General features: G+C 42.6%; 56 protein-coding genes, 8 tRNA genes and 1 riboswitch (1 of these 65 running past the window's edge). Of the genes, 14 read left to right on the top strand and 50 right to left on the bottom strand.

The features are described from left to right. From ED605_RS10420 to ED605_RS10270, 33 genes are all read right to left on the bottom strand, one after another. A protein-coding gene (locus ED605_RS10420; RefSeq protein ID WP_121978833.1) for an ATP-dependent Clp protease ATP-binding subunit crosses the window boundary here: on the bottom strand, positions 1-2227 show its 5' portion. Its footprint begins 272 nt before the window's first position; 2227 of the gene's 2499 nt are visible here — the first part of the coding sequence; the start codon lies at positions 2225-2227; its stop codon lies beyond the left edge, outside the window. Between the two features lie 15 nt (positions 2228-2242). After that, positions 2243-2710, bottom strand: a complete 468-nt coding sequence (locus tag ED605_RS10415) for a CtsR family transcriptional regulator (protein WP_121978832.1) — start codon at positions 2708-2710, stop codon at positions 2243-2245. A gap of 221 nt (positions 2711-2931) precedes the next feature. Next, a tRNA-Pro gene (locus ED605_RS10410) sits at positions 2932-3005 on the bottom strand. A 65-nt stretch (positions 3006-3070) separates the two neighbouring features. Then, positions 3071-3144, bottom strand: a tRNA-Pro gene (locus ED605_RS10405). Positions 3145-3179: 35 nt separating this feature from the next. Further along, positions 3180-3253, bottom strand: a tRNA-Arg gene (locus ED605_RS10400). 68 nt (positions 3254-3321) lie between these two features. Next, positions 3322-3393, bottom strand: a tRNA-Gly gene (locus ED605_RS10395). A gap of 4 nt (positions 3394-3397) precedes the next feature. Further along, positions 3398-3471 (bottom strand) — tRNA-Thr (locus ED605_RS10390). Between the two features lie 18 nt (positions 3472-3489). Beyond that, a tRNA-Leu gene (locus ED605_RS10385) sits at positions 3490-3571 on the bottom strand. An 18-nt stretch (positions 3572-3589) separates the two neighbouring features. Continuing rightward, positions 3590-3662 (bottom strand) — tRNA-Lys (locus ED605_RS10380). Positions 3663-3664: 2 nt separating this feature from the next. Beyond that, positions 3665-3737, bottom strand: a tRNA-Val gene (locus tag ED605_RS10375). Between the two features lie 605 nt (positions 3738-4342). Next, positions 4343-5626: a serine--tRNA ligase gene (gene serS / locus ED605_RS10370; protein ID WP_121978831.1), complete on the bottom strand. Its 1284-nt coding sequence runs from the start codon at positions 5624-5626 to the stop codon at positions 4343-4345. A gap of 364 nt (positions 5627-5990) precedes the next feature. Then, positions 5991-6629 (bottom strand): deoxynucleoside kinase, encoded by a 639-nt coding sequence (locus ED605_RS10365; protein WP_121978830.1) that lies wholly within the window; start codon positions 6627-6629, stop codon positions 5991-5993. Between the two features lie 81 nt (positions 6630-6710). Then, a complete protein-coding gene (locus tag ED605_RS10360) occupies positions 6711-7757 on the bottom strand; it encodes a tagatose 1,6-diphosphate aldolase (RefSeq protein ID WP_121978829.1) in 1047 nt (348 codons plus the stop codon). Between the two features lie 133 nt (positions 7758-7890). Then, complete coding sequence (locus ED605_RS10355; RefSeq protein WP_121978828.1) at positions 7891-9378, bottom strand: amino acid permease; 1488 nt, start codon at positions 9376-9378, stop codon at positions 7891-7893. Positions 9379-9472: 94 nt separating this feature from the next. Then, a riboswitch (Lysine riboswitch) is annotated at positions 9473-9651 on the bottom strand. Between the two features lie 127 nt (positions 9652-9778). Beyond that, positions 9779-10297 (bottom strand): GNAT family N-acetyltransferase, encoded by a 519-nt coding sequence (locus ED605_RS10350; RefSeq protein WP_121978827.1) that lies wholly within the window; start codon positions 10295-10297, stop codon positions 9779-9781. Between the two features lie 73 nt (positions 10298-10370). Further along, the gene (locus ED605_RS10345) at positions 10371-11063 is read right to left on the bottom strand and encodes a phosphatase PAP2 family protein (RefSeq protein WP_121978826.1); all 693 of its coding nucleotides are present in this window, start codon (positions 11061-11063) and stop codon (positions 10371-10373) included. 150 nt (positions 11064-11213) lie between these two features. After that, complete coding sequence (locus tag ED605_RS10340) at positions 11214-12164, bottom strand: DUF4097 family beta strand repeat-containing protein (RefSeq protein WP_121978825.1); 951 nt, start codon at positions 12162-12164, stop codon at positions 11214-11216. Further along, positions 12161-12793: a DUF1700 domain-containing protein gene (locus ED605_RS10335; protein ID WP_121978824.1), complete on the bottom strand. Its 633-nt coding sequence runs from the start codon at positions 12791-12793 to the stop codon at positions 12161-12163. The genes ED605_RS10340 and ED605_RS10335 overlap by 4 nt, the downstream gene beginning before the upstream one ends. Next, the gene (locus tag ED605_RS10330; protein WP_121978823.1) at positions 12786-13103 is read right to left on the bottom strand and encodes a PadR family transcriptional regulator; all 318 of its coding nucleotides are present in this window, start codon (positions 13101-13103) and stop codon (positions 12786-12788) included. Before ED605_RS10330 ends, ED605_RS10335 begins: the two co-directional genes overlap by 8 nt. 216 nt (positions 13104-13319) lie before the next feature. Next, positions 13320-13802 carry a threonine/serine exporter family protein gene (locus ED605_RS10325; protein WP_121978822.1) on the bottom strand — a complete coding sequence of 161 codons (483 nt, stop codon included), beginning with the start codon at positions 13800-13802 and terminating at the stop codon, positions 13320-13322. Between the two features lie 30 nt (positions 13803-13832). Continuing rightward, a complete protein-coding gene (locus ED605_RS10320) occupies positions 13833-14612 on the bottom strand; it encodes a threonine/serine exporter family protein (RefSeq protein ID WP_121978821.1) in 780 nt (259 codons plus the stop codon). Positions 14613-14684: 72 nt separating this feature from the next. Continuing rightward, positions 14685-15332, bottom strand: coding sequence for a metal-dependent transcriptional regulator (locus ED605_RS10315; RefSeq protein WP_121978820.1), 648 nt, complete (start codon positions 15330-15332; stop codon positions 14685-14687). Between the two features lie 40 nt (positions 15333-15372). Then, positions 15373-16284 (bottom strand): cation diffusion facilitator family transporter, encoded by a 912-nt coding sequence (locus ED605_RS10310; RefSeq protein ID WP_121978819.1) that lies wholly within the window; start codon positions 16282-16284, stop codon positions 15373-15375. 392 nt (positions 16285-16676) lie between these two features. Then, complete coding sequence (locus ED605_RS10305) at positions 16677-16898, bottom strand: MerR family transcriptional regulator (RefSeq protein WP_121978818.1); 222 nt, start codon at positions 16896-16898, stop codon at positions 16677-16679. Between the two features lie 131 nt (positions 16899-17029). Beyond that, positions 17030-17428 carry a hypothetical protein gene (locus ED605_RS10300; protein ID WP_121978817.1) on the bottom strand — a complete coding sequence of 133 codons (399 nt, stop codon included), beginning with the start codon at positions 17426-17428 and terminating at the stop codon, positions 17030-17032. 24 nt (positions 17429-17452) lie between these two features. After that, positions 17453-17596: a hypothetical protein gene (locus tag ED605_RS14640; protein WP_162919792.1), complete on the bottom strand. Its 144-nt coding sequence runs from the start codon at positions 17594-17596 to the stop codon at positions 17453-17455. 20 nt (positions 17597-17616) lie between these two features. Then, positions 17617-19899, bottom strand: a complete 2283-nt coding sequence (locus ED605_RS10295) for an ATP-binding cassette domain-containing protein (RefSeq protein WP_121978816.1) — start codon at positions 19897-19899, stop codon at positions 17617-17619. 108 nt (positions 19900-20007) lie between these two features. Further along, entirely contained in the window at positions 20008-20544 is a 537-nt protein-coding gene (locus ED605_RS10290) for a DUF3278 domain-containing protein (protein WP_225419110.1), read from the bottom strand. Beyond that, positions 20531-20734, bottom strand: coding sequence for a helix-turn-helix transcriptional regulator (locus ED605_RS10285; protein ID WP_121978814.1), 204 nt, complete (start codon positions 20732-20734; stop codon positions 20531-20533). The genes ED605_RS10290 and ED605_RS10285 overlap by 14 nt, the downstream gene beginning before the upstream one ends. Before the next feature lie 182 nt (positions 20735-20916). After that, positions 20917-21507, bottom strand: coding sequence for a GNAT family N-acetyltransferase (locus ED605_RS10280; protein ID WP_121978813.1), 591 nt, complete (start codon positions 21505-21507; stop codon positions 20917-20919). 165 nt (positions 21508-21672) lie between these two features. Then, positions 21673-22482 carry a DUF1003 domain-containing protein gene (locus ED605_RS10275; protein WP_121978812.1) on the bottom strand — a complete coding sequence of 270 codons (810 nt, stop codon included), beginning with the start codon at positions 22480-22482 and terminating at the stop codon, positions 21673-21675. A 234-nt stretch (positions 22483-22716) separates the two neighbouring features. Beyond that, on the bottom strand, positions 22717-22890 hold the full coding sequence (locus tag ED605_RS14635) for a hypothetical protein (protein WP_162919791.1): 174 nt from the start codon (positions 22888-22890) through the stop codon (positions 22717-22719). Positions 22891-23051: 161 nt separating this feature from the next. Next, positions 23052-23927: an RluA family pseudouridine synthase gene (locus tag ED605_RS10270; protein WP_121978811.1), complete on the bottom strand. Its 876-nt coding sequence runs from the start codon at positions 23925-23927 to the stop codon at positions 23052-23054. 354 nt (positions 23928-24281) lie between these two features. On the opposite strand from ED605_RS10270, the gene ED605_RS10265 reads away from it, so the two are divergent. The 4 genes from ED605_RS10265 to ED605_RS10250 all read left to right on the top strand — a co-directional run bounded on the left by ED605_RS10265 (position 24282) and on the right by ED605_RS10250 (position 29432). Continuing rightward, a complete protein-coding gene (locus tag ED605_RS10265; RefSeq protein WP_121978810.1) occupies positions 24282-25643 on the top strand; it encodes an FAD-dependent oxidoreductase in 1362 nt (453 codons plus the stop codon). A gap of 319 nt (positions 25644-25962) precedes the next feature. Next, the gene (locus ED605_RS10260) at positions 25963-27600 is read left to right on the top strand and encodes a hypothetical protein (RefSeq protein WP_225419109.1); all 1638 of its coding nucleotides are present in this window, start codon (positions 25963-25965) and stop codon (positions 27598-27600) included. 35 nt (positions 27601-27635) lie between these two features. Next, positions 27636-29012, top strand: a complete 1377-nt coding sequence (locus ED605_RS10255) for a hypothetical protein (protein ID WP_121978809.1) — start codon at positions 27636-27638, stop codon at positions 29010-29012. A 90-nt stretch (positions 29013-29102) separates the two neighbouring features. Beyond that, positions 29103-29432, top strand: a complete 330-nt coding sequence (locus ED605_RS10250; RefSeq protein WP_121978808.1) for a heavy metal-binding domain-containing protein — start codon at positions 29103-29105, stop codon at positions 29430-29432. 78 nt (positions 29433-29510) lie between these two features. Here ED605_RS10250 and argD read toward each other — a convergent pair whose 3' ends face one another. From argD to ED605_RS10220, 6 genes are all read right to left on the bottom strand, one after another. Next, complete coding sequence (gene argD / locus ED605_RS10245; protein ID WP_121978929.1) at positions 29511-30674, bottom strand: acetylornithine transaminase; 1164 nt, start codon at positions 30672-30674, stop codon at positions 29511-29513. A 25-nt stretch (positions 30675-30699) separates the two neighbouring features. Further along, complete coding sequence (gene argB / locus ED605_RS10240) at positions 30700-31449, bottom strand: acetylglutamate kinase (protein WP_121978807.1); 750 nt, start codon at positions 31447-31449, stop codon at positions 30700-30702. A gap of 11 nt (positions 31450-31460) precedes the next feature. Further along, on the bottom strand, positions 31461-32669 hold the full coding sequence (gene argJ / locus ED605_RS10235) for a bifunctional glutamate N-acetyltransferase/amino-acid acetyltransferase ArgJ (protein ID WP_121978806.1): 1209 nt from the start codon (positions 32667-32669) through the stop codon (positions 31461-31463). Positions 32670-32701: 32 nt separating this feature from the next. Then, complete coding sequence (gene argC / locus ED605_RS10230; protein WP_121978805.1) at positions 32702-33730, bottom strand: N-acetyl-gamma-glutamyl-phosphate reductase; 1029 nt, start codon at positions 33728-33730, stop codon at positions 32702-32704. A 282-nt stretch (positions 33731-34012) separates the two neighbouring features. Then, positions 34013-35332 carry an O-acetylhomoserine aminocarboxypropyltransferase/cysteine synthase family protein gene (locus tag ED605_RS10225; RefSeq protein ID WP_121978804.1) on the bottom strand — a complete coding sequence of 440 codons (1320 nt, stop codon included), beginning with the start codon at positions 35330-35332 and terminating at the stop codon, positions 34013-34015. Then, positions 35329-36210 carry a homoserine O-acetyltransferase/O-succinyltransferase family protein gene (locus tag ED605_RS10220; RefSeq protein WP_121978803.1) on the bottom strand — a complete coding sequence of 294 codons (882 nt, stop codon included), beginning with the start codon at positions 36208-36210 and terminating at the stop codon, positions 35329-35331. The genes ED605_RS10225 and ED605_RS10220 overlap by 4 nt, the downstream gene beginning before the upstream one ends. A 765-nt stretch (positions 36211-36975) precedes the next feature. Between ED605_RS10220 and ED605_RS10215 the strand changes: the two genes are divergently transcribed. From ED605_RS10215 to ED605_RS10205, 3 genes are read left to right on the top strand one after another with little or no spacing between them, the layout of a single operon-like run. Further along, a complete protein-coding gene (locus ED605_RS10215) occupies positions 36976-37761 on the top strand; it encodes a threonine/serine exporter family protein (protein ID WP_121978802.1) in 786 nt (261 codons plus the stop codon). Further along, entirely contained in the window at positions 37758-38219 is a 462-nt protein-coding gene (locus ED605_RS10210) for a threonine/serine exporter family protein (protein WP_121978801.1), read from the top strand. Before ED605_RS10215 ends, ED605_RS10210 begins: the two co-directional genes overlap by 4 nt. Positions 38220-38237: 18 nt before the next feature. Further along, the gene (locus ED605_RS10205; protein WP_121978800.1) at positions 38238-39422 is read left to right on the top strand and encodes an amidohydrolase; all 1185 of its coding nucleotides are present in this window, start codon (positions 38238-38240) and stop codon (positions 39420-39422) included. A 119-nt stretch (positions 39423-39541) separates the two neighbouring features. Here the strand turns inward: ED605_RS10205 and ED605_RS10200 are convergent, their stop codons facing one another. Continuing rightward, a complete protein-coding gene (locus ED605_RS10200; protein WP_121978799.1) occupies positions 39542-42058 on the bottom strand; it encodes a DUF5776 domain-containing protein in 2517 nt (838 codons plus the stop codon). A 233-nt stretch (positions 42059-42291) separates the two neighbouring features. Between ED605_RS10200 and ED605_RS10195 the strand changes: the two genes are divergently transcribed. Both ED605_RS10195 and ED605_RS10190 read left to right on the top strand, forming a co-directional pair. Next, the gene (locus tag ED605_RS10195; RefSeq protein WP_191981371.1) at positions 42292-42933 is read left to right on the top strand and encodes an NAD(P)H-binding protein; all 642 of its coding nucleotides are present in this window, start codon (positions 42292-42294) and stop codon (positions 42931-42933) included. A gap of 126 nt (positions 42934-43059) precedes the next feature. Further along, positions 43060-43830, top strand: a complete 771-nt coding sequence (locus ED605_RS10190; protein ID WP_121978797.1) for a Cof-type HAD-IIB family hydrolase — start codon at positions 43060-43062, stop codon at positions 43828-43830. Between the two features lie 17 nt (positions 43831-43847). Here the strand turns inward: ED605_RS10190 and ED605_RS10185 are convergent, their stop codons facing one another. Continuing rightward, positions 43848-45230 (bottom strand): MFS transporter, encoded by a 1383-nt coding sequence (locus ED605_RS10185; RefSeq protein ID WP_121978796.1) that lies wholly within the window; start codon positions 45228-45230, stop codon positions 43848-43850. 207 nt (positions 45231-45437) lie between these two features. On the opposite strand from ED605_RS10185, the gene ED605_RS10180 reads away from it, so the two are divergent. Beyond that, positions 45438-45869, top strand: coding sequence for a MarR family winged helix-turn-helix transcriptional regulator (locus ED605_RS10180; protein WP_121978795.1), 432 nt, complete (start codon positions 45438-45440; stop codon positions 45867-45869). A 42-nt stretch (positions 45870-45911) separates the two neighbouring features. Here ED605_RS10180 and ED605_RS10175 read toward each other — a convergent pair whose 3' ends face one another. The 4 genes from ED605_RS10175 to ahpC form a co-directional block, all read right to left on the bottom strand. Next, positions 45912-46646 (bottom strand): sulfite exporter TauE/SafE family protein, encoded by a 735-nt coding sequence (locus ED605_RS10175; RefSeq protein ID WP_121978794.1) that lies wholly within the window; start codon positions 46644-46646, stop codon positions 45912-45914. 237 nt (positions 46647-46883) lie between these two features. After that, entirely contained in the window at positions 46884-47282 is a 399-nt protein-coding gene (locus ED605_RS10170; protein ID WP_121978793.1) for a type II toxin-antitoxin system death-on-curing family toxin, read from the bottom strand. Then, positions 47279-47533, bottom strand: a complete 255-nt coding sequence (locus ED605_RS10165) for an AbrB family transcriptional regulator (protein ID WP_121978792.1) — start codon at positions 47531-47533, stop codon at positions 47279-47281. The genes ED605_RS10170 and ED605_RS10165 overlap by 4 nt, the downstream gene beginning before the upstream one ends. Positions 47534-47719: 186 nt before the next feature. Beyond that, a complete protein-coding gene (gene ahpC, locus ED605_RS10160) occupies positions 47720-48283 on the bottom strand; it encodes an alkyl hydroperoxide reductase subunit C (protein ID WP_121978791.1) in 564 nt (187 codons plus the stop codon). Positions 48284-48606: 323 nt separating this feature from the next. Here ahpC and ED605_RS10155 point away from each other — a divergent pair, with 323 nt between their 5' ends. After that, positions 48607-49104, top strand: a complete 498-nt coding sequence (locus tag ED605_RS10155; RefSeq protein WP_121978790.1) for a hypothetical protein — start codon at positions 48607-48609, stop codon at positions 49102-49104. Between the two features lie 100 nt (positions 49105-49204). On the opposite strand, the gene ED605_RS10150 is transcribed toward ED605_RS10155, so the two are convergent. The 3 genes from ED605_RS10150 to ED605_RS10140 form a co-directional block, all read right to left on the bottom strand. Further along, positions 49205-50224 (bottom strand): D-2-hydroxyacid dehydrogenase, encoded by a 1020-nt coding sequence (locus tag ED605_RS10150; RefSeq protein ID WP_121978789.1) that lies wholly within the window; start codon positions 50222-50224, stop codon positions 49205-49207. Positions 50225-50435: 211 nt separating this feature from the next. Continuing rightward, positions 50436-51620: an SAM-dependent methyltransferase gene (locus ED605_RS10145; RefSeq protein ID WP_121978788.1), complete on the bottom strand. Its 1185-nt coding sequence runs from the start codon at positions 51618-51620 to the stop codon at positions 50436-50438. A 144-nt stretch (positions 51621-51764) separates the two neighbouring features. After that, positions 51765-52223: a MerR family transcriptional regulator gene (locus ED605_RS10140; RefSeq protein ID WP_162919790.1), complete on the bottom strand. Its 459-nt coding sequence runs from the start codon at positions 52221-52223 to the stop codon at positions 51765-51767. Positions 52224-52452: 229 nt separating this feature from the next. Here ED605_RS10140 and ED605_RS10135 point away from each other — a divergent pair, with 229 nt between their 5' ends. From ED605_RS10135 to ED605_RS10125, 3 genes are all read left to right on the top strand, one after another. Beyond that, on the top strand, positions 52453-53928 hold the full coding sequence (locus ED605_RS10135) for an MDR family MFS transporter (RefSeq protein ID WP_121978787.1): 1476 nt from the start codon (positions 52453-52455) through the stop codon (positions 53926-53928). After that, positions 53928-54647, top strand: a complete 720-nt coding sequence (locus ED605_RS10130; RefSeq protein ID WP_121978786.1) for a DUF4811 domain-containing protein — start codon at positions 53928-53930, stop codon at positions 54645-54647. The genes ED605_RS10135 and ED605_RS10130 overlap by 1 nt, the downstream gene beginning before the upstream one ends. A 169-nt stretch (positions 54648-54816) precedes the next feature. Beyond that, positions 54817-55575 (top strand): exodeoxyribonuclease III, encoded by a 759-nt coding sequence (locus ED605_RS10125; protein WP_121978928.1) that lies wholly within the window; start codon positions 54817-54819, stop codon positions 55573-55575. Between the two features lie 68 nt (positions 55576-55643). Here ED605_RS10125 and hisC read toward each other — a convergent pair whose 3' ends face one another. Together hisC and ED605_RS10115 are read right to left on the bottom strand one after the other, a co-directional pair. After that, complete coding sequence (gene hisC, locus ED605_RS10120; protein WP_121978785.1) at positions 55644-56756, bottom strand: histidinol-phosphate transaminase; 1113 nt, start codon at positions 56754-56756, stop codon at positions 55644-55646. A 152-nt stretch (positions 56757-56908) separates the two neighbouring features. Next, entirely contained in the window at positions 56909-57493 is a 585-nt protein-coding gene (locus ED605_RS10115) for a peptidylprolyl isomerase (RefSeq protein ID WP_121978784.1), read from the bottom strand. Positions 57494-57671 lie beyond the last annotated feature (178 nt).

The raw sequence follows: 57671 nt of genomic DNA, 5'->3' as shown, positions 1-57671 counted from the left end.
GCTTAGTCATTAACTTAACAATTTGATCAAGTTCAGCCTTGGTTAGTGAGTGGAAGACAACGACTTCATCAATCCGGTTCAAGAATTCTGGACGGAATCGCTGCTTAAGGGCTGCCTTAATTGTATCCTTCATGGCAGCGTAATCTTCCTTAGTATCTTCTTGACCGAAGCCAACCGTTTTCTTGTCTCGCAAAGTTGTTGCGCCCAAGTTCGATGTCATGATGATAACCGTATTTCGGAAATCGATCTTACGACCCTTGGCATCTGTTAAGTACCCATCATCGAGTACCTGCAGTAACAAGTTGAAAACATCTGGATGAGCTTTTTCAACTTCATCAAACAAAACAACTGAATACGGTTTTTGACGAACTTTTTCTGTTAACTGACCACCCTCATCGTAGCCAACATAACCGGGAGCGGATCCAATCAAACGACTGGTTGAATATTTCTCCATGTACTCGCTCATGTCGACTCGGATCATATCTTCTTCTGATCCAAAGACAGCCTCTGCAACAGCCTTAGCTAATTCCGTTTTTCCAACACCGGTCGGTCCAAGGAACATAAATGACCCGATTGGCCGATTTGGATCCTTTAAGCCGCTTCGTGCTCGCCGAATTGAACGGGAAACTGCTGAAATTGCTTCTTCCTGGCCGACAACCCGCTTATGAAGGACTGCTTCCAGGTTAACCAATCGATCAGCTTCAGACTTGCTCAAACGAGTGACCGGAATGCCAGTCCATTCAGCCACAATCTGTGCCACATCCTGGCTGGTTTCCTTAACTGGATAATGAGTTTGTGAAGAATCATCAGGCGTTTCATCCTGCTTAGCTAACTCATCCTGTAATTGGTTAGCTGATTTACGAAGCTTGGAAGCTTTAGCATAATCCTGAGCAACCAACGCTTCATTCAACTGATCCAAAAGTTCCGACAGCTTCTTATGATCATCTACCACTTCAGAGTTCTGTAAGTGATCAATTCGAACCTTGGCAGCTGCTTCATCCATCAGATCAATTGCTTTATCAGGAAGGAAGCGGTCACTAATATACCGATTCGAAAGACTAACTGCAGTTTCAATGGCTTCATCCGTAATCTCAACGTGGTGATGTTGCTCGTACTTCGGCCGTAAGCCCTTTAAAATCTGAATAGTTTCATCCGTTGTTGGTTCGTCAACCATTACTTTGGCAAATCGACGTTCCAAAGCGGCATCTGATTCAATATATTTTTGATATTCATCCAGAGTGGTTGCCCCAATCAACTGGAGTTCGCCACGTGCCAATGCCGGCTTTAAAATGTTGGAAGCATCAATTGCACCTTCAGCACCACCAGCACCGATTAACGTGTGTAACTCATCAATAAATAGAATGATATTACCATCTTGGTAAATCTCTTCAATCACCTTTTTAAGCCGATCTTCAAATTCACCACGGTATTTGGTGCCGGCAACCAATGATCCCATATCAAGCATCATCAGCCGCTTATTTGCCATATCTCCCGGCACATCGCCGTTCACAATTCGTTCCGCGAGACCTTCCGCAATGGCTGTTTTACCAACACCAGGTTCGCCAATTAAAACTGGATTATTTTTAGTTCGCCGAGCAAGAATTTGAACAACTCGCTTAACTTCCAAATCACGACCAATTGTTGGGTCCAGCCGATTCTCCCGCGCCATTTCAGTGAGGTCACGAGCCAGCGAATCAATGGTTGGTGTTTTACTATCTTTTTGCTTGGATGGTCGAGCACCGCCGCGTTGCTTTGATGACATATTAGTTGCCATTGAACCACCGCTGATTCCCATTTTTCTCAATGTCACTTTTCGAATTTGTGACAAGTCAAGACCTAAATTAATTAAGATTCTTGAGGAGAGAATTGTCTCATCGGTTAACAATGAAAGCAGAATATGCTCTGTTCCAACCTTTGGCACACCATTCTTTTTGGCAAACTCGCCTGCTTGTGCCAATACTTCCTTGGCTTTAGGAGAGTATGGTAAATAATCGTTACTGCTAAGATCCTTTAAATTACCATACCCGGCAAAGCGTTCTACTTCTTCTGTAATGTCTTCGGCAGTTACTGAAAACTGTTGAAGGGCTTTATATGCGATTCCATTGGTTTCAATCAGTAGACCTAGTAACAGGTGCTCAGTACCAATTGCTTGGTGCTTAAATTTCTTTGCCTGTTCTTGAGCAATGGTTAAAACGTTCTTAGCGCTTGGAGTGAATAAATTATTCATAGATACCCTCGCTTTCTATCGTTCATAACGCAAACGATTTAATATTGATATCATGATATTAGCTCTCAAGATATCAGTTAAATCACTATTGTTAAGGTCAATTGCATCTTTGTCAATCGCTGCTAAAATAATACTTACCTCGCGACGATTAATTAAGTCATTATTATATAACGTTTGGACGATTGTTTCACTATCTCTTTTCGACAATTTATTACCAATTGCCTCAATTAATGAATTCAGCACGTCAATGTCATCTAATAAATGAACTTTCTCTATTCTAATGTAGCCGCCACCACCCCTTTTACTTTCAACAATATACCCATTTTGAATCGTAAAACGTGTGTTAATTACATAATTAATCTGCGACGGAACAACGTCAAATAATCCAGCGATTTCCGATCGGCGAATTTTAACCTGTTCGTTATCGGCGAGTATCTCTTTTAAGTACCGTTCAATTAAATCAGAAATATTTTCGTCGGCCATGCTCTCACCCAATTCTTTGACTAATATTGACTTTAATTATACGAATAAAGCCAGAAAATGCAAAGAAAAGGTTTCAAACAGCTTTTTAAAAACGAAATGAGATTAATTGTTACCTCAAATTGACCAAATAACCACGTCTTATTATCAGTTTCTTTCAGCCCATTATATATAGGAATGTCAAAAATTCAAGTCATAAATCGTTAAAATGTCGACAAAAAAAATCGGGAAAACAAGATTTGAACTTGCGACCCCTACGTCCCGAACGTAGTGCTCTACCAAGCTGAGCTATTTCCCGATAATCAAAAAATATTTAATTAATCCATCACATACTACCATACATTTATATAATAGGCCAAATAGTCGGGAAGACAGGATTCGAACCTGCGACCCCCTGGTCCCAAACCAGGTGCTCTACCAAGCTGAGCTACTTCCCGAAATTGCCAACTGCCAAATCCACGACAGTAAAAAATGCACCCAGTAGGAGTCGAACCTACAACCTTCTGATTCGTAGTCAGACACTCTATCCAGTTGCGCTATGGGTGCATAATTAATATTCAATTTAGTAAGGCAATTAGGTATCCCGATAACGCCAAACAAAAGCTTCTCGAGGAAGCGGAAGACGGGATTCGAACCCGCGACCCCCACCATGGCAAGGTGATGTTCTACCACTGAACTACTTCCGCAAAATGCCGACTAGACGATTCGAACGCCCGACCTCTTCATTACTAGTGAAGCGCTCTAACCAACTGAGCTAAGTCGGCATATTATATACGGTTCTATGCGGGCGAAGGGATTCGAACCCCCACGTCATAAGACACTAGAACCTAAATCTAGCGCGTCTGCCAGTTCCGCCACGCCCGCATTGTTTAAAACTGGCAATGAGCCGTGGCAGTCTCGAACTGCCGACCCTCTGATTAAAAGTCAGATGCTCTACCAACTGAGCTAACGGCTCAATGGAGGATACAGGGATCGAACCTGTGACCTCCTGCTTGTAAGGCAGATGCTCTCCCAGCTGAGCTAATCCTCCATGAAATCAATCATGAATCCATCTGTTATTGGTAGTCATCTCATCAAAACAACTATTAAATTTTACCATTTACTCTCAACGAAAGTCAAGATATAATTTTAAATTTTATCAGCTGTTCACTTAGGTTTCAAAAGTATCGATCAAATTCCGACAAGAAATATTATAGCGTATTATCCTAGTCATTACCAGAAAAATTTCAACTTTTTTTGGATTTTTTTGCACGTTGGCTGCTTAAACTTGCCCAATCTCTCATCAGACAAATCCTCTAGATGTTTAGTAGCCTTCCCCCTTTTTAGCCGCCAAGCTTTTCTTTTTGACACTTTTGATTATCCAACGGTCGCCTCTCATGTAACAGCTTCAATTGATCCATAAAAAAGAGGCTGGAACCATGACCAAGTTCCAACCTTAATGACTCTCTCCAATGGAATAATGACTATTAATCCACATTTCGAGAATTGGGGGTATCCAAAAACTAATCACAATGAGAGGGGGATCTCGATGTAATTAATCCGTAGTCCGGAAATCGTTAACCAAAGTTAACCCTTTCTCAGCCTACATATAATATATACGCGAAAAGGACCACTCATTTTTTGATTAATTTATTTTTATTGTTGTTTTTCGATTTTAGTTTTACCGTGCATGTATGGGCGTAGGACTTCCGGAATCGTTACCGTGCCATCTTCATTTTGATAATTTTCCAAAATCGCAGCAACAGTCCGACCAACTGCCAATCCAGAGCCATTTAATGTGTGGACATAATGTAGTTTGCCATCTTGATCCCGATATTGAATATGCGATCGACGTGCTTGAAAATCGGTTGTATTCGAACAGCTGGAAATTTCCCGATACTTATTCTGTGCTGGGAACCAAACCTCTAAATCATGGGTCATGGCAGCAGTAAAGCTCATATCACTGGTGGTCAGTGTGATCACATGATAGGCCAATCCAAGCTTCTTCAAGTTGTCTTCAGCTTGATGGGTAATCTGTTCAAGTGCGTTCCACGAATCTTCCGGTTTCGTAAACTTTACCATTTCAACCTTGTTGAATTGGTGCAAGCGAATTAAACCTTTTGTATCCCGACCGGCACTTCCTGCTTCTGAACGAAAGGCAGGTGATAGCGCTGTAAAGGAAACCGGTAATTTTTCTTCTGGGATCACTTCATTTCGATAATAATTTACTAGTGGCACCTCAGCGGTTGGGATCATTGTAAGATCCGTTCCGGTAATCTCATAGCCGGCTTTATTCTCCAAAAACTTCGGAAATTGGCCGGTTCCGTACATTGAAGCATCATTTACCATATATGGTGGAATAACTTCTTGGTAGCCGGCAGCCGTATTTTGGTCCAAATAAAAATTGTAGACTGCCCGTTCAAGAAGTGCGCCGTCGCCAATATAATAAACAAATCGACTGCCAGAAACCTTCGCAGCCCGTTCAAAATCCAAAATCCCCAAATTTTCGCCGATATCCCAGTGATGTTTCGGTTTAAAGCTGAAGGTTGGAATTTGACCAATTCGTCGAAGCTCAACAGCTCCTTCTTCAGTTAGAGAAACCGGCACGTCATCTGCAGGAATATTTGGTAAATGAGCCGCCAAATCATCTTCCTTTTTCTCAATCTGGCGCAACTGTTCATCCAATTCTTTAATGGTTTGGCCAGTCTTTTTCATTTCGGCAATGGCCTCTGAAGCATCTTCTTTTTGACGCTTCAGTTGAGAAATTTTATCGGAAACCTCATTTCGGGTAGCTTTCAGAGATTCCGACTTAACAATCAATTCACGTCTTTTGGCATCCAAGGCCAGTAATTGATCAATCATTTCGCCCTTGATTCCGCGAGTTGCCAATTTTTCTTTTATATAATCCGGATCTTTTCGAATCTTTTTGATATCAAGCATCTTTTAATCTCCCTTTCCGCTTATGGTTAATGGGGTGACACTTTGCCAACCCACAAAAAAGGACCCCTCGTCACTGGGACGAAGGATCCTTTTTTCGCGGTACCACCCAAGTTCTTGGTTTTCCAAGCTCTCAACGTATGGTAACGGCATACATCCGTGCGGCATTACCCGCCCGTTTACTTGTGCTGGAATTTTCGATGACAATTCACACCGACCATTGTCTCTCTGAAATCTACTTAATAGACACAAAACGCTTTAATTTCTTCTTAAAACAATCGATTCAAGCCGCAACACTCTCGGTATTGAACCATCCTGCTTCACTCACCTTTCGATTATAACGAATTCACCTTCAAATCACAAGCCGTCAAATTGCCAACTGATTAATTTTTTGATCAATCATCTGAAACACGGCCTGTCTGTCAGTGTCCCTTTCGACAAAATCAAATTGGTCACCATTGATCTGAATTTTGGCAGATTTGTCGTAATCTTGATACCAAGTCTGGTAACGTTGATTCAAGTCCTGATAGTATTGGTACAAGCCAGGATCATTTTCAATTTGCTCGTACGGTCGGCCACGCTTTTTAATTCGTTTCAACATCGTCTCAAAGGAAATGTCAATATGAATCAACAGATCTGGATTTTTGCTGTGATGACTTTGTGGTAACTCCTGCATCATATTTTGAAGAAGTGAATCATAAATTTCAACTTCGGTTTCAGTAGCTCTGCCCAGGTCAGCATTTAAATGGAAAAGTAATGAATCTTCAAAGATCGACCGATCCAAAATACTTTCATCATTTTGCCAAGCTCGTTTGATATCAGCCATTCGTCGATTCAAGAAATCGATTTGTAACAAGAAAGCATATTTTTTCGGGTTTTGATAAAACAGCGGCAAAATCTGATTATTGTCAACAGATTCGTAATAGGCAGGGGTCCCCAAATGCTTCGACAACATCTGAGTTAATGAGGTTTTCCCTGCACCAATCGTTCCAGCTAAAACAAGCATTTATAAATCCCCTTATTTGATTAATGACAGCACAATATATTGTACTAGTTCCAAATAATGGGTGCAACATCTAGTAATAAATTATTTTAAGTCAGAAATATCAACCACTTCAATATTATCTCGACCGCCATATGCATCAAACCATGGCGTGGCATTTGCCGATAAAATCTTGGTCAAGTCTTTTACATTCTGGGTTCCTTTATGTTTCAGCCAGTCAACCAAGCCATCCTTGCCATCACGAACAAAGATATCAACGCCTTCAATCCAGGTTGCTCGGCCACTTAAAACACCGTTAAATTTAGCTCCTGCACTGCCGGCAAGTTTTAACTCCCGCTGGAAAATAGGAGTTGGAACACCAGCACTTAGAAAAATAAACGGCCGGGTTGCTTCATCACTCAATTGCTTTAAGTAAGTTTTGGCTTGATCTTCCGTATAAGCCGATTCACTGACAGACTTATCCCATCCCTCAATATAAGTTGGGTTAAATGGGACCTCCATCTTCAAAACATCAATGTGATACTTATCCTGTGTAAATTCCTTCATTGCCCGTAACACAAAATCCGGCTTTTCTTTGGCAAACTCTAAGGACTTACTATCATAACGATCATCGTAAGTCACAATTTCAAAAAATGTGGGTGTTTCAGCTGCCAAGCCTTCAGTTCCATACCGTTGTGCAAAAGCCTTTTTCTGATTATTAATTTCATCCGGATCATCCGGATTAAAATAGAGCAATACTTTTAAAGCATCAGCTCCTCTGGAAACCATAATTTGTGCGGATTGATCAGGAATCAAGCTAGGCAAGCGGCCAGGTTCGTTAGCATCATACCCGGTCTTCTCATAAGACATAATTAGCCCGGTCTTGTCAGCCTTAGCTTCAATGCCTTTAAAGCCCATTTGTTCATCTAAAAGAATTGCTGAACTAAGTGGACTCAAAATTTTTGAAACGGTTTCCTTAAATTCATAAATCATTTTCATACTGAAAAGCTTTCCATATTTTTCGGAAGCCGTTTTCATCATTTTAACAAGCGATCCACGTTGATCTAACGCCAATGCATCGATTTTCCCCTCATCATTGGTTAATTTCAACATTCTTTGATATTTACCTTTTGAAAGATGTTTTTTTGCCATACATTTCACCTCATATTTTTAATAGACCAATTAATAGGTTCCACTTAGGCATTATAACGCTATGCTGTTGTTATGTACAATAAAAGCGATTAAACTGCTCTTGTAAAAAGTAGCCCAATCGCTGAAAACAAACTCATTTATTGTTTAATTTTGAAAGATTTTCTTCTTCATGGGAAGGGGAAACGTCAATCTTTTCAAGTGGAATAATTTTCGTATGTTTTTTCCACTTATAAGCAAAGTACAGAATCAATACCAGCGGTACGCTAATGTAAGTGACTAGAATTTGTTGCCAATCAAAGTGCATAAAGGCACTTGGGTTCTGACCGACAATCACCAAAATACATAGAACCAAACACAGTAACGGTCCAAACGGAAATAACTTTGCATGGTACTTCAATTCTTTAAGATCATGTCCCTGTTTAATAAATGCCCGTCTAAACCGGTAATGTGAAATGGCAATCCCGAACCAGGCAATGAAACCCGTTAGTCCGGAAGCCGCAACCAGCCACATATAAATTTTCGGGCCGGCAATACTTGAAATAAATGTCAGAAGAGAGACCACTGTCGTTGCAATCAATGAGTAATATGGAATGCCATTTGGAGCCGTTTTGCCAAAAGTCCTCGGCGCATAGCCACTATTAGACAGAGAATAAAGCATCCGAGTCGACGCATACATCCCCGAATTAGCCGACGAAATGACCGACGTTAAAATCACAGCGTTCATGACACTGGCAGCAGCTGCCAACCCTGCTCGTTGAAAGACAAGTGTGAATGGACTAATGGCAATGTCGGTCGTACTCGATCCCAACAGTGAGTGACTGGTATAAGGAATAATGGCTGCAATCACGAAAATTGTTAGAATGTAGAACAAAATAATTCGCCAGAAGACCTCATTAATTGCCTTTGGCACACTGTGCTGCGGATCCTGAGATTCACCAGCTGTAATTCCTACCAGCTCGGTTCCTTGAAATGAAAAGCCGGCCACGACAAAAACGCTCAGGATAGCCGGAAAACCACCAACAAATGGCGCTTGTTTGACTGAAAAGTTCCGCAGTCCAATAAAGTGGCCACCCATAATCCCAAAAATGGTTAAGCAGCCGACCGCCAAGAAAATAATGATGGTTACTACTTTAATTAATGACATCCAAAATTCAGTTTCACCAAACGCTCGCACCGACATCGCGTTGATCGCTAGAATAATGACCAACGCAATTGCACTCCAAATCCATTGGGGAACGTTTGGCAGCCAAAACGCCATTACCAAAGCAGCCGTGCTAATATCAACTGCCACCGTAATTGCCCAGTTAAACCAATAGTTCCATCCCATCGCAAAGCCCAGTGCCGGGTCAACATACTTAGCCGAGTAAGCCGCAAACGAGCCAGAAATTGGCATGTTAGTGGCCATTTCTCCTAAACTGGTCATAAGAAAATAAACCATCATTCCCATAAAGAAATAGGCCGTCAAAGCACCCAGTGGCCCAGCCTTTGAAATTGCCGATCCACTGGCAACAAATAGTCCAGTTCCAATACAGCCGCCCAGCGCAATCATCGAAACGTGTCGCGCCTTGAGTCCCCGTTTCACCTGGCCAATATTGCCGCCGCCATTTTCATTTTCATCCATTATTCAAAACCTCGCCTCTCAGTTTAAGATTCATATCAGACTACAAAAAAAGTCCCCTTCAAATATACTGAAAGAGACGATAAGTGTTTTTCAACATCTTGATAGCTCTCCGTAGTATCAAAACTACGACAGTCCTTAATTTGTTAAATTAAGTCCCAACAAACGGCCAGAAAAGTAACCGCTCATTTCGGCACTCATCCCTTTTTACTTCAGTCATGACTTCTTTTCAAGTTCCTGAAATATACTCTTAATGAATGCGCCTCTACTCGAATACATTGATTAGTCTAATTATTTACTTTTTAACAATATGCATTGTAACTCAAATTAATCGGGATGACAACAACCACGCGTGTAGGTCAATCCCGACTCCGGTGAAAGCCGGCTTATCCAAAGCTGACCACTAACCGCATATAGGTGACAACACCAATTCATAAACTACTTTCTGCCTGCCAATAATTGGATCACGAAGTTCGGTCACAAACGAAAAACCTAAGCGTTTTAACAAATTAATAGAAGCCTGATTATCTGAAAAAGCTTCTGCCACAATCGTTTTAATTACTTGACGCTGTTGTAATTCCTCAATCAACGCCATTAAAGCTTCTACCATGTAGCCACAGTGCCAAGCACTCGGTGCCAAAAAATAACTGATTTCAGCATGCTGCTCACTTGCCTGGCCGCTTTGGCCAATCCGTTCAAACAGCAGAATTGCCCCGATCAACTCATCGTCTTTAAAAAGGCCGTACGACCCAGGCGATCTCAATTGCCGCTTTAACGCACTGGGCATCATTCGAGGATTACTGATCAAATCAAATCCTGCACCAGCTGAGACCTCCGGTAAGGCCGTTAAAGCCGCATATGCAGCGTAGTCATCAGCAACGGACAGTGCGCGGATCATTAATCGTTTGGTATAAATCGCCACTTCACAGACTCCTCCAAATTACCATCCAGGTCTCAACAATCAACTTGACATCCTTTTACCAGCAACGTTGTCACTATACTTTAGTATTCACGACAAACCGGAATCGTGCAATTTGTGGGGCAAATTTGACGTAAAACATTTCCGAAATCAGCAACCAACTATAGCCAACCAAGCAAGCGCCCAGCGTATCGGTTGGGTAATGAGCATTGAGGTAAATTCTTGAAAACATGACTAAAATCAACCCAATACCCATTAGCACCCGCAACAGACACCGCACAGAAAGTTGCTTAATTAATGGGATGACGGCAATCCACAAAATCGCCACAATCAAAAAGATTCCCATGACATGCCCACTTGGATAACTATAACCGTTATCAACACCCAAGTGAAGTGGTGGCCGATGGCGTTTGACCAGATGTTTGACAACAAAGCCGACCACATCACCACCGCCTAACGTAAAGAGTGCCCAAAGCGCTGGAACTTTATACTTAAATCCCCATAGAAAAAAGGCGATGACAAATACCCATAAAATGTCCATCGGGGGACTCGCAAAAAAGGAAAGTCCCGTATAAAATTTTTCCATCATTTCACTTGGTTCTTTTCCCTGAATAGCGGTCGTAAATATCGAATCTAAAAATTGCAAATAGTCAAAATTAAATGCGACCGAAATTGATAATAACAGAGTGATGATTGTGCTGACAAGCAGCTTGAATGCCCGATTCACATCCCGATCAATCATCATATAACCTTCGTCGTTCCCAAACATCTTTAACAATCCTCTCTACGAATAAGTCTCGTTTTTGAGTATATCACATTCATCCACCCCGTTTTTTATCAATGCTAAACTTTCCAAATCTTTAAAAACCAATCCATCAGACGTCTCTTGGCAATCGGTGAATTGCCAACTGAGAAAGGCTTATTCCACCGTAATGTCACCGTCGTCAGTTGAAAGCTCATAGGTGACCAATGACCCTTTGCCTTTATTCCAAGTCGACCGCTGATGGCCAAAGATTGAAGCTGGATCATCATCAACATGCGTCGTCACTTCGGCCCGTTTCCGATCCGGAACCTGGCCATCAATGTCACCGTCTTCGGTACTGGCCGACAATGCCTTTAAAATTTGATTACCTCTAAAGGAAATGTCACCGTCATCCGAATGCATCGAAACCCGTTCAAAATGGCTGCCAGCCACCGAAATATCACCATCATCGGTTGAGAGATCACTAGCCCCCGTTTTAAAATGACAATTACGCAAATCAATATCACCATCACTGGTATCACTTGAAATACTTGGCGCATTAACATTGTTAAAACTGGTATCGCCACCCATACTTCTCAGTGCCAGCTTGGTTTGCACCGTCACATCCGTCATATCAAGATCCGTATCACCATTAATTTGAATCGTTTTGAGTGACAAATGATTAATTGTCGTCTCATCCTGGTTTTGGCCATCAATTTGAGTCAGCCGATTCTTTTTTGGCAAAGTTACAACGATGTTTCCATTATCATCACCATCGTTGTTGATATCAAACCCAACCCAGGAATGATGGCGATGAATTGGTGCATTGATCGTCAACTTTTCACCGTCTTTTTTCATTTTAGTGCCTGAAATATAAGAAATCTGAGGCTTGGCCACTTGACCGCTTCTGATTTCAACCTGATTGTCAGCCGAAAAACTAATCTGACTGATATTACCACTAAATTCTCTTTGATAAGTTTTCAAAGTTCGACTTGATTGATTCTCAGCAACTTTAAATCCGTGCCGACCCCAATAAACACTCTGGAGTCCCGAATGCCCCAATGCGATCACGGTCATCACCAATCCGATTGTCATCGTTATCAGCCCAATAATGATTGTTTTTTTCATTTTTGCTGTCTCCCTCCGTGCTTCTCGGCGCGATTCTTAGTGACTAATTTGTCATACATCCACTTGGAAAAAAGGGTGAAACCATGAATGATGCCATCAATCGTCCCCTTCAGAGCCGGTGACAGTAGCATAATCAGGCCAACCGCAAACAGCCCGGCACCCAGATAGAAGACGCCGACCCAAAAATGGCCACCTACAACCCCTAAGCCAGTGCCAATTGCCACCAAACCGCTCAGGATCACCGCAAAAAATACGCTGATCATGGCGACCATTAGCCCACCAGCCGCTACAATGACTGCACTAAAAACGGCAATTGCGACAATCGCCAACGGAATTGTAATCGGCGTTGACAAGACGGCCAAGACAATCAACCAGATTGTTTTAACATCTTCTTTGGGTTTATGTACTCGACTGCCTGTTTGCGCAGTGGCGTTTAAATTTTTAATGGAATAATCTGCCAAAACCTTACGTGCCAATTGTCTTGGTGTTCCCAACTCTCTCACACAGTCGTTATAGGTCACAAATTTGCCGTCTTGGAGATATTCCGTATAGAAATCAAGCACATCATTTCTTTCTTCCGGACCCAACTGCGCCAACAGGGCCTTTAATTCTTCAATATAATCATTCATGGCTCTCACCCCCTAACAATTTATCAACTTTATTCTTAAAATCCCGCCACTCCTCTTGGATAACCTTGAATTGGCGTTTTCCTTCTGCGGTAATCCGATAATAACGGCGGTTTTGGCCCTGGTAAGGCTCATCGTAAGTCGTTAATAGTTGATTTTTCTTCAATCTTCGAAGAACCGGATACATGGTCGATTCCGACACGGAAATTGATCCCTGCACTTTCTGGGTCAGTGCATAGCCATAGTAATCATCGTGCATCAATAACCCCAAGACACACCCATCCAACAGTTCCGAACTGATTTGAATCGCCATATTGTCACCTCTACAATACTATACGACGTATAATATAATTTCATAAACATAGTAATTGATTCCCTGAGCATTGTCAACCCCACTGGTTCAGTAATTGGTAAAGAAGACAGAAAAAAGCCGGCATCCTTTAAAAGGGTGTCGACTTATTTATAAAATTCGATTTTTGTTTTCTAAAAGTTAAATTAATTAAAGTCTAAAAGCCAACAGCTGATTACCTCAAAACTTTTTCAATCGTTTGCGTCTTAACTTTCTTAAATCTCGTTCGACTCGTAAGCGGACCTTATTTACCAATTCTGCCACAATAAACCCAAGCGCAATCGAACCGGCAATCCAAACCACCTGCGACAAATAGTTGAAGGCAGACTGATAGCTTCCCATTGCAAAACTCTTAATGGCGTTATAAGCTTGCCCGCCAGGCACCAACGGCACCAACCCCGGTACATCAAACAAAATACTGGGCATCTTTTTCCAGCGGGCAATCAAAACTGACATCACGCCAATACATAAGCCGCCAAAGAAGTTGGCTGATCCCAAGCCACCCCAAGTGTTAATAATGACGTCATAGACCAGCCAACCGAGCAATGCGTTAAAACCAGCGATATTCAGGGCTTTATGCGGCAAGTTTACAATCAAGCCAAACCCAATGCCGGAAAGGTAAACGCAAAGGCATTTTATGATAAAAAAGGTCACCGAATTCATTTGCTTAACCTCATCTCAACGACTCCTTCGTTACATAAAATGCAAGGCAATTGCCACGCCAAAGCCAAGGGCACAGGCACTGATGAGTGCTTCGATACCACGTGCCGGACCACTGATCAGATTGCCGGACAAGGCATCCCGTACCGCATTAGTTAACGGAATACCAGGTACCAGTGGCATCATCGCCCCAACAATAATATCATCGGCTCGACTACCAAATCCTAATTGGACCGACAAAATAGCCAAAGCAGCCACTCCGGCCGCCGCTAAAAATTCACTCAAAAAGCGGATTTGAACATAGATATTTAAAAAATAGAGAATCGCCCAACCGACCATACCAACCAAGCAGGTAATCCAAAAATCTGCCAAATTGTTTCGAAAGACCACAACCAAGGCGCCACTTACCAAGCCGGCACCAATTTCTTGCACCCACAGGGGGAAGGTGCCCACAATGTCATCAATGTGGACCAGCTGATCATAAAAATCAGTCATATCAATTTGTTTTGCTTCAAAGCGCCGTGATAATTCATTAACTTTGGCAACTTTCTCCAAATCAAATGAGCGTTTGTCAATCGCACCAACTTGAGCCCCCACGTCAGCCACGCCACCGGACATGATGATCCCCGTTACGGTAACGTAGACCCGGGCTTTGGCTAACCCGGCATTATGGGCAATTCTTAAAATCGTATTGTTCACCCGGGTCATTTCCGAACCGGATTCAATCATAATCGTTCCAGCTAAAATGCACGTGTCCAAAACCAATTGATCATACTGGCGTTTTTGTTCATACTGGCGCTGCTTTTCATCCATAAAAACCACACCCCGTCATAGACAGACTGATTGCGTCCCCTTGTTAGCTATTTTTCAAAAAACTTTCTTAAATTACTTCACAAACACATAGTGGGCAGTCTTATAGCCAATCGTCAGCTGCTTATGGTCCGTCAAATTTTGGACCACTACAGATCCTTCAAATGGATCATGTGAAATAATCTTTAAGCGATCCCCGAGATCCAATTTAATGTCTCCCAGTAAAGTTAATAAATCATGATTATCAATAAATCGATTAACCACAACCTCTTCACCGTCTTTAGCGTTCATCAACAATTTATCGTGGTCTTTCTCGTAATGGCCGTCTTTATCCGGAATAACACCACCATGCGGACATTTTTTAGGATGTCCAAGGAAATCATCCAAATGATCAATCATTTTATCACTGGTCACATGCTCCAGTTGTTCAGCTTCACGGTGAACATCCGGCAAGTCGAAATGCAACACATTAATCAAAAAAGTTTCCCAAATTCTATGCTTTCGAACCAATTCTTCAGCATAACGGGTTCCGGTCTTAGTTAATTGAACCCCTGAGTACGGCTTGTGGGTAACCAACTTTTCATCGACCATTTTATTCACCATTTCCGTCACCGAGCCGGCTGCAATATCCAAACTAATCGCAATTTGTTTGTTACTGACTAGTTTATTTGCACCACCAAGTTCAAAAATAATTTTTAAATAGTCTTCTTTCATCGGTGTCATTAAATTGATATCTCCTATATACATTCTTCAAATGACAAAGTTAGGGAATGTCGTTTCCCCGATCATAAATCATGTCTTCATTCTCACCACGAGTCGTCTCAGCCTGAATGGTGACATGACACATATGATACTTATTTTCCATCAGTTCGTCAATCTCTGTGTAAATGTGTTGAGCTTGACTGATTTTCATATCATGTAAATTAACATGTGCCGAAAAAATAACATTATGCTCGTCAATTGACCAGGCGTGCACATGATGGACGCCAAAAACACCATCAATTTTCAACAAGTCCTGCTTGATTGCCGGATAATCGATTGCCGGCGCCCCCTGCATTAAAATCCGACAGGTTTGCCGAATAATCGGTACCGATTCATAAAAAATATACACCGCTACTAAAATCGTTACCAGCGGGTCAATCAAAACCCAGCCGAATAAATCAATTAATACACCGCCAATGATAATGGCAACCGATGACAGTGCATCACTCAAAATATGCAAATAAGTTGCCCGCATGTTCAAGTTATGCTTTGAGCCGGCGTTCAACATAAAAGCCGATGCAAAATTAGCGATCAGGCCGATGACCGCAACCGCCAACATTAAATTGCCGTTAATTGACTCCGGATGCGAGAACCGCTTAATTGCTTCAATAATCAAAAAAATACAAATCAAACACAACGCAATTGAATTTAAAAAGGCGGCAATGATTTCAGCCCGCTTGTAGCCAAACGTATTCCGTTTGTTTTGCCGCTTTTTGCTGATTCGATGGGCAACATAACTAAAGGCAATTGAAAACGAATCCCCCAAGTTATGAAAAGCATCGGAAATTAATGATAAACTTCCGGACAGCACACCCCCAACAAATTCAGCAATCGTGATAAAAATATTCAAAACGGTCACCAAGAAAAACCGGCCACCGCTTAAAACATCATGACTGTGATTATCTCCCTGCATTTTAATCAACCACTCCAATCTATGTCTTTTATTATGACATTTGTCACTCAAAAATTCCATCCTTCAAAACAATATTTTTAGGTATACAAAAACCGCTGACAGGAAACACCCATCAGCGGCCATCTGGGGAAGATCGACATCCTCGTTGGTTTTAACTAAATCTTAAATCGTTTATACCCGAAGACTGATCCAATTTTACTATTGGATACTCAAAGTGCTTAATCGCACGATGGAACTCTTTGTTGTCATCTTACCTGCGTAATCTAACATCCAATACAAACGAGAATCTAATTAACGACAAAAAAGAATGTCGACTTCCCCAAATTCAGAATATCATCGTTTCAGGGATTAGACAATTGTTTTGTTTAATCAAATTGCCTTAAACCAATTACTTAAAGTTGACAATGCTTCATGAGTTGCTTAATTTCTTGAATTGAAGAGCCGTTTTCAATAAAACAATGGACCATCTCTACCCAGTAGCGGTCACGATCGTCCAACGTCATCCCTTCAGCTAAAGCTGTCTTGCTCGGAACCAATCCTTCAGCAATATAATCAGCAATTACATCAGGCGTCACGTTAAATTGTTTTGCGGCATCAGCTAATGAAAGTTTCATAACTTACCTCGAGAATTTCAAAATTTAAGACTAGTTTAACAGGTTTTTCGATAATTGCAACCGGTTTCGAATCACCCGGTAAACTCCGTTTTTAAATGAACCAGTCTGCTTAACTCAACCCGTGCGATTACCTAGTCTTCGACCATGCGCCAGTTACCTTCAGCCGCTTTGGAGATTTGATTAATAAAATGTAAAATTGAAGCCGCTCGATCCTGATCGTGCGCCATTAACAAATTAAGCCCTTTGCCTGTCACAATCGGATTGCTTAGTGAAAAATCCTCCCCAGCTTTTTCACCGGTTGAAAAGGCCAAAACCGTTTGGCCATCATCGATCTGCGTAATGATGAAAAATAAACTGAATTCGTCATTTTCCTTCATGTAGGCCGGCATCGCCCAAATGCCATCACTGATCTGAAGTAATTCTTCATTTTCGAAGCGATAGTCACGATGATTTTCTTCAGTGACCGGCCGATCAAGAACAAATAACATTTTGTCAAAAACCGGGTCGCCTAATTTAATATTATCTTTCATTTGCTTTCCTCTTTTCGCGCCGTATTAACGGCTGTGGTGGTGGTGATGACGGTGGTGTTTGCCATCTACTGTTCGCTCGGATAGCAGAGCGGCAGAAATAATCACGATGGCCGTGTTGGCCGCAATTGCTGCAACACTGATAATTGTATTGGCCGTATTCTTTTTCACGCTAATCAATCTCCATTCTTCTACTTGGCATGGCCAGCCAAAACCCGTTTTAACGCAACGCCGGTGTAAGAAGCCCGCTGATTTAAAATACCGGTTGGCAGTCCCTGATACAGAATTTGACCACCGTAGCGGCCGGCATCCGGGCCAACATCAACCAACCAGTCCGCCTGTGTCATAACGGTCAAATTATGTTCAATCAAAATTAAGGTATTTCCTTGATCAACCAACTCATTGAATAGGCGTAAGAGTTGCTGAATATCCTGCATGTGCAACCCGGCAGTCGGTTCATCCAAAAAGATTAAATTCCCCTGGCCGTTTAACTGAGTTGCCAACGAAAGTCGTTGCAATTCACCACCAGATAAAGTGGTCAGCGACTGATTCAATTTGAGATAACCCAAACCAACTCGCTGCAGATCATGAATGCGAGGCCCAATTGCGTCATCATTGGCAAATAATTTACTGGCCTGATCCACACTCATTTCCAAGACGTCCGCAATCGTTTTACCGAGATATCGGTAAGCCAGCGCTTCAGGACTATATCGGCGACCGTGACAGGCCTCACAGGTTTGCACAACCGGATCCATAAAGGCCATATTGGTGATCGTGACGCCCTTGCCCTTACACGTCGGGCAGGCACCTTTCCCATTGTAACTGAAAAGACTACTGGAAACATGATTGGCTTTTGCAAACCGCTGACGAATTTTATCAAAAATTCCCAAGTAGGTCAACGGGGTTGAACGCAAATTAACGCTTGCCGCCCGTTGATTCAAATTGATGATCGGCGTCTCAATTGAATTCATTAGTGACCGTGCCAGCGAACTCTTACCGGAACCGGCAACTCCGGTGAAGACCGTCATCACACCCAGCGGTATTTTAACCGTGACATCTTTTAAATTGTTTTCTTGAATGTGCCGGCGTTCAAGAAATCCCTGAGCAGTTTTTCGCGGTGTCTTAAATTGATAAGGTTGCCGTAAGAACCGGCCGGTCAGTGTATCGGACTTGAGTAAGGCATCAAACGATCCTTCAAACGTAATTTGGCCGCCACCGTTTCCGGCAACCGGACCAATTTCAACGGCATAATCGGCGCCACTCATCATCAACGGGTTGTGTTCGACAATTAAGACCGTATTTCCTCTAGCTTGTAACTGTCGAAGGGCTTGTTTGACCAATCGAATATCGTGGGGATGTAACCCAACACTTGGCTCATCCAAAATGTAGACCAGATCCGTCAGTGAGCTATTTAAGTATTTAGCAATTTTGATTCGTTGGGCTTCACCGCCGGAAAGACTATTGGTACCCCGATTTAGCGATAGATACCCCAGCCCAATGTTAATCAACGAGTTCAGCATTGTTGTTAATTCCCGAATAATTGATGCCGCCAACGGGACTTTAATAGCCGCCAGAAATCGAACGACCTCCGCCAAGGTCATTGCACAAACGTCCGCAATGTTTTGACCATTGATGTGATTGGATCGAACCCGAGCATTTAATCGGGTACCGTGACAATCAGGACAGGCTTTATGAGTCACCACTTTGGCAATTTCAGCACGGTGATGTTTAGCTTCGGCCTTATGTAAAATTGACCGACGAATTCTCGGAACAATTCCTTCATATAACGCGGTCTTATGCCAAGCCGCCGGTGCATGATGTAATTGCTGCTGAGGCGCATGCATTAACAATTCCCATTCCTTTGGCGAATAATCCTTTAGAGGCTTATCGTTGTCAAAAAGACCGCTGTCTGCATAACGCCGCCAACGCCAAGTATTCACACCAAAGCTGACAAAGGTAATGGCCCCTTGATTGAGCGACTTGTTTTTATCAACCAGTGCCGATTCATCAATTTCGTCAACGTATCCCAATCCCTGACAAGTCTGACACATACCCTGTGGCATATTGAATGAAAAGGTATCAGAATAGCCAATAAATGGCTTGCCGATTCGTGAAAAAAGCAGTCGCAACAATGAATAAATTCCAGTATATGTTGCAACCGTTGAACGGGCATTCTGCCCAATCTTTTTCTGTTCAATCACAATTGCGACCGGTAAATGATCGATTGACTGAACAGCGGGTTGACCATATTTTGGCAAGTACTGCTGGGTAAAACTCGGAAAAGTTTCATTAAGTTCTCGACGTGACTGAGCCGCAATCGTGTCAAAAACCAGCGACGATTTGCCGGCACCGGAAAGCCCAACAAAAACCGTGGTTCGCTTTTTAGGGATTCGCAAATCAAGTCCCTTCAAATTATTTTGCCGAGCGCCGTGAACCGTAATTTCACCGTCAGCGAAAAGATCCTTTTCAGACATGGCAAGCCTTCCTTTCGATATGAGTCTATCAAGTATAGACCAGAAGTTGCGGCTGTTCAAGTTCAGTACTGGCCATCACCACGAAATGCGTTGATAAAGCAACACTACTCATTCATGATATTTTTTGGTCCGCCGGATATCATAAATTAGCATTAAGCCACCATATAAAATCCCAATAAATGCATACTTAATGACCTTATTACCTGAAGTAAAAAAGTTAATCAACTTTGTCCCATCAACTAACCAGTCAACAACCCCCATAAATATAAACATCGTGATTCCAAAATAAACTGCACGTCCAATTGCTCGAATGATGCTTTTTTGAATCGATTTACCATAATTTTGAACAGATACTTCACGATCAACTAAATGAAGTCGGTAAACTGAAATCCCGACATAACTATTAATTAAAACAATCGGAACAAACAGATTGCTGGCAATTAAAAATTCGAAAGCAGTTATTGGCTGTCGGATTGCCAAAAAACAAGCAACCAAGGTTGAGAGTGATACGTACCCTAGTAACATCAAATAAGCATTATTACCAATCCGATTTACTTCCTGTCGTGCGTGCTCATCCAATGGGCCAGCAATTCCATAAAAATGCTTAATTAACTTCGTACTAATTGTTTCTTTATCCTTCATCATGCTCATCCTCCCAAAATAACGTGTTCAAATCCGTTCCTAAAATTTTAGCAATTCCAATACATAAATTTAGTGACGGGTTATATTTATCATTTTCAATTAAGTTAATGGTCTGCCTGGCAACACCAACCTTTTCTGCCAGGCTAAACTGCGATAACTTTTGACGTTTGCGGTACTCCCTTACTCGATTCACAAATTAAGACCCTCCTTATACAAGCTTCAACATTGCTCTTTTAGCAAATGTCATTTATACATGACATTTTTTACATTTCTAATATTATCACTTTGCCAAATGATGTCAACTATATATGACAACTTATTTTAAAAAAGAGCAGCCATCTCAGCTGCCCAAATTTCAAAATAGGTTTAATAAGTTTAAATCGAAATTAAACTTGGATCCTTAGCCGGCTTTTGCATGTGATGATACCAATGATCACCAATCATTTGTGAACCGACCGTTTGGAATCCTTTTCTAGTATATAGTTTTTCGGCATCGGGATTTTCCAAATCAACATTCAACCCAATGACAGACTTACCATCATTTAACGCCATTCGAGGAACGGCCGCCAGTAATTTGCTGCCAATACCGTGGCCCTGATAATCAGGGTCAACAGCAATCGAATCCAAATACCATTCATCAGTATTGGTCTCAGAATCGGGAATATAGGGTTGTTTAAAATCGGCACTTTGCTTTGATAAATTAATTAGCACCTTGTTAATGTCGTCCTCATTTTCGCTGGGATAACCAAAGACCACCCCAACAACTTGACCATCGGCCTCGGCCACCACCGTGGATGCTTTATCAGAAAGGTACGTCTTCGTCTGATAAGCCCTGGTGATGACCTTCGCGAGTCCGGGTCCGGGAACGTCTTCTAATTCATCAAGTTGCATTTCATCAAAAATAATATCAATGAGCGGTGCTATCTGGCCCGCATCATCCTGCTGTGCTTCTCTTACGGTTATCAAAAAAATCCTCCTAGATGTCAGTGCGTTTTCATTGAAACTTTTCACATTGTTACATTATATCTTACATAATTCGAATTTTTTTGTCAAAGTGACTGAATCAAAGCAAGTTGGCTTTTCACCAATCTACCCTTTAAAGTCGGCATTCAGCTAATTGATTTCTCATATTTAATTTGATTTTTCTGAATCTTTAGCTGAACTTTGTGTAACCGGTTTTTCATCTTTTTCATCATTTTTATGTGAATTTGAAAATGTAGCAGGTTGATCTCGATGAAGCTCATCTAATTCATTTCGAATCTGGCCTAAAATTTCAATTTCCAATTTTTGAATCTCCAGTGTATGTGGTAACTGATTTTGGGTCAGATTATCCAATTTTGCATGCAAAATCCGCAACTCATGTTCGGACTTTAAATTAACGTGATAATCGTTTTCCGAATTCATCCGATCGCGATCGGCGGCTCGATTTTGACTCATCATGATGATGGGTGCTTGAATGGCCGCAATACAGCTTAGACCCAGATTGAGCAAAATAAATGGAAACGGATCGAATCGAATACCAAAAAGACCGGCCCCATTTACAAACATCCATGCAATCAAAATAAACGTAAACACGCCAATGAATCCCCAACTACCACCAAACCGGGCTACGGCATCAGAGACCTTTTGGCCAAATGTCAGTGTTTTTTCCAAATTTTTGTTAACATCAACGATTTCATAGTCATCACTCTGCATAGCTCGAGTCAGCCGCCGATTAATTTTTCGAGTCTGTTTAACATCCGATCTCACCATGCCGTCAACGCGCATCAACTGATATTTCAAGAGATCGTGATCACAAATGAAATCCGTGACCTTTGCTGATGGATAGTCACTCTTGATTAAATTCCTGGTTGCCGGCTCCAAATCTTTTAGATACCGGCCATCAATCACCATGTGTCGTTGGTGATCGATAAAACAAATTGCTGTTTGTTCGGTTGTCATGTAGAATCCCCCCTGGTCATCAGTTTTTAATTCTAAATTAACACAAAAAACGCCTTACCTAATATTATATCAGTAAGACGTCTATCATCGTTTACTTTAATTACCAGTCGAAAAGGAGTGCCTAACCAAAACAGAACACTATCAATTGACCGGCTTCAGTGAAGATAGCTTTTATCTGCACGATCATCGACTTGATTTAGATGAAGGGCCAAAACTTGCGACCTTCACCTCAGCCTATGCCTTAATCAAATCAGACTTTGCTTTGGATAACGCATCCTTAATGGCTTTGATGTGCTTTTGAGCCTGCTCATCATTTTGATTTTCCTTTAGCCACGAAAGCACGGAAACGTTATTTTCTAATTCTGCAATAATTTTTTTGACCGTCTGATCGGTCTCTTCGGTAGACATATCTTAGTCTCCTCCTTAATTTGATACCGTTATCATAACGTGAAGGTAGGGAAACTTCAACCATGACGCCTACGATTTTAGTGAATTCTCATGTTTAATTCAGCCAAACTGCCAAACCACTGGTCTAACAACGTTACGTGATGAACAAGATGAGTTAATTTTTAATCTAAGACAGTCTTCATATCCCCTGGCATCGGGAGTTCAAGCTTAATTTCCTGATGAGAAAACGGATCTTCAAAACCTAACATTGCCGCGTGAAGTGCTTGACGATTAATGCCCAAGTTCATTGGGCCATGATAAAGGTGATCACCCAACAGGGGATGGCCAATTGACGCAAAGTGAACCCGGATTTGATGAGTTCTGCCTGTATGCAGGACAACGGCGACTAATGTTCGATCAGTCAATTGCTGCCTAACCCAGTATTCGGTATCCGCAAGCCGACCAGCCTCTGAGATTATTTGGCCAAACCCATTTGGATCTTTGGCAATTGGTTTCTGGATACGGCCGTGACTTGGCAAACCGGTCCCACTGACAATCGCCAGATAACGTTTATCAATTTGTTTCTTGGCCAATAAGTCATTTGCCAAACTGTTGGCCAGCCGATGCTTGGCAACCAACACCAATCCACTGGTAAACCGATCCAAGCGGGTAATAATATGTGGTACCAGATCAACGGCCCCCTGACGTTTCAAGTATCCCTTCACCCGATTAACTAAGGTATCTTTGCGATTAGCTGGTCCCGGTACAACCGTCAAGCCGGCTTCTTTATCAACCACCAGCCAGTTATCATCCTCATAAACGACTTTGATTGGCTGCTCACTGACTGCCACATTTGGATCACTGGTTTCCGTTGGTAACACAACCGTCACCTGATCGCCATCCTTTAGTAATTCTTCTGGTTGGCTTGGCTGATGATTCACTAAAATTTGCCCAGCCGTCTTAATTTCTTTATACATTCGATGACTGATGCCATGCAGCTTCAAAAATTTCTTAATTGTCTTGGGATCCGTTTGTTGCTTTTGCCACGTAAATTTCACAGCAATCCTCTTTTCTCTTTAGATCTTACATGAATAGTAACCTGCTCTCACAAAAATTATACACGTCACAATGAAAAAATCATGTTGCAGTGTGATAAATCAATTTTTTCAACAAATGTCCTGATTTTAATCGCTCATTATATATTTTTATAATAATCAGGAATGATATTTATCAAAATAAATAATATTTTATTGAATCAGCGAATCGCTTGGCAATCAAGGGTTAACCAATTTTAAAGTGTGCAAAATTTAATTTCATCGTAAATAATCGGTTGACATCGTTTTCAAAGTCTGCAAAAATAAGGGCATCAAATTAGTTTGTGAATTATTTTATTTGTCAAAGGAGATCTTTTAATGAAAATTGCTGTTATCGGTTGTACCCACGCTGGGACCTTCGCTGTGAAGACTATTCTATCAGAACACCCTGACGCTCAAGTTACCGTTTATGAAAAAAATGATAATATTTCCTTTCTTTCGTGCGGAATTGCACTATATCTTGGTCAGCAGGTTAAGGACCCGCAAGGCCTATTCTATTCCAATCCGGAAGAACTTAAACAGTTGGGCGCCGACGTTAGAATGAATCATGACGTGATCAATGTTGATCCGACAAATAAGACCCTCACAGTAACCGATTTGTCGCAAAACAAACAATTTACAGATACTTACGATAAATTGGTGGCTACGACCGGTTCTTGGCCAATTATTCCACCAATTGATGGGATTGATAATCCGAACGTCTATCTTTGCAAAAACTGGAACCATGCTCAGGAACTTTTCCAGACGGCACCTGCTAAAAAGCGAATTACCGTTGTCGGTGCCGGCTATATTGGAGCTGAGTTAGCCGAGGCTTACAGCCTGACCGGCCATGATGTCACGTTAATTGACGGCGCTGAGCGAGTAATGAGCAAATACTTTGACCGCAAATTTACCGATACCGTTGAACACGATTATCAAGCTCACGGCGTTACCTTGGCTTTGAATCAGCAGGTAACCAAGATTTCCGGCAAAGATACTGTGACTATCACAACCACTAAAGGCCATTATGAAACTGACCTGGTCATTATGTGTGTCGGCTTTAAGCCAAACACGACGCTGTTCAAGGGTAAATTGGACATGCTCGAAAATGGTGCTCTAATAACCAACGAGTATATGCAAACTTCCGACCCCAACATTTACGCAGCCGGTGATAGTGTTGCTGTCCACTATAATCCGACTCATAAATTAGCTTATATTCCACTGGCAACCAACGCCGTCCGTCAGGGAATCCTAGTTGGTAAAAACATTGAGAACCCAACAGTCAAATACATGGGGACCCAATCTTCTTCAGGCTTGAAGCTTTACAATCGAACCATTGTCTCAACCGGTTTAACCATGGCAGCGGCCAAACAACAGGGGATCAATGCCCAAGCGGTGACGATGACGGATAATTATCGACCAGAATTCATGCCAACCACGGAACCGGTCCTGATGAGCTTGGTTTACAATCCGGAAAATCGGCAAATCTTGGGTGGCGCCTTAATGAGTTCCCATGATGTTTCTCAATCGGCCAACGTTCTTTCCGTCTGCATTCAGAATCAAAACACCATTGACGACTTGGCCATGGTGGACATGTTATTTCAGCCACAGTTTGACCGGCCATTTAATTACTTAAACCTGCTCGGCCAGGCTGCCCAGAAGCAACTTGCTGCAACTAAAGAACCCCCCGTCCAAGCCTAAATCAACTGATGGCTTCCTCAAAAACTAGTGATTTTCCGAGTTCGACGTGGTCAAAAATTTAACTGTCCCCTACTACTTTCTTTGTCAAATTCAAACCACTATATTATAATATAACTTGCATAGTGATGACGATCTTCTAAACCACATTGAGGCGTCTCACAAGTGCACTTGCCGCTTCTCAGTTAGAGAAGCGGTTTATTTTTTGTAAAATCTCAGTAAATGCCCTGTAAAAGTTTCGTCAATTTCGATAATTTCAGCCAATTTCACGGTATGATCAAAATGTGTTTAGTAGTAATAGAAATTATTTGGAGGTTTATGTATGTTAACTAAATTTAAATGGCATTCCCCGCTCATTCTCAGTTTGATAACCGTGGGGCTTTTTTCCGGCAGTTATCTGCTCACCACTTCCCAAGCTACCTCTGCGCACGCTGATCAACAGATTAAAAGTGATCAAAAATTAACCAGTCAGCCGCAAAAGCGCAATGTTACTTTCACCGGGACGGTTCCTCTCTACACAAAACCGGCTTTTAAAAAAGGGGCGCAAGAGGTCGTCAGTAAAGTGGCGCTAAAAGCACTCGCTAAATCAGATTCTTCAGCTGATAACTTTGTCGCCTATCGTCAGGTAACTACCAACCACAATCAAGTTTATTACAAGATCGCTTCTTTTAGCGGTCAGTATCGCGGTTGGATATACGGAGGTCATCACGCTGGCAAGTTTGCCGGTGGTCTTGAACCCTTCAAAACCTTTAAAACTATCCCGTTACCAAGTAACCTGACTAAATACACATTCAACATCGCAGCACCGGGTTTAAGTAACGATGGTAAAAGTGTTACATATACGGCTCCAATGAATACGGTTGACGGTGCCGAACAAACCGTTGGCGATGCCGTTGCCTACCGTCAAACACCGCTTAAGGTCGATCAAATGGGCACAAGAACTCGTGAGGGTGATACTTGGGTGCACGTCACTAGTACCGATCCCAGTGCCAGCAAAATTAACGGGTGGATCCTTTATAAAGGCTTATCCCAAGCTGAATCACCCATTTCGAGTACTGCCGTCCGAATCGATCTGGTTAACAGTAGCGGTCAGTTGGTCAAGACCATCGATTATCAAAAAGATGGCGTCAAAGCCGGCCAAACACTTGGCAGTTCCTATTCAAACGACGGGACCCTCGTCTGGTTATTAGGGGCTTCTGACCAGCAGAAGATTCAAGATGCGGTCCGTGATGCCCTAAAAGATACCAACTATTCTTTGGAGGCCCTTTCGACCAGCCAAACCGGCTATTTAGCTGAAGCAACCTTTGGTGGTAAAACGTCATTGACCGTCCAACCGGCGGATCCGGTTCCAAACAACGCCATCCAAATTAATATCGTTAATCCAGCTGATGCTGTTATTGGGAGTTTTAATTACACTAAAGCCGGTGCGGCTACGGGTCAAGCTCTCGGATCAGATTCTCAACTCTCCGCTGATGATCAGAGTGCCATTCTTGATAACGCTAAAACCGCGCTAAAATCAAGTGGTTATTCTTTAAAGTCCCTTTCACCATCGCAAATCAACCAGTTGGCAGCGACAACTTTTGGCAGTCGCGTTTATCTAAAAACAACTACCAAAACTGACACGATCGCCAACAATGCCGTCAGAATTAACTTTGTTGATCCAGCTACTAAAAAAACGGTGACCTCGATTGACTACACTAATACTGATAGCGATGACCCGGCACCAAAGGGTTCAGATTTAGGTATTCAATCCGGTGATCAGTGGTCACTCAAAGCTGAAGATAAGACGGCGATTACTGGTCAAGCAAACGCAGCGCTGGACGGAACCGGCTATGAATTAGCCAACCACAGCTTAAACGATTCAGCAATCACGACGCTTGGTGCGGCCAAATTTGGTCAAGCGGTCAACCTTGACGTCACGGCAACTGATGGTAACCATCAAACAACCACTAATCAGTAAGTTAAGATGTGTCATATTGAAGGGATGAATCATTAATGAAAACTCATTTGAAGTCAACCATACTCCTACTTGCTTCATTTATCAGTCTGATCTTTTTTACCCAGTCGATCTCAGCCGATGTTCTCGATGCACCCGATCCGGCGAATCAAATTCCCCAAGTTAACGCGGGAAACGTCTTAAAAGACTACACTCAAAAGGAACTGAATGTAGTTGACAATCAGACGCCTAAGGGCAACATGGATCGAAAGTATAACGAACGAACAATCGATGCCGATCACCCGGGAACAGTCGAATCCTACAACACTACCCCGGATAGCACCCAACAAACCTCGCTGCAGACCAAGTTATACTTACCCGACGGCTTTAACGTGACCAATTATCAACATGGCAATTTCCAGAGTGTGACTTTAGACGATTCCGGTAATATTTATTTTATTGAATCCAACGGTAGTGATACCAATTTGGGCGTCATCGTAAAATATAATTTGGCAGAACTGAACAAATTAGGGGCTGGTTCCGATCCCATGATTGTTTGGAACGCGTTTAATTACTTTAATCCTTACACGGATGAAGGCGTCACCCATAATCAGCAATATGAAGATGCTTATGAACAACTAAAAGCTCCTCAAAAGGATTTGAAGCAAGCCACAGCCCAAGTTAACCAGCTGCAATCTAAAACTAATAAGACCAAAGGCACGCGAACGAAGTTGTCGGCTCTTGAAACCCAAATTGGTCATGACCAAGCCCAAATTAAACAAATTAAACAACAGAATCCCGACCTGTTTAAATACGCCGCAGTTGCGCAAGCTGCTCAGCTAAGTCCTCAGGTTGATATCGGCCACGGCCAAACACTGTCATTTAATCCCCAAAACAAACACCTTTACATCGTTGAAGATAATACCCTGACCGATTTAAAGAACCGGGATCAATCCAACAATGTTTTGGAAATGACAACCGACACGCTAAAACCGTTGCGCCAATATAACTTTAAAATGTATCATGGTGATTCAGGCAATCTCCAGCTACACACACTGACCTTTGATAAACAGGGCAATGCCTACTGGGGTCGAAAAAACGGTCTTGGTTACATGTTCTTCTACGGTCGCATGGATCAACACGATGTTCAATTTCAGGCAGCCCCCACTTACTTTAAGAACCGTGGCGGCTCACCTAACCAGGGCGTCAGCTACAATCCCGCCAACGACCGGCTCTATTACGTGACGGATGATATTTTAACTTCGATTCCCACTCAGGCAGTCCGCGACGGCAGTTTTACTCCCAACGATATGCATTACATGGCCTTTACTTCCAAACGGGAATGCGAAAGTTTAACCTTCGATCAGCAAGGCTATGGCTATCAATTAATGTTATGGCCGGCCGAAATTCTAAAATCCAGCACCCCTTTGAATTAATCTGCCCATCCAAAACGCCAAACACAGTATAATGGCATTAGGATGATCGGTTGAGATCATTTTCAAAGACTAACTTGGAGGCGCCCTACTATGAGTGACAAAAATTTTATCATCACCACCACTGAACACATCCCCGGAAAAGAATACGAAGTCATCGGCGAAGTTTTCGGTCTGACAACCCAATCGAAAAACGTTGTGCGAAATATTGGTGCCAGTCTGAAAAATATCGTCGGCGGTGAAATCAAAGACTACACCAAAATGTTGGATGAAGCCCGCGAAGTCTCCGTTCAAAGATTACGCGAAAACGCTCAAAAACTCGGTGCGGACGCTGTTGTTATGATGCGATTTGACTCCGGTTCAATTGGCGCAGACATGCAATCAGTCGCCGCCTATGGCACTGCTGTTAAATACACCGACTAACTTCATAAAATTAAAAAACGATGCTCTCAGCCAATCACTGAAGCACCGTTTTTTGTTATTAATTGTTGTTAAGCAAACTTAGTTAACTAATGAGTCAACTGAGGCGGCTTGCTGCTGCAATTCTGTTTGAATCAACTGAACCCCGGCTAATAAGTCCGACTCACTCATCACCAGAGGCGGTAATAACCGCAACGTGTTGTGTTCTGCCGATAGGGTCAGCAATCTCTGCTGCTGCAAATGTGCAATGACATGGGCGACTTTCACACTTGGTGTTAAATGAATCCCAATCATGAATCCTAAACCGGTAATTTGGGTAACAATTGGCAAATCGGCTACCTGTTTATTTAACGCTGCCAATAGCGTGTGACTCTTAGCCTGCACCGTTTTTAAAAATGCCGGTGTCAACTGTTGCAGAACGCCCTTAGCAGCCGCCAGCGCAATTTTATTGCCACCAAAAGTTGTGCCGTGTGAACCGGGGCCAAAAGCAACTGCCAATTCCTTTTTGCCCAGCATTGCACCAATCGGCAACCCATTGCCAAGTGCTTTGGCACACGTGATGATATCGGGTTCAACATTGAATTGCTGATAGGCAAATTTAGTTCCGGTTCGGCCAATGCCGGTCTGAACCTCATCAATGATCAACAGAACACCTTGGTCGTGACACTTTTTGGCAACCGCTTGAAGCCAGTCGACATCAGCAGGAATAACGCCGCCTTCTCCTTGGATCACTTCAAGAATAACGGCCGCCAATTCATCATTAATCTGATCCAATGCAGCCGTTTCATTATAGGGCGCAAACTCGACACCCGGCACTAGCGGCGTAAACCCGGTTTGAATGGCTGGATTCCCAGTCAACGACATCGAGCCAAATGTCCGCCCATGAAAGCCATTTTTAAAGGCCAGGATTTTAGCTTTACCGGTGTATTTACGTGCCAGTTTGAACGCGGCTTCATTGGCTTCGGTTCCTGAATTACAGAAAAACGCCAACATCCCTTGAGGTGCCAATAAGTCAGCTACTTGATCCTGAAGCTGGCTTGGATAAAGGTTTGATGTATGCCAAACTTTGCCAAGCTGTGCCACCACATTGGTTTGAATCTGATCATTGCTGTAGCCAAAGCTGCAAACACCGATGCCACTGGTAAAATCCAAATAGTCATGGCCAGCTTGATCAACTAAGTACCAATCGTGCCCGGAAACCAGTTCCATGGGAAATTGTTGATAAGTTGGAAATATATGCGTCATTGTTGTCATTATTCATTTATCCTTTCTAACCGACCAATTGCTGATTAAACAGCTTTGTTCCGGCGTTTTGCAATTCATTCGTAATCGTGACCCTTTTAACACCGTTTTGAAGGGCATCAAAGGCCGCCTGCAGTTTTGGCTGCATGCCCTCGGTAATTAATTTTCGTTCAAACATTTTAGCCGCTTTTTGTTTCGATAACCGTGAAAGCACATGATCTTTCACCATGACTCCCGGAACATCCGTCAATAAAATAAATTCATCTGCGTTCAATCGGCGGGCAATGCCGGCTGCCGCAACGTCACCGTTAACGTTTAATTCGTGACCTTCCGGATCAACCGCTAAAGGAGCGACAATCCCAATGTGATGCTTAAGGACCGCCGATATGTAATCGCAATTGATCTTAGTCAATTGGCCGACCTCACCAAACAATTTTTGATTTAAATAGTCGCCATAAATCACTGGTTGGCCGGTCGCATTCAGTCCCAAAGCAGACAAGCCGGCCGCCGTGACCTTTTGGCATAACATCGGCTGAACCAGTCCCAGCAAAACTGCCTGCGTCACTTTTAACGTTTCCGGATCGGTTACCCGAATACCGTTAATCTTTTTAACCGTCAACCCCAGTTTCTTACTCCAGGAAGAGATCTGGGGACCACCGCCATGAACAATTAAAATTTGCTTACCAGCTGCGTGCCAAACGTGCAGTTGGCTAAAAAAAGCCGGTGACAGCTCAGTGGCAGCATGCCCACCAATCTTAATAACAATTGTCTGACTCAAACTCATCCCTCCTAACTTCGATATGAGGCGTTAATTTGAACGTATTGATAGGTCAAATCACACCCCCAGGCTGTGCCGGTTGATTTACCAGCATTCAGATCGACATCGATAGTAACTGTTTTTTGAGCCAGTGTTTTGGTAACCGCTGCCTCATGATAAGTCACAGCCAAACTGTCTTTAACCATCTGAATGCCGTTAATCCAAACGCTAACCCCATTTAAATCAACATGCGCCGTTGTCTGACCGATTGCCTGCATGACCCTGCCCCAGTTGGCATCATTGCCGAAAATCATCGCTTTAACCAGGTTGGACCCGACAATTGCCTTAGCCACCTGTTGTGCTTCCAACTCGTTGTAACCACCGGACACATTGACCTCGACTAATTTTGAGGCTCCTTCACCGTCACCGGCAATCTCTTTAGCCAAATGACTCAATACTAATTTAAAGGCTTTAACAAAAGTTGGGTAGTCTTCGTGTGTCGGTGTTAGCGCCTGATTGCCGGCCTGACCATTTGCCATCACGACAACCATATCGTTGGTTGAGGTATCGCCATCAACGGTAATTTGGTTAAAGGTTTGGTTAACGGTTTGACTTAATAACGTTTGCAACTGTTCTCCCGCAATCTTGGCATCAGTCGTGACAAAGCCCAGCATAGTCGCCATATTGGGATGAATCATCCCGGAGCCTTTGCAAAAACCGGTCAGAGTGACTGGTTGATCATCAATCAGACATTGTACGGTAATCGTCTTAGCGTGAGTGTCAGTGGTTAATACCGCTTTGGTCACACTTGCTGTTTTCGTTAGTCCCAGCTTCGTAATTCCCTGATTAATTTGGTTAAACGGCAGCTGTTCGCCAATGACACCAGTCGAAGCGACCCCAACCAAATTTGGCGCAATGCCCAACTTTTCAGCAGTCGCCTGTTGCATGGCAGCTGCATCATGGATGCCCTGAACCCCGGTACAGGAATTAGCATTGCCGCTGTTCATCACGATCGCTTGTAATTGATGTGCCAGATTAATCGTTTCCTTGGTCAGTGCCGTTGGAGCCGCTTGGAATTGATTAGTCGTGTAAACGCCCGCTGCTGCGGCAGGCACTTTTGAAACTAACCAGCCAAGATCATCATCCGTTTTCTTTAGGCCAACGTGGCCGGCATCGGCATAAAAACCTGTCGGCCACTGAAATGTGCTGATTTCAATCGAATCCTCACTCGTTAACTGCATTAAAACCGCTTCCTCTCAAATGCTAATTTTACTTAAATTAAGGTTGGCTGAAGATCCAGTCCGGCCGTTGGCTCATAATTAAATAATTGATTCAAATTTTGAACCGCCTGCCCGGCCGCACCCTTTAACATGTTGTCAATCACGCTGGCCACCATCACAAAACCGGTCTGTGAATTAACAGCTAGCCCAATGTCACAATTGTTAGTCCCGATCACCTGCTTGATTGTCGGCAGGTCGGTATCCGTGACGTGAACAAAGGGTTGATCGTCATAAGTGTCATGGTAAGCTTTTAAAATTGTTGCCTGATCCACGCCGTGATTAAGACGAGCATAAATAGTGCTCATAATTCCTCGGGTAATCGGCAACAAGGTCGTCATAAATTGGATCGTTGAAATCGTTGGATCCCAATTTTTGAGCTCTTGAACGATTTCTGGAATATGCTGATGCTGGTTGGGCTTATAAATTTGAAGATTATCATTAGCCTCGGTAAAATGTGTTGTCGTTGATAGCTTCTTGCCAGCACCGGAAGTCCCTGATTTGGCATCAACCACAATACTGTCAACTGCAATTAGATGTTGTTGAACCAGTGGTGCCAGCCCCAATAGCGTTGCTGTGGCATAACAGCCTGGGTTGGCAACGTATGTCTGTCCTCTTGCAGATTCGAACTCTGCCAAACCATATTGCGCTTGTCGCATCAAATTTTCCGGTGCTGCCGGCTTGTGGTACCACTTTTGATAATCACCAGCATCGTTTAACCGCATGTCACCGGAAAGGTCAATCACCGGAAATCCATTTGCCAAATAAGGTTGACTCAATTTAGATGTGACCCCCGCTGACGTCGCAAAGAAAACAACGTCATTATCCGTCATAATTTGTTGGGGATCGTACGGGAAAACTGGTTTGGATTCAGATTTAAATACTGGTGCCACCGTCGATAACGGCGCCGATTCAGTTAATTTGTGATCATAAAGATGAATTTTTTTAACATTGGGATGGCCCTTTAACAACTGGTAAAGGATCATTCCGGCGTAACCCGTTACGCCAACTAATGCTGCTTGCATTCAATCGCCTCTGAGTTATTCACATTTCGTGAATATTAATGAATTGTGAATAGATTACATCTTCGTGAGACAAAATGCAATACCTTTTTGAAATATTCATTATTTTTATTTAAATGATAATTTTATTCAATAAGCCCTGGACGTCTCCACAGTGCGAACGAGTCCGAGTCAATCCGATCCGCTATGAAATAATTGAATATTAAAATGGTATTATGTATAAAAATAACGAGTGGCTATTTAACCACCCGTTACGCGTTTAATTCAAGTAATCTCAATTAATGATTAGTCAGATTCAGCCACTTTTTGATCTTCTTCAACCGGAATCTTATCAAGTGCCTGGCTTAGATCAGCAATTAAATCGTCTGCATTTTCAACACCCACTGATACCCGAATCAGATCTGGGGTAATGCCCGCTTCTTTCAATTCCTCCTCGTTCAACTGCGCATGAGTTGTCGAAGCCGGATGGATAATTAACGACTTGGCATCCGCCACGTTAGCCAGTAATGAGAACAGTTTTAGATTTTCGATTAACTGCTTGCCGGCTTTTTCGCCACCCTTTAAGCCAAGGGTAAAGATTGAGCCAACCCCCTTTGGGAAGTACTTCTCTGCCAAAGTGTGGTACTTACTGTCTGGTAAGCCTGGATAGTTAATCCAAGCCACTTTTGGATGATTGTGCAGGAAGTTAACAATCTTCTTGGTATTCTCCACGTGTCGTTCAACCCGTAGTGATAGGGATTCAAGTCCTTGGAGCAGTAAGAAGGAATTAAATGGACTGATGGTTGCCCCGAGGTCACGTAAGGATTCTGCTCGTACCTTGGTGGTAAAGGCACCACCACCCAGATCAGCAAATACCAAACCATTATATTGAGCATTGGGTTCTGTAAAGCCTGGATAACGGCCGCTAGCCTTCCAATCAAATTTACCATTTTCGACAATCACGCCGCCCATTGTTGTGCCGTGACCCCCAATAAACTTAGTGGCTGAGTGAACGACGACATCAGCACCGTGATCCAATGGGCGAACCAGGTACGGTGTGCCAAAGGTATTATCAACGATTAAAATGATGCCGTGTTTATGGGCGATTTCAGCAACTGCTTCAAAATCAACCAAATTAATGCCAGGGTTACCAATACTTTCAAGGTAAAGTGCTTTTGTGTGCTCATTAATTGGTGCTTCAAAGTTGGCCGGATCATCCGGATCAACAAAGTGCGTTTTAATTCCCAATTTTGGCAGTGTCACGTTAAAGAGATTGAACGTCCCACCATAAAGGGTGCTGGCAGAAACAATTTCATCCCCCTTACCGGCAACGTTTAAAATAGCCGCCGTAATCGCAGCTGAACCGGTTGCCAGGGTGACGCCGGCCGTCCCGTTTTCAAGAGCGGCTACCCGCTTATCCACCACGTCGGTTGTTGGGTTGGTCAACCGGGTATAAATATTACCTGGATCAGTCAATCCAAACCGACCGGCAGCCTGTTCCGGACTATCAAACACATAAGATGTCGTCTGATAAATCGGTACAGCCCGTGAACCCGTTTCGTCAACGGTTTGCCCTGCATGAACCTGTAATGTTTCAAAATGTAACTCATTGTTTTCTTCTGTCATAATGAAATTCCTACTTTCTTATCTGCTAATAAATGTGTCCAATTTTCATAAAGTTTTTGACTGGCATCCTGCCAAGAATAGGCCACGGTGCCCGCAACCGGATCCTTAAAATAATTAACAGGAAGCTGAATTGGCAAATTCTTGGATCGGTCCCGGTAGTATTCATTAGCCAGTGTCTTTTCCCGGTATTCGGGATGCCCAGTCACATAGGTTGTTTGATAGGTGTTTGATGACAGTACGATCGGCCCGGACTGCGGGGCTGTCGCAATGACTTTTAGATCGCCAGGCAAGTGGTTTTCATCTAACACAATCTCGGTATGTCGGGATTGTGGCATCCGGAGAAGTCCCCCGGCACCAAAGCCTCGGGCCAACGGTGATTCATGATCAACTCTAACCGCCGTGAAAATCCCGAAAAGTTTACTTGGCAGTATGCGCTTTTGAATGCCGTAATCCAAGTAAAGACCGGCCTGGGCAGCCCAGCATTCATGCAGCTGCTGTTTGACGTGGGTATGGCCCCATTGGACGATTTGCTGAAGTTCATCCCAATAGTCAACTTGGTTAAACGGCAGTTTCTCCACTGGTGAACCGGTAATGATCAAGCCATCATAGTAGCGATCCGCAATTTGATTCAAACAGACATAATCGGTTTCAATTGCCTGTCGCGAGGTTCCCTTAAAATGGTGCGTATATGGATACATAAAGGTCATTTCAACATCCGAGTCCAAATGATCGAATGCGGTTAAAAATTGAAATTCAGTTTCTTTTCTGGTCGGCATTAAATTTAAAACTAAGATTGACACCGGTTGATTTAATTTTTGATTGGTCCACTGTTTTTCGGCGTGGAGAAAACCGTTGACTGCATTTACTACCATAACCATCAACTCCCAAGATTATCCAAAACAACACTCACATCTTTAAACCATCTACTGAGCCAGCCTAAGAATTGTAACCAAAAAAATTCGCCCCATAGTTGATTTCAACTACAGGACGAATTTTCGTGTTACCACCCTTGATTCGTTGCTACTTCACAATAGCAACCTCGGCAGGTACATTCGCATAAAAGTAATAAAAGATCACATATCCGGCCTCATTAAGCAATCAGGTCGTTAATCCGATCAATGTATTAGTCACACATCTGAATATACCCCGCAATATATCGGTTGCTACCGGATGCCCCAGCCGTTTAGACCGGTCATCTGACTCAGAGCTCATCTTCACGCTATTGTGAGTTGCCTCTCTCACCAAACAGGGCTCTCTGTTACACTCACTTTAACGCTACTCTTCTCGTCAACGTCTAATAAATCTTTAATAATTGTCACTAACTTTATCATCGTTAATTCAGATTGTCAATCAAATTCAGAAGTTTTTTGAAAGTTAGCGACAAAATGAACGGCGTTGATAGCGCGCTACTATTAATTTCTGTAACCTCTCATTTTACCGATAAAATGCCGCCAAGAGAGGTGGCCATCATGACCAAATTAACCCTTAAAGGCCTTAAATTGAGGCAAATCCCCAAACGTTAATAACATTTTTCTATCACTGCCACGATCACGCATCAACGACTTCCACAAATTTTGTTCCCAAAAAATCCATTTAACGCCTATAATACTGATAGACATTAATTGAGATTGAGGATTATACAAATGGAAAATTCAGTTACTGAAGACGAACTCATTTCACTTTGTGGTAAAGTGGGTAAAATCTTGCTAACCAGTGGTGCCGAAACTTCCCGGGTGGAAAGTACGGTTGAATACATTGGTCAGGCGGCCCACTACGATATCGCTTGTCATGCTACAATCACCGCACTGTTTGTCGGCACCAATAACCAATCCCGCACCCACTTGGTGAAAGTCCGATTAGGGGATTGGAATTTACAAAAGGTTGACGAAATTAATACCGTTTCCCGAAAATTTGTACGTGGCCAAATCAGCTTTAACGAGTTAAAAAAAGCTGTAGATAAAATTAATCGAAAGGTGATTGATTTCAATTGGCCGTTAAAAATTATCGGCGCCGGTTTTGTTTCGGTAGCCCCCATGTTGCTATTCAAAGCAACCTGGTTAGACTTGGGGTATGCTTTTTTTATCGGCATTTTTGGCTATTTGGCTTCGGTATTGGCCAGTCAACACATTAAGACGCCATACGTCGCAGCAGGCTGCGGTGGCTTTGTCGTCGGCTTTTTAGCAGCGTTTCTTCAATTATCGGGACTTGGCAGCAGTGCCGGCAATATGATCGTTAGTGCGTTGATGCCATTGGTGCCCGGCGTGGCGATTACCAATTCGTTTCGTGAAATTATTGATCGCAACACCATTTCTGGCGTCGTTCGAGCCGTTGACGCCGTGATCATCGCCGGCTCAATTGGTGCCGGTGTGGTCATTGGCACTTCACTGTCTCAGCTCTTATTTGGCTGGCTGGGAGGTGGGCCAATATGAGAGTCTTAATTGAATTTGTGGTGAGTTTAGCTTCAACCGTCGGCTTTGGCCTCATCACCAACATTCCCAGACGCTCACTGTTACCCGCTGGCATCACTGGTTCAGTTGCTTGGACCGTTTACTACTTGGTACTGCAAGTTGATCACGGGTTAATTTTGCCCAATTTTTTTGCGGCCATCGTTATTGGCATCTTGGGAAACATTTCAGCCGTCCTATTCAAGGTTCCCGTGAATATCATCTACGTTCCCAGCTTGGTGTCATTGGTGCCAGGGGGAATTCTATACTTAGGGATGCGTAGTTTCACTTTAGGGCGGGAATCCCAAACTACCACCTACTTATTTAACACACTGACAATTGCGATTGCCTTGGCCGTTGGCTTTGTGGTCGCAGAAGTGATCTTTTATCGAATTAAACCCTTATTAATCAAACTGATCCAAGCTCAGCAACGATCAAATTAACCTATCAGGAGGAACAACATGACTTTAGAACAGGAATTAATGCAGCGCCTCTCTCAATCCGAAGATGAAATGATTCAGATTCGGCGTCACCTTCACGAACATCCGGAAGTCTCTTTTAAAGAGAAGGAAACCCACGCCTACATCAAAAGATTCTATCAAAATCTAAACTACCCAGTCCGTGATTGCGGCGATGGGTATGGGATTCTGGTCGATATCGATAGTGGTCATCCCGGTCCAAAATTGGCTTTACGAGCCGATTTTGATGCACTGGCCATTCAAGAAGATAACAATTTGCCATTTAAATCGCAAAATCCAGGCGTGATGCATGCTTGTGGTCATGATGGTCACACTGCCTATATGATGGTGCTGGCCAAAAATCTAATTGCACTTAAAGATCAGCTTAAAGGATCTGTCCGGATCATTCACCAGCCAGCAGAAGAAGTCTATCCCGGTGGGGCCAAATCAATGATTGAAGATGGCGCCCTGGATAACGTGGACAACGTCATTGGGATTCACGTGATGTCAACCATGCCGCTTGGTGCTATCGGCTATCATCTGGGTAACAGCCAAACTGGCCGATCAAATTTTACCGTCACCTTCACGGGAAAGGGCGGTCATGCTTCCATGCCGCAACTGTCCAACGATGCAATTGTGGCTGGCAGTTATTTTGTCACAGCACTCCAAACGATTGTGTCACGTCGAATCGAACCGGCAGATCATGCCAGCATCACCGTCGGCTCCTTTGACGGGGCTGGCACCTACAACGTCATTAAGGAAGCCGTCACACTCAAGGGCGATATTCGAATTATGAAAGAAAGCACCCGAAAAGTCATTCACCAGCAAATCAAACAAATCATTAAAGGCATTGAAACAACCTTTGGTGTTAAGGCCGATTATCAACTGATTACCGACACGCCGGTCCTCTACAATGATCCGAGCTTCACCACGCAAACCGTGGATGCCATTAAATCAGCCAAGATCCCAGAAATCACCCAGGTGACCGACTTTGGTGCTCAGGATCCTTCGGAAGATTTTGCTTATTTTGCACTGAAACGGCCAAGCGTCTTTCTGTATGTCGGGTGTGATATCAACGATGGTCAAACTCATCCCCACCACAGCCCCAACTTTATGATGGACGAACGCTGCTTACTGATTGCGGCAAAGGCTGCCGGAGCGGCAACGTTGGATTATTTGTTTAGATAATAGCGGTATTGACTCAAGAAAAGCGAAAAAGTAATCCTGAACAATTTGCAAAAAGCACGTCAACGATTCCAAAAAATCGTTGACGTGCTTTGCTATCCTAAATTTAATTATTCAAACACTTACCGAATGACTCTAACCAGTCGAGAATTCCCAGAAATGTAACCATGGGCAACCCGATAACGCAAAGCACCCAAATCAGAAACGCTGTTAGCGTGTGAGTAATCAAACCCATAAACTTTAAATAATTTGTGACTGCGTTTAGAGTAATGATGATTCCGTTTGTTAAGGTTGACGTCGCTATAACGGTTAAGGGCACTCCGAGCTCGAACATACTTTGGAAAATGGTGGCGGCCCATCTTAACCAACTTTCGATTTGCTGTAATGTATCGACCATTTGGCAAAATATAACGCGTCGTTAAATGATAGTGCACAGCTTTGGCAACTTTTAGAACAGTTCCCTGTTTGTAGTGCTTCACTTCGTTGGTCAAATTAACCTTTTTATATGCGTTAACCCCGCGTGGATTAATCATGGTGACTGTTGAGTGCTTCTTCGCATAATAAACAGGGCGAACGTACTTCCAGTTGGCGGTAATATAGCCCTTCTTGTTGCGGTTCTTGGTCAGGTGGTTGACGTCACGGACTTTGTAGCGTAAGTGACCAACCGAGGAACGGGCATAGCCGGTAACAACAAACATTGGCCGATAAACTCGTGGCTTGCGTGAATACCAAGCTTTGCGAGCCTTTGTCGAGAAGTTTTTCCTGCTGTAAAGACCGATCTTCTTAAGTGAGTAAACAGCCATCCCTTTCTTGGCAACGTAATCCGGAAACGTCGGTCGTTCAGAAGGTTCACTAGGTGTTGACACACTTGAGGACGATGAAGCAACTGATGAGCTCGAACTAGAACTGGTGCTGGAACTTGAACTCGAGCTTGAACTAGATGGTGTATCAGGCGTTACCGGGTTGACTGGATTGACCGGGGTAACCGGGGTGCTGCCACCGCCACCGGAACTACTACCAGTAAACGTCAACGTCGCATTTCTTAAAATTGTATTTCCTCTGCTATACTCACCACCAGAATTTTTAGTCGCTTCAATTTCGACATTGTACGAATTACCATTCTTCTTTTCGTAAACAGACGAAGTACCACTAGTGGACGGCTCGACACTCACTATTTTGTAACTATAATTACTTCCATCTGGATCGTCATAATCCCCGGCGCTTCCAGCCTTAACAAAATCATTCTTTATGGTATTGGAATCCATTTTCAGTAAATCATTTAAAGTGCCAGGAAAGCTTTTACCTACAGCTGTTGATAGATCAACTTGATCATCTTTCGCAGTGAATAATGGTGAAAACCCATATTGTCCATTTGGAATGTAAGATAATGTATAGTCTTTTGGCTCAATTGATCCTCTATCAGTTAAACATGAGGTTCTTAAATGAATTGTATCGCTTGGACCAGTCTGCGGATCCTTTTCAGTATCAATGTAAAAAGTAATGTTAATTGTAGGTTGAGGATCTGAAGGTGAGTTGCCATTTCTTGGAGGAAGATTAGAAGAACTAAAATCAAGCGATTTCCCATCTGCGTCCTGAATCAACTGATAAGTGTAGTTCGGGTGATTACCAGATCCCATCATGTCAAATGGATAATCGTTTGGCTTATCATTCGGTGCAATTTCAACCCGTGCATTTCTACTTAATAATTCGTGTTTTTGATCATTTACTAATTCAATTTTCCAGTCTTTAACTTTAGTAGGGCGAATTTTATTATCATAGGGCAAAGAAAGTTGTGCATAGGCAACCATTGCGTTTTGACTATGCCAAAAATAAAGCTTATTGCCTGAATCATTTGCCCAAAAATTATCAGAATAGCTAGGGTTATTATCACGTGTGGAGTGTAATGCACCACCAGTATAGTGTCCAAAAATCGCAATGTCAGTATTTTGGGCAACTGGATTATTAGAAGACTTACTATTTTTAAAATAATAGTTTTGAGGGTTAGTTTTAACCATTTGACCATCAAACGAACTTGTTGCGGTCACTGCATTGTCAGTAGAAGTTGATTGGGTTCTGCCATCTAGTCCCAACACTACCCGTTTGACGGCCTTCATATCCTGAGTCGCTGTGACCGTTAAAGTATTACCCTCTTTCTTAAAATCGAATAATCCACTTAGGTCAACTGTTGGCGGTTCAACCTCTGAAGCAGTGTACCGAAAATCACTAAATTGAATCCCACTTATATCGCTGAATTGAACTTTAAATTGATCACCTTTTTTAATAAAGGGGGTATCAGTCCCATCTTTTCGATCAAAAGTAAAAGAAAAATGGAGCCAATTATTATTTTCTGTTACGGTAGGCTTATTTTTATCCGTTGATAAATTAGAATCTAAAGAGTTCTGAGAATCAGCCTGATCCAAATCCCCTGAATTTATTGTCGAGACTGGACTATTTACATCCTTGGTCGAAGCACTACTACTTTTTTGAAGAGAGCTGGCGATCTGTGAAGAAGAAGCTCCTTTGACAGAATTAGGCTGTACCATCCCCAATGAAAAACTAAACAGCATAACACCGGTTATTGCCAAGCCCGTTTGATACACGGTATGTAAACTATAATTAATCTTTTTTGAATCTTCCATTTTCTAATACCCCCATCCAAACATTGTTATATAACGTCAACCATTCTGCCTACATTGTAGCTTCACTTTCTCAGCTATTCAACGTTAAACAATAATTATTCTAAATAGTTATATTTGAGTTGTTAACAACTTATAAGCCAGCAAGTTAGTTGACACCTTCGCTATCACACCACATTTGCGGTATAGTGAAGCTGTGATAACAAAAAATTCAATTCATGATTGGAGGAATTCTTGTGAAAACCATTTTAATTCTTGGAGCAGCTGGTCAAATTTCCAGATACCTGATTGTTGAGCTACTAAAACAAACCGATTACAAATTGAAACTGTTTGCCCGTAACGCGTCCAAACGCATCAAAGTCACCGATCCGAGTCGTGAGGAAGTCATTGATGGTGATTTCAATGATAAACGTGCATTAGACACCGCATTAGATGGCGTTGATGCTGTCTATCTGGATGAAATGCGTGACTTAAAGGCCGTTGAAAACATTGTTTCTCAAATGGACGCGATTGGCGTTAAAAAAATCATTGCCGCAACTGTTCTAGGCGTTGAAGATGAAGTCAAGGGTAAGTTTGGCCAATGGAACAACGCCATGATTGCCAGCTCCATTGAACGCCGGAAGAAAACAGCTGCCGTTCTTAAGAAATCCGATTTGGACTATACTCAACTTCGTTTGGCTTGGCTTTTCGATGATGACCAAAATACCGATTATGAGTTGACGCAAAGCGGAGAACCATTTGGTGGAACCGAGGTTAGCCGTCAAGCGGTTGCCAAGTTAATCGTTAATATTCTAAAGGATGATTCAGGTAAATACGCCCGAAAGAGTTTAGGTGTTAACGAACCAAACACCAACTTTGATAAACCATCATTTTATTAAATTAGCTTGCCAATCGGCTAATTCTCACATACAATGACGTTAATCAAAAAAACGATCCGAATGAAGGCACAGCACTTTTCGCTTTCAAGTTCGGATCGTTCATTTTGTCATTTTAAGGAGGTTGCCATGATCAACGCCATCACAGTCTTTGATTTGGACGGCACCCTGTGTGATGCGGGGCCACTTCAAATTTCATCGACTACCCTTCAAGCTATCAAACAACTAAAGGCCAACCATATCCTGCCAGTGATCGCAACTGGTCGAAGTTATTACGAAATCACTGATTTATTGACTTTGTTGGATCTTCACACGTACATTTTGGCTAATGGGTGCTACATCGTTTACAAAGATCAAACCATTCAAAACTACCAATTCCCAATTGAAAAGATTCAAGCCGTCATTCAATTTGCCAGCGAGCACCATGATGATGTCGGCTTTTTTAATCAGCAGGGATTCGCCGTCAGCGGTTTGAATCCCCTAACCAGTCGACACATTGCGCGAAATCATTTATTAGATACTTTTGTTGACCCCACTTTCTTTCAACACGCACCGGTGAACTTCCTTAATTTATACATTGAGCAAGCCAAGGAAGCACTCTACCAGACTGCTTTCCACAATCAGCTGAGCATTCTTCGATACGCCCCGGATGCCGTTGACGTCATGCCGCTTGAAATCTCCAAAGCTCAAGGGATCACTAAAATTAAACGGTTAATTGGCCATCCGGAAATTGACGTTTATGCTTTTGGTGACCAAAATAACGACTTAAGCATGTTCAACCTGGCCGACTATAGTATCTCAATGAAGCAGGCTAGTCATCGGCTTAAGCAACGGGCCAGTTACGTTGCCAAAAGTGATCATGGTGTTTTAGAGGGTTTGCGCCACTATCACTTAATTTGAATTTGATCACCGAGAATTTAATCGGTGGTCTTTTTTGATTGGCCGCGTCGTAATCCAACCAATAGCATTAAAATCGCCAAGAGTTCAAGAATTACCAACAACAGAAAGTCATGTTGGGCACCCACAGCCGTTGAATGAACTTCGTTTGTCGCTACCTGAGCCAATGACATGATTAGTGAAATGATGGCTGTTCCCAGCGCGCCAGAAAATTGTTGCAGCGTATTAAAGACTGCATTTCCATCAATACTTTGAGCTTTAGAAATTTGTGCCAAGCCGTTTGTCATGATATTGCCCATCGCAAATCCGGTCCCAAGCATCACAAATACATAGCCGGTCAACACAATCCAAGTATTCGCCGTTAAAGCTGTTACCAAAAGTAAAACGACCCCGATCAATTGAATCGTCAATCCCAGCTTAATTGGTTTGCTTGGACCTAATGCATCGTAAAGTTTACCACTAACCGGCGCCAAAGCGGCCCCAATAGCGGCTCCCGGTAATAATAGTATCCCAGCTTCAAGCGAACTTACCCGGTTGACCAATTGCAAGTAATTTGGCAACACAAAGGCGGCCCCAACATTAATGATTTGCATAATCAAAAAGCCGGTTAGGTGAAGCGTAAACGGTTGGCTTTTAAACACACCCAGATTAACGAGTGCATTTGACGTGTGCTTTGTCCGAAAAATAAACAAAATGAGACCGGCCACGCCAATCACACCATAAGCCAAAGCCATTGTTATCGAACTTGCTAATTGGTTAAAAGCCAAAATAGCGCCGGCAAAGAAGATTGCAATTAAAAGCCATGACGAAAAATCAAGCTTGACATGCTTAGGCTGAGTGACTTGAGTAATCGACCCAATGCCCAAAATCAATGAAATTACAATCAATACTAATAAGATTCGAAAAATATAGTGCCAATCCAAACCAACCAGCAAGCCACCATAAGTTGGCCCAATCGCCGGCGCAATTGCTGTCACCAGTGTTCCAATGCCCATTAGAAAACCAAGTTTATCAAGTGGCGCCTGCTCCAAAATGATGTTAAACATCAAGGGGAGTGCCACCCCGGTGCCGGCTCCCTGAATCAACCGACCAACCAATAAAATTGTAAAATTATTGGTAAAGCTACAAATCAACAGACCAATTAAAAAAGTAAGATTAGCTGTTAAAAAGAGTTGTTTAGTGGTAAATCGCCGTTTTAAAAAGCCGGAAATCGGGACAAAAATTGAGACGATTAACAAATACCCTGTTGTCAACCACTGGATAGTCGCCGTATTAACGCCAAACTGTTTCATCAACGTCGGAAAAGTGACGTTCATGGCAGTTTCAATCAAGACCCCACAGAAAGCCATCAGGCCAGTGGCCACAATCGATAAGTATAATTTTAGGGAGACGCTTCTAGTCATTTAAAAACTCCTTTCATTTACAGTTCGATATAGAACTATATGCGTTTTTAAGGATAATGTCAACTAACAAATCCCATCAATCGGTTTTATTTTTAGTCATCTCGCTTCTTAATAAAGGGTTATTATTTTCAATTTACAACCAGCCAAAAATCAGTTAAACTTTAATAAAATCCATTTAATTCGAATTGGAACAATCGAGGTAACCCTATGTCTGAACAAATCGGCATTTTAATTAAAAATCTGGACAACGATCTTCAGCGTTATTCAAGTCGGCAAGCCAAGCAGCTTGGCATCACCCAGGTTCAAATGAGTATCATTGATTTTTTATATCGCAACGAAGCTACACGCGATCTCTACCAAACTGACGTCGAGCATGAATTTAACATCCAAAAATCTTCGGCAACTGCTCTATTACAACTAATGGAAAAGAAATCGTTGATTGTGCGAGCCCCTTCCAAAAAGGATAGTCGATTCAAAATAATTGTTCTAACAGCTAAGGCTCGTCAATACGCCACTCAAATTCGGCAATTTTATGATCAAAACGATGAAGCTTTAAAGCAATTGCTTGGCAAAGATGCCGACTTATTTGTTAGCCAACTCCAAAAGCTGCACAACCATATGACCAATCAACTAAAATAAGCCTCCTTACCAAGTGTTTCACTACTTGGCAGGAAGGCTTTTTTAAACAACGAATCGAACGGCCATTATAACCAGCAAAATTCCCATGACCGGGCGAAGAATCAGTGTAACCTTACGCGGATCAAATTTCGCCAGAATGCGTGGCATAATTGCTGCCCCAACAAGCGAACCGACCATTAGTAACAAGCCCACCTGCCAATCAATGTTTCCCTGCGTAAAGTGAAACCCCAAGCCAACAATCGATAGCGCAATCAGCGCATACGACGAAGTGGCAGCGGCTTGCGGCATATTCAGCCCAAGCAGTAATAGGCCGGCCATAACCGGTCCACCACCACTTAAGCCGGCAACCCCAACCATCAACCCACTGAGTGCGCCAAATAAATAAACGGTCCAAGGCTTTAAGTTAGTCTTGCGCCGATTACCAAATGATTTTCGAATTGTTTGAACGCCCAAAACAAATAGGATTATCGCAATCACCCAGTTATAAACAAGCACCGGAATCAGCCCTGAAACTAAACTGCCAATCACGGTAGCTGGTAACGCCGTGATCAATAGCTTGTTGCCATAGCTGAATTTCATATTGCCGGTTCGATAATGGCTATAAGTGCCAACCGCCAACGCTGGTAAGGCGGTAAATAATGAGGTTGCCGCAGCGCCGGCTGGGGAAAGGTGGGCAATCCCAACTAAAACCCCTAAATAAAAGGAACCACCACCACCACCCATACTGATAATGAATGCTCCAATCAGAAAACCGAGAAAAATCAATAAAACCGCCAAGCAGACCACCTCCAAATAGTTAGAAAGTTAATAGAATCGATCTCGAGCATTAACGCCAGCCTTCTTTTAAGTAATATTTCAAAATTAATTCACATGTGTATGCAAGTGAATCAGTCACATATTATATCCAATAGAATTAATTCTATCACAAGCCGATCCACTCAAAAGGGGTCATATTATTTTCCCGGTAATCGTCGAAAAAATAACATGACCCTTTAGTTTAATTGTTGATTTCAGCTAACGTGCAGTCAGTCGATGCGCTTTCAACCACTCTGCAAGTGCCAGCATTACTTCTTCAGTATCGTCACCGTTTGTAACACTCAAAATCAACTTCTCACCTTCATCAGCCGTGAAATCCAGTGTTTCACCGTTAACCATTAAAAATGCCAGCCCCGACAAAAGCGCTGTTCGTTTATTACCATCAACAAAAAGATGTTTTTTGGTTATCTTTTGGATAATATAGGCTGCCTTAATCCAGACATTAGGATACAATTCACGGCCAAAAATAACTTGTTTTGGTTGCTCAACAACCAGATTCAACCCTTGTGGATATTGAACTCCGGTTAGTTGATGACGAGATCGTGTCAATACCATTTGGTGAATTGCAATAATATCTTCTTTGGACAAATAGTTCATAGGTTTTCTAACCGTTTCATCAAATCTTCATGCTGATCATACAATTTGCTGGCCGCTTTTAAAACATCAGGGTGGCTTTGTTCAACTTTGCGAAAGGTAATTTGTCTGCCATCAGGAGAAACAATTTTTTCAAATTTGGTGGTTTCATCCGCTTTTAGAAATTCTCGATCTTTTTTTGAAACCCGAAATGCATATGAATGACCATTTTTAAACATTGAGACTTCCTGCTTTAAATCTTCAGGATTAATCATGATTCATCCCTCCCCGCGTATGTACATTTTAGCATATGGTACATACATTATTCAAACTAAAGCCAACTAAGAAATTATTAGGATTTTTATTTCTAGAGCTTCAAAAAGGCCATGTTATTTCTCCCAATAATCGGAAAAATAACATGGCCTTTTTAAATGGTTTAAACCAACCGGTTAAAAGCGGGTTTAGATTTTACCAACTAATTGGGTCCCTGGCTTCAACGTCTTTTCACCTGGTTTCCAGTTGGCTGGGCAAACGCGATCGCCGTGTTCAGCGACAAATTGAGCGGCTTCCAATGTCCGCAGAACTTCCTGAGCATTTCGGCCGATGCCCATATCGTTAATGGTGTAAGAACGAACTTTACCTTCAGGGTCAATGATAAAGACACCCCGATAAGCTTGACCGGCTTCCTCATCCAACACACCAAAGAAGCGAGCCAACTTGCCGGCTGGGTCAGCAACCATTGGATATTCCACCTTACCGACTTCATCACTCTTTTCGTGCCATGCTTGGTGGACAAATTCAGTATCTTCGGAAACTGAATAAATTTCTGCACCGGCTTGTTTGAAAGCGTCGTAATTGTCGGCTAAATCACCAAGTTCAGTTGGGCAGACAAATGAGAAATCAGCCGGGTAGAAGAAGACAATTGACCAGTGACCTAACAGATCCTGCTTGGTAATAGATTTAACATCCCCGTCCTGATAAGCATTTACCTTAAAATCTTCAATTTCTTTACCGATAAAGTTCATTCAAAATCCCTCCAAATATTTTTAATCTAGTTCTATTCTAAACTAATTTTGAAGAGTATACAATAACGATTCTAAAATAATATTAATTACAATTACCCCGCTTAACTAATTTCGCTGAATCTGTTTCACTAATTCTGCAGTCTTCTGCATTGTTAGCCATTTAGTGCAGAGTGTCAACTGTGTGATAATCTCAGCTACTATTGATTCAACTCTAGTGAATAATGGTTTACAAACACTGATTTTCACGATAAAGTGGGTTTAAACCAACATTCAGGTTTGATTGATTTTTAACTTCAGTCATTATTACACAGAAGGGACATTCTATGAAAAGGCTACTTCTAGTTGCATTAATCTTCGGATCATTAATCGGAATTGCCAACTATTCATTAATGGCGAGTGCCGACTCTCATTCAAAATCACCCAGTTCAGGGCTAATTGATAAATACGATGGCACCGTCAGAAATAAGTTTTATCAAGTCAAAAAACAATTTAAAGGTAATTTGAAGTTTTACGACCAGCAAAATAACACATCAATTATTGAAAAGAAACTGGTCCTGCCAAAGGGCACCGTGATTGTCAGCCATGGTAAAGATTATTATCAGCACTACGTTGTCGATAATCCATTTGACGCCACAACACTTCGAAACAAGTTACATAATGGCTTATTTGAAAATCGGCAAGGCCATTTTAACGGTCAGGTGCCGGCTTCTAAAGTGAAATTAATGACTCACGCTTCCCAGTCTCAGTCGTCAACAGCCAACCAGCCATTGGCAGACTCACAATTGCCGACCACTCAATCAAAAACGGCCACTTCAAAGTAACAGTATTAAAAAATTGATGAATTGACAATTAAACTAAAGTCCCCAACCGGTTAACTTCGAATTAATCAGTTGGGGACTTTAGTTTAATGGACGATCTATGTTAAACACGAACTCGGTGGGGACTTTCTTTCCCGGAAATTTCCATCAATGTATCATCTAATGATTGTTTGACCATGTTCTTAACCGCATGATCGGTATAAAATGCGACGTGCGGCGTTAAGAAAACGTTCTCCATGTTCATTAATTTAGTATAAACCGGTAGTGGAATCTTATCTTGGCCAACAAAGGATTGGTTAAAGATCTTCGTTTCATCCTGTATCACATCGATGCCGGCACCCGCAATCTGGCCAGTTTCCAAGGCCGTTACCAGCGCATCGGTGTCAACAATCGGCCCGCGTGAACAGTTAATAAACAGAGCCGTCTTCTTCATTTTCTCAAATTGGGGTTGCCCAATCATGTGATAATTTTGGTCACTCATGTAGGTATGCATGGTAATTAAATCGGCATGTTGATAAATGTCTTCTTTAGTCGTGTATTCAACTAAATCACGAAACTCATCGTTTTCTTTAATGTCGTTGCCAAGAACCCGCTTTGCGCCCAATGCCTTAAAAATTTTGGCCACTGTACTGCCAATTCGACCCACGCCGATAATCCCCACAGTGAGGTTGGAAATTTCTTTTGACCGAAGTCCGTTGACGATATAATCATTTTGGCGAATTCGTTTTTGAAATTGCGGAATGTGGCGAATCAAATTCATCGCATGGGTTAAGGTCATTTCAGCTACGGCTCTTGGTGAATAAGACGGGACGTTGGTAATGGTTAACCCATTTTCTTTAGCTGCTTTTAAGTTGCACGAATCCACCCCGGCCGATCGAAGTGCTAACTGATGAATCCCATATTCCCGCAGTGTTTCATATAATTTTGAGTCATCGGAAAGCTTGCTGCGCTGCCGATAATCAATCCCGTCGTAACCCTTTGCCAACTGCACCGTATCATCGTGCAACTCAATGGCATTAAAATCAACTTGAACGTCGGGATGCTCCTTTGCCCATTCGAGGACAAATTCTCGTTCATATTCCAAAATGTTGTACGCCAAAATCTTTTTCAAGAAGCCCACCACCTATGTGTTATTTCTGTTAACTGGTTTTAAACCTGTGCAGAATCGCACAAGTAAAATGAAAATTTGATTAAATGATACTGAAAGCGTACCGCATAGAAAGAAAAAAGTCAAAGTGCCTCGCACCAACGTGAGACACTCCATCATTAAAATCGCAAAAAACGGCTGCGACATTCCATCCGGAACATCACAGCCGTTTTGTCATTTAATTAAATTATTCGCCATCCGCCTGGTAAACGTATTGCCGGGTCATTGGCAATCCAGTTCCACTTGGGGCCTTGGTTAAGAGATACTGCATAACATCAATGTTACCAGCCTCAAATGAAGCAGCCGCTCCTTGAAGATATAGCGACCACATTCTGGCAAACGGTTTGCCATACATCTTTTCAGCCTGATCGATTACCTTAGTGTAGTTGGCATACCACATTTCAAGTGTTCGTTGATAGTGTCGACGTAAGGGCTCCAGATCAGTTAACTGAAGACCGGCATTCATGATATGAGTCAGATTTTCAGCAACGTTTGGAATATAACCACCTGGGAAAATGTACTTATTCAAAAATGGATCAACCCCAGCACCTTCATGTTGCCCGGTAATACCGTGAATCAATGCTCGGCCGTCAGGTACTAAGAACTTCTGAACATCTTGGAAATAAAGGCCAAGATTTTCTTTACCAACGTGCTCAAACATCCCGACAGATGTCACATAATCAAACTGATCCTTGACTTCACGATAGTCCGTTAACAAGACGTTGACTTTGTCTTCCAGGCCACGTTTTTTTATCTGTTGTTGCGTGTAATTGTATTGCTCTTTACTTAGAGTAATGCCAGTCGCGTTCAAGCCAAATTCTTCGGCCGCCATGAAAATCAGCGTGCCCCAACCACTACCAATATCAAGTAGTCGTTTGCCCGGCATCGGCTTTAATTTATGCAAAATATGGCGAACTTTGTTTACTTGAGCCTGCTCCAAAGTATCGTCATCGTGCTCGAAATAAGCGCATGAATAGGTCATCGTTTTATCAAGCCACAACCGGTAGAAGTCATTACCGATATCGTAGTGACTTTGCACATCTTTCTTACTCTCTTTTTCAGAGTGGGAAATCTTTGGCAGGTGTTTCAAAAACGGGTTGTTCGTTAAAAAGCTGCCGCCCTTTCGATAAGCGGAGGCAATTAATTCTTGAATGCTTCCCGTAATTTCAATCTCACCGTTCATGTAGGCTTCCCCCAAAACCAACGTTGGTTGAGAAGTCATTTCCTTCAACGGAATGTCTTTTTTGATTTCAATCTTAATTTGCGGATTGTCGCCGCCATAAGTTTCAGTCTTGCCATTCCAATAAGTTACCGAAACCGGAATGTCAAAGGCGTGGCTTAGCAATTCTTTATAAACAGTTTTTTCCAGCATTAGAGTCCTCCAACAATTTTATAAATAAATATAGTATCAGTTTAACGCTTTTACCCGGGTAAAAATCAAGTGTTAATTTTAAAAATCTAATGAATCCCATAAACCATCCGTCGAATTCATTCTGGCCCAGCAGACCATTGTCACCTAAACTTCGGCTTGATTATCCCGCTGCTTAGGGAATAATTTTAAATCCGTGTGATCACTCCGGACAATTGCATAAAGTGAATGATCCGGATCACCGACCAGTGAGCCTAAATTAATCGCTGGGCAACCTTCAAGGGTTTCGATACCTTCATACCGATCAAAAATCACCCGCTTCAAAGTCCGCATAATTTGATTTTTAGACTCCGCTTTTTCCGCCGCCACAGCTAGTGTATACCCTTGATCCAAATACATTTTCATTTGATAAACCTTCATCAGGGTACTATAAGTAAATTTTCGATTCTGCCCCTTTCCTTGAGCACTCTTGATATAGCCCTTGCGCTCCCAATAACGTAACTTGGTTTGGGAGATTCCGGTGGCACTTTCGACATCACCAATTCCCAAATGCCAGTCGGTCTTTTCAAGAATTTTAGCCAGCTTTTTTTGAAATTCTTTATCCACTTCTATTCCTCGTTTCACAAAAATTGCTTTTGTAATGGTTTCCAATGTTGATAAATCAACATTTTATTTGTAAGACAATTTAATATCGTAATCATATTTCCTGACATTCAGTATATATTTTTAAATAACTTTGTCAAGATAGTTGACAATTAGAGTAAATGCTCTTATATTATTCAAGTATCGTTTTTCAGATGAAAACAATTTTTTAGAGAAAAGAAGGTAATAGATTTTGGCTAAATCGGTCGATATTAACGGGAAAGCCTATAATCGCGGCTTGATGATTGTGTTGCTGCTGATTGGAACTTTCTGTACGGTTTTAAATCAGACAATTCTGTCAACCGCCTTTCCCACTATCATGAAGGCATTTGATGTTTCAACGTCAACCGTTCAATGGCTGACAACCGGGTTCCTACTGGTTAACGGGATCATGATCCCAATCAGTGCCTGGTTGAGTACCCGGTTCAATTCAAAGCCCCTTTACATGACGGCAATGGTCGTTTTCTTCATTGGGACCGTTGTATGTTATACGGCGCCTAACTTTAGTTTCCTATTGGGTGGCCGTCTCATTCAGGCATTAGGAGTCGGTGTTACCATGCCACTGCTTCAGACCATTATGCTGTCAATTTTTCCGCCTGATAAGCGGGGAACCGCCATGGGCCTTGCCGGAATCGTTATTGGCCTGGCACCTGCCATTGGCCCAACGCTTTCCGGATGGGTGATTGATAATGCAACGTGGCGAGATTTGTTTGGCATGATCTTACCATTATTGCTGATCGTCATTCTTGGCAGTTTCTGGTTTGTTAAAAACGTTCTGCCAACCAAGAAGACCGGCATCGATATCTTTTCGGTTGTCACTTCCACCATTGGATTTGGTAGCCTGCTCTACGGCTTCTCGTCCGTTGGTGATGACGGTTGGGGCAGCACCAAGGTGATCTCAACGTTGATTATTGGTGCGATCTTCATCGCTATCTTTATCTGGCGACAACTTAAAATGGACAAGCCGTTCTTGGAATTTCGGGTTTATAAATCAACTCCGTTCCTAGTCTCCGCTATTCTGAGTTCTGTCACAATGATGGCCATGGTCGGAGTCGAAATGGTGATCCCGCTGTATCTTCAGATTGTTAAAGGAATGTCCGCTTTTGAATCCGGCCTAACCTTGCTGGCCGGTGCTTTAATGATGGGAATTATGAGTCCAATTACCGGTCGGGCCGTTGACCGGTATGGTGCCCGTCACCTGTCAATTATCGGGATGGCACTTTTAACATTGGGATCCATTCCATTTATCTTTATTACAAAAGATACGCCCACTACTTATATTGTGGTCTTCTATGCAATCCGAATGTTTGGAATTTCAATGGCCATGATGCCGTCAACGACGGTTGGAATGAACTCCTTGCCAATGAACTTATTAAGTCACGGAACTGCGGTTAATAACACGCAGCGTCAGGTTGCCAGTTCAGTTGGAACGGCTATTCTAATTAGTATCCTAACAAACGTTACTAACAGCGAAAAGCCGGCACATCATTTAGTGACAACCAACCCGTTGAAATATAAAGACGACTTCTTTAATGCAACTTTGGGTGGTTATCACGCTGCCTTTATCGTCGCCGTCGTCTTCTGTTTGATGGCGTTGGTTACTGCCTTCTTTATGAAGAATCGAACGTCATCAGCTGACTACACAGCCAAAAACGGAGGTGACAAATAATGATCCTAGTCGTTTTAGGGATTTGCGCCATTCTGTCGTTCATCTGTTTTATTTATATTCAGAACAAACCACTTAGTTGGGGACTAACTATTTTGGCAATCATTGGGATGGTCATATCAACCGTCTTTATTATTAAAAATGATAAAGATCATTATGGGATGAAACAAGTAACCAAAGCAAGTTACCATCTCCTCTATTCGGCCAGTCCGTCAAAGCAAATGAAACTATTGCTTTATCAGCCAATTGGAACTGCTAACAAGCATCAAGTTTATATTTATCAAACATCTGAAAACGCAAAGAAGAAATCGCATACGACCGTCAACCACACCACTAACCAAGTCATTACGGAAAGTGGGACACCAAGAATTGAAACCCAAACCACTCGTTGGCGCTATCGTAGTGGCGCTTCTAAATTTTGGTTCGGGATTGCCGGTGAAGACGGTCAACTAGTTAAACGACATAATAAAATTTATGTCAACAAAGATTGGTTGGTTCTTTCCACTGATCAAGCCAAAGCACTTCAAAAGAAACTCAAGAGCAAGTCTTACCAAGCGCAATTAAAGGCTCAGGGAAAAGCTTTTGTCACCAAGCAAGTGATGGCGGCCATGAAGAAGAACCCAAAGATGTCTAAAGCACAGCAAGCTAAACTTCAAAAGCAAGCAACTGCTGAATTCCAGGCACAAGCGATGCAAAAACTGATTCGCTCAATAAAAAAATAATGGTTTAGCCAAAAGAAGCTGAGACAAAGTCAATTTGTTTCAGCTTCTTTTTTGGTTCCCCTATTTTTCTTATAAAATATTCTACCAAAAAACCATTCAAGACTTTTGCTATAGTAAAATTGATTTGAAGCATCTCAAAATTAAAGTTAAAGGATGGTCAAAATTAACTATGAAATTTATTTCTTGGAACGTCAACGGGTTACGGGCAATCGTTAAAAAAGATTTTACGAAAACTTTTCAAGAACTGGCGGCCGATTTCTTCTGTATTCAAGAAACCAAGATGCAGGCCGGTCAGCTTGACTTGCAGCTGCCTGGTTACCACCAGTATTTTGATTACGCTGAAAGAAAGGGGTATGCCGGCACCGCAATTTTTACCAAGCACGAACCACTTAGTGTCCAATACGGGATCCAGTCACCCGAGTTTGATCACGAAGGGCGCGCCATTACGTTGGAATACCCAAACTTTTACCTTGTCACCAGCTATGTGCCAAACTCCGGTGCTAAATTAAAACGACTTGACTTTCGACTAGCTTGGGACCAAGCCTTTCAACATTATCTCGCTCAATTGGATCAACAAAAACCGGTCATTCTTTGCGGTGATTTAAACGTTGCCCATCAGGAAATCGACTTAAAGAATCCCCAATCCAATCACCATAACGCCGGTTTTACCGATGAAGAACGCCAGTCATTTACCACCTTTTTAAATCAGGGATTTGTCGACACATTTAGGCACTTCTACCCTGATAAGACCGACATCTATTCCTGGTGGAGCTATCGGTTTCACGCCCGGGACCGAAATGCTGGTTGGCGGATCGATTATTTCATCACCAGCCAACGCTTAACACCCGACTTAACGGATGCCAAAATTTTAACTGACGTTTTTGGTTCCGATCATTGCCCAGTTGAGCTGCTAACCGAGCCCCTCTAACAAAAACCGGACTAACCGTGGGGCAATTTTTCTTAAGAAAGGTTGCCTCATCATCAGTCCGGTTTCACTTAAGCTGTCAAGATTGCCGTCAATTTTTGAAGGAAATATTCCAATTCATCATGTTTGCCAATGGTCACCCGAATGTGCCGTGGGTAGCCCCATGGTGTTCCGTCTCTAACAATCACCCCTGCTGCCATCAGTTTCTGAGTCAACTCAGTTGCGTTTGGCGCTCCGTCCGGCAACTTAGCAAAAACAAAGTTGGTCTCAGACTTAGCCACTTTAAAGCCCAAAAGTTCCAACGATTCGGTTAAGCCTTCACGATCACCTTGAATTCGCGTTAACGTCCGAGCAGCCTGGTCCTGATCATATTTTAAGGAAGCAATTGCGGCGGCCAAAGCTGAGCGACTGGAATTAAACGGTTCCGTTACCGTGTCATAAGCTGCGATGGTTTGTGAATCACCCAGCAGATAACCCAACCGAGCGCCGGCCAGCCCATAAAATTTCGAGAATGTCCGTAAAACCATGAGCCGCTTATGGCCAATAAATTGCAATAAGTCCGGTAATTGACTGGGATTGGAAAAATCCGCGTAAGCTTCATCTACCACTACCCAGACATGATCCGGCAAACCGGCAATGAAGTCGGCCAACTTTGTCGGATCTGTGACCACTGATGTCGGGTTGTTCGGGTTGCAAAGCCAAATCAATTTAGTCCGATCGGTTATCTTAGCCTTAAACGCAGCCAAATCAAATTGATAGTCATCCGTTAATGGAATTTCGATGACCTTTGCGCCCATCAGCTTCGATGCTTCTCGGTATAACCGGTAAGATTGGCGCGCAATTAAAACCTCATCTCCCGCGTTCAACACCATCTTGGAAATGGTTTCGATAATGTTACCGGCGCCACTTCCCAAGCCAACATTGGCCGCTTTTAAACCAAACCGGCTGGCAATCACCTGTTTAGCTTCTAGAAAATCATCTTCCGGATACCGGTTGATGCCCGTCACACTGCGAAGAATTGCGTGGCGTGCATGATAATACGGCCCATATGGATTTTCATTAGAACCTAATTTAACCACTTTCTTCAAATGATACCGTCGGGCAACCTCAGCTTCGGTCTCACCCTGAATATACGGCGCAACGGAATTGATTTCCTTACGAAATGTCTGATCAAATTTAGCCATGATGTTCACCGTCCTTAGAGTTATTTAACTTCATCATATACCAAATTAGTGCCGGCCAGTATTAAAGAGCATCATGACTAAAAAACATTAAGGCCCGATGACTGATCAAAAAATTTTGATCGTCATCGAGCCTTTAATTTAACTTAATTTAATTATTTGGAAATTTCAACCGTCGTCATCACAACGGGAGTCTCCGGCTTGTCAGCCGCATCCCGCTTGACAAGACTGATTTCTTTAGCAACCGCCATTCCGTCAACGACTTGGCCAAACACGGTGTGGCGAAAATCCAACCACGGTGTGCCACCATCTCGATACTTTTCAATAATGGCATCCGGATAACCAGCCTGTTTCATTTGGCCAATCATGCCATCATCAACGTGTTCATTGGTCACAATAAAGAACTGACTGCCATTGGTATTGGGACCGGCATTTGCCATTGATAACGCACCGTTTAGGTTGAATAATTCGGGTGAAAATTCATCTTCAAAGCTGCCGCCAAAACTACTGTCACCACCAGCACCGGTGCCAGTTGGGTCGCCACCCTGAATCATGAAATCAGGGATCACCCGGTGAAAGGTCACCCCATCGTAATACCCTTTATTTGCCAGGGCGATGAAGTTTTCAACGGTTTTAGGCGCCTGATCGGGAAATAATTGAATGGTGATATCCCCGTGATTGGTCTTAATCGTTGCTTTGGGGCCCTTTGCATTTGCTAAATCTAATTGAGGTAATGTCATGTTAAGTTTCTGCTACTGAAAATATACCTGAATGTATACCCAGATTTTTCTTGCTTCATCCTATCCCACCTCGACATAAGCTCTCTACTATGGTTGATATGATAGTCCACAAGCGTCAATTCCCGGCTAGCCACCGGTACATACTTTGTTGCCTGTTTTAGTAGGCTAAAACAAAGTT

The sequence above is a fragment of the Lentilactobacillus raoultii genome, assembly GCF_900411375.1.
GTDB lineage: Bacteria > Bacillota > Bacilli > Lactobacillales > Lactobacillaceae > Lentilactobacillus > Lentilactobacillus raoultii.
The sequence above is the reverse complement of the archived record's forward strand: the minus strand, read 5'-3'. Positions and strand labels throughout refer to the sequence as shown.

Coding starts and splice junctions, on each gene's coding strand:
- ED605_RS10255 (WP_121978809.1), top strand. CDS start 27,636: ATGAAAACTCATTTGAAGTCAACCATACTCCTACTTGCTTCATTTATC.
- ED605_RS10325 (WP_121978822.1), bottom strand. CDS start 13,802: ATGAATTCGGTGACCTTTTTTATCATAAAATGCCTTTGCGTTTACCTT.
- ED605_RS10215 (WP_121978802.1), top strand. CDS start 36,976: ATGGAAAATTCAGTTACTGAAGACGAACTCATTTCACTTTGTGGTAAA.
- argJ (WP_121978806.1), bottom strand. CDS start 32,669: ATGCAGTTAACGAGTGAGGATTCGATTGAAATCAGCACATTTCAGTGG.
- ED605_RS10345 (WP_121978826.1), bottom strand. CDS start 11,063: ATGTTTGGGAACGACGAAGGTTATATGATGATTGATCGGGATGTGAAT.
- ED605_RS10310 (WP_121978819.1), bottom strand. CDS start 16,284: ATGCAGGGAGATAATCACAGTCATGATGTTTTAAGCGGTGGCCGGTTT.
- ED605_RS10340 (WP_121978825.1), bottom strand. CDS start 12,164: ATGAAAAAAACAATCATTATTGGGCTGATAACGATGACAATCGGATTG.
- ED605_RS10415 (WP_121978832.1), bottom strand. CDS start 2,710: ATGGCCGACGAAAATATTTCTGATTTAATTGAACGGTACTTAAAAGAG.
- ED605_RS10260 (WP_225419109.1), top strand. CDS start 25,963: ATGTTAACTAAATTTAAATGGCATTCCCCGCTCATTCTCAGTTTGATA.
- ED605_RS10305 (WP_121978818.1), bottom strand. CDS start 16,898: ATGAAACTTTCATTAGCTGATGCCGCAAAACAATTTAACGTGACGCCT.
- ED605_RS10355 (WP_121978828.1), bottom strand. CDS start 9,378: ATGGATGAAAATGAAAATGGCGGCGGCAATATTGGCCAGGTGAAACGG.
- ED605_RS10190 (WP_121978797.1), top strand. CDS start 43,060: ATGATCAACGCCATCACAGTCTTTGATTTGGACGGCACCCTGTGTGAT.
- ED605_RS10145 (WP_121978788.1), bottom strand. CDS start 51,620: ATGCTGGAAAAAACTGTTTATAAAGAATTGCTAAGCCACGCCTTTGAC.
- ED605_RS10275 (WP_121978812.1), bottom strand. CDS start 22,482: ATGACAACCGAACAAACAGCAATTTGTTTTATCGATCACCAACGACAC.
- ED605_RS10250 (WP_121978808.1), top strand. CDS start 29,103: ATGAGTGACAAAAATTTTATCATCACCACCACTGAACACATCCCCGGA.
- ED605_RS10125 (WP_121978928.1), top strand. CDS start 54,817: ATGAAATTTATTTCTTGGAACGTCAACGGGTTACGGGCAATCGTTAAA.
- ED605_RS10300 (WP_121978817.1), bottom strand. CDS start 17,428: ATGAAAGATAATATTAAATTAGGCGACCCGGTTTTTGACAAAATGTTA.
- ED605_RS14635 (WP_162919791.1), bottom strand. CDS start 22,890: ATGTCTACCGAAGAGACCGATCAGACGGTCAAAAAAATTATTGCAGAA.
- ED605_RS10205 (WP_121978800.1), top strand. CDS start 38,238: ATGACTTTAGAACAGGAATTAATGCAGCGCCTCTCTCAATCCGAAGAT.
- ED605_RS10365 (WP_121978830.1), bottom strand. CDS start 6,629: ATGCTTGTTTTAGCTGGAACGATTGGTGCAGGGAAAACCTCATTAACT.
- ED605_RS10360 (WP_121978829.1), bottom strand. CDS start 7,757: ATGGCAAAAAAACATCTTTCAAAAGGTAAATATCAAAGAATGTTGAAA.
- ahpC (WP_121978791.1), bottom strand. CDS start 48,283: ATGAACTTTATCGGTAAAGAAATTGAAGATTTTAAGGTAAATGCTTAT.
- ED605_RS10290 (WP_225419110.1), bottom strand. CDS start 20,544: ATGATGAAGGATAAAGAAACAATTAGTACGAAGTTAATTAAGCATTTT.
- ED605_RS10200 (WP_121978799.1), bottom strand. CDS start 42,058: ATGGAAGATTCAAAAAAGATTAATTATAGTTTACATACCGTGTATCAA.
- ED605_RS10315 (WP_121978820.1), bottom strand. CDS start 15,332: ATGACACCGATGAAAGAAGACTATTTAAAAATTATTTTTGAACTTGGT.
- ED605_RS10115 (WP_121978784.1), bottom strand. CDS start 57,493: ATGACATTACCTCAATTAGATTTAGCAAATGCAAAGGGCCCCAAAGCA.
- ED605_RS10335 (WP_121978824.1), bottom strand. CDS start 12,793: ATGAATGATTATATTGAAGAATTAAAGGCCCTGTTGGCGCAGTTGGGT.
- ED605_RS10170 (WP_121978793.1), bottom strand. CDS start 47,282: ATGAACTATTTGTCCAAAGAAGATATTATTGCAATTCACCAAATGGTA.
- ED605_RS10265 (WP_121978810.1), top strand. CDS start 24,282: ATGAAAATTGCTGTTATCGGTTGTACCCACGCTGGGACCTTCGCTGTG.
- ED605_RS10180 (WP_121978795.1), top strand. CDS start 45,438: ATGTCTGAACAAATCGGCATTTTAATTAAAAATCTGGACAACGATCTT.
- ED605_RS10165 (WP_121978792.1), bottom strand. CDS start 47,533: ATGATTAATCCTGAAGATTTAAAGCAGGAAGTCTCAATGTTTAAAAAT.
- serS (WP_121978831.1), bottom strand. CDS start 5,626: ATGCTTGATATCAAAAAGATTCGAAAAGATCCGGATTATATAAAAGAA.
- ED605_RS10225 (WP_121978804.1), bottom strand. CDS start 35,332: ATGACAGAAGAAAACAATGAGTTACATTTTGAAACATTACAGGTTCAT.
- ED605_RS10210 (WP_121978801.1), top strand. CDS start 37,758: ATGAGAGTCTTAATTGAATTTGTGGTGAGTTTAGCTTCAACCGTCGGC.
- argC (WP_121978805.1), bottom strand. CDS start 33,730: ATGCAAGCAGCATTAGTTGGCGTAACGGGTTACGCCGGAATGATCCTT.
- ED605_RS10330 (WP_121978823.1), bottom strand. CDS start 13,103: ATGGCGATTCAAATCAGTTCGGAACTGTTGGATGGGTGTGTCTTGGGG.
- hisC (WP_121978785.1), bottom strand. CDS start 56,756: ATGGCTAAATTTGATCAGACATTTCGTAAGGAAATCAATTCCGTTGCG.
- ED605_RS10295 (WP_121978816.1), bottom strand. CDS start 19,899: ATGTCTGAAAAGGATCTTTTCGCTGACGGTGAAATTACGGTTCACGGC.
- ED605_RS10320 (WP_121978821.1), bottom strand. CDS start 14,612: ATGGATGAAAAGCAGCGCCAGTATGAACAAAAACGCCAGTATGATCAA.
- ED605_RS10220 (WP_121978803.1), bottom strand. CDS start 36,210: ATGGTTATGGTAGTAAATGCAGTCAACGGTTTTCTCCACGCCGAAAAA.
- ED605_RS10185 (WP_121978796.1), bottom strand. CDS start 45,230: ATGACTAGAAGCGTCTCCCTAAAATTATACTTATCGATTGTGGCCACT.
- ED605_RS10155 (WP_121978790.1), top strand. CDS start 48,607: ATGAAAAGGCTACTTCTAGTTGCATTAATCTTCGGATCATTAATCGGA.
- argD (WP_121978929.1), bottom strand. CDS start 30,674: ATGACGCATATATTTCCAACTTATCAACAATTTCCCATGGAACTGGTT.
- ED605_RS10130 (WP_121978786.1), top strand. CDS start 53,928: ATGATCCTAGTCGTTTTAGGGATTTGCGCCATTCTGTCGTTCATCTGT.